We start from the raw sequence: 57,671 nt of genomic DNA, 5'->3' as shown, positions 1-57,671 counted from the left end.
CAATATTTATGGCTCAATCGAGGAAGATGCCGAGCGCCGCGATTTCACTATCAATGCCCTGTATTACTCAAGCGCTGATTTTAAGATCTATGATTTTGCCAATGGTCTTGCCGACATCAAAGCATGTATTATTCGCTTAATTGGCGACCCTGAAACTCGCTACCGTGAAGATCCGGTTCGTATGCTACGAGCGATCCGCTTTGCGACTAAGCTTGATATGAAGATAGCACCGGAGACCGAGCAACCAATCTCGACATTAGCGCCACTGTTGGAAAATATTCCACCAGCAAGAATGTTCGAAGAGTTCTTAAAACTATTTCTAGCAGGTAAGGCCTTTAGCAATTATCAACAACTTTGCCATTATCAACTATTTAAGTATTTCTTCCCTATTGTCGCTCAATCGACAAACCAACAAGAATTTCCTTACCTTGAAGCGTTTATTAGCAAAGCACTAAACAACACCGATAGCCGAATTAATAATAGCAAACGGGTTACCCCGGCGTTTTTATTTGCCGCGATGTTGTGGTATCCGCTACAAAAGCAAGTTGAACAATTACGCCAACAAGCTCAGCTAAGCCCACAAGATGCATTTTTCAGCGCCTTAGGGGAAGTAATGGCAGAGCAGCAACGCAGCATCGCTATCCCAAAACGCTTTCAAGCGGTAATGAAAGATATCTGGATATTACAAGATAAACTTGTTAAACGAGAAGGTAAAAAGGCCTTTAAGACCTTTGAACATCCAAAATTCAGAGCCGGTTATGATTTTCTACTATTACGTGCGGAAATAGAGCAAGATCCACAACTAATAGCATTAGCCAAATGGTGGACCGACTTTCAAACGACAGGTCATGACACCCAACAACAAATGGTCAAGACAATAGGCCGCACCTGTGCTCGCCGCAGCCCGAGAAAACGACGTAAGCCTAAAACACAAAATACGGCCAATGAACAATGAGTATTGCCTATATCGGATTAGGAAGTAACCTTGCTGATCCCGAACAACAAATCAGACAAGCTGTGATTGCCATTCAAGGCATTGTGCAAAGCAAAATAACTCAGCTATCGTCGCTCTATCATAGTCGCCCGATGGGGCCGCAAGATCAGCCAGATTATATGAATGCAGTGCTTGCCCTGGAAACTGAACTTGCACCGCTTGAACTATTAGATCAACTACAAACGATAGAACAAAAAGCTGGACGAGTGCGTAAAGATGAACGTTGGGGCGCACGAGTGCTAGATATTGATATCCTGCTATTTGACAATCAAGTAATCAAAAATGAGCGATTAACTGTGCCACATTATGGCTTAAAAGAGCGGGAATTTGTCCTGCTGCCGTTAGCAGAAATAGCTGACGGGCTATTGCTACCAGATGGCGATAGCGTTAGTAAACTCGCTAAAGCTATTCCATCAAACGGACTAAAGATACACAGCCAATTGAGCTAACAACTAGAAATACGCTAGAATAGAGCACTTAGCTTATTTGGGACAAACAATAAAAATAACCTCCCTGTTTACATAATGGAACTCGCATGGCAAAAGTTACCACAGCAACCTTACAAAAAATGAAGCTGCAAGGTGAAAAAATTTCAACCATCACCGCATACGATGCAAGCTTTGCTAAAATATTTGATCAGGCTGGCATTCACGCTATTTTAATTGGTGATTCTTTAGGCATGGTGTTGCAAGGACAAGATGATACCCTGCCCGTTGATATTGATCATATGGCCTATCATACCCAGTGCGTTAAGCGGGGCGTCGAAAATACACTCATTATCAGTGATATGCCATTTATGAGCTATGCCACCAAAGAGCAAGCATTCACTAACGCGGCTAAGCTAATGCAAGCAGGTGCCAGCATGGTGAAACTTGAAGGAGGTCTGTGGCTTGAAGATACCATCAGAGGACTAGTAGAACGTGGAATTCCCGTTTGTGCTCATTTAGGTTTAACGCCGCAATCAGTCAATGTCTTTGGTGGTTTTAAAGTGCAAGGTCGCGATCAGGCAAAAGCGGAAGAAATGATTGCCCACGCAAAAGCACTTGAAGCAGCCGGTGCTCAACTCTTGGTATTAGAATGTATTCCCGCAGGGCTTGGAAAAGCCATTTCTCAAGCATTGACTATCCCGACTATCGGCATCGGTGCTGGCAAAGATACTGACGGACAAATTTTGGTAATGCATGATGCATTAGGCATCTCTTGTAGTTATATGCCGAAGTTTTCCCGAAACTTTCTTATCGATACTGGCGATATACAAAAGGCAATTGAATTATACATATCAGAAGTGACAAACGGCAACTTCCCAGGCGATGAACATATCTTTAAATAGGCAGTCAGATGAAAACAGTCAGTGAAATAGCAGAGTTACGTCAAACCATCAAAGCCTGGCACCAACAAGGACTCACAGTTGCTTTCGTGCCTACTATGGGAAATTTACACGCTGGGCATATAGCATTAATCACCGAAGCACATAAACACGCAGATAAAGTAGTCGCCAGTATCTTTGTTAACCCGATGCAATTTGGTAAAAATGAAGACATTGATAGTTACCCAAGAACGTTAGCAGATGATCAACAAAAATTGGTCGCCGCGAACACCGACTTATTGTTCACACCAACAGCAGAAATTATCTATCCAAAAGGCTTAGATAAACAAAGCTTTGTTGAAGTGCCTAATGTATCTGAAGGCTATTGTGGTGAAAGCCGTCCTGGACATTTTCGTGGTGTTGCCACCGTAGTGTGTAAATTATTCAACCTGGTGCAGCCTGATGTTGCTTGTTTTGGGTTAAAGGATTATCAGCAAGTACAAGTGATCCAAACCATGGTAGAAGATCTGTCGATGCCAATTGAAATTATCCCAGTGGAAACCGTCAGAGAAGCCAGCGGCCTAGCGTTAAGTTCTCGCAATGGTTACTTAACCGAAGAAGAAAAAAAAATCGCACCGGCACTAAGCCAAAATATTCAATGGCTTGCTGAACAAATCAAAGATAATAACGATTTTATTGGTCTGGCAAAAAAAGCCGCTAATTTTATCGATAACGCCGGTTTAAAAACCGATTACATCCATATTTGTCATGCTCGCACCTTACAACCGGCCAGCGAAGATGACAAAAAGCTCGTTATTTTAGCGGCGGCTCATTGTGGTAAAGCGCGATTAATCGATAACCTGCAAGTCAAACTGTAATCATCCAGAGCCAATTACACATTGACTCTGCGTTCGACCGACATTTTAGGACTCGGGCATCCTGCGCTCGACCTCCTACGTCTTTGCATTCATATACACGCTTCTGCTCATCCTTGAGCCCGCGTTATACCGCATATCCTATACATATACGCTTCTGCTCATCCTTGAGCCCGCGTTATACCGCATATCCTATACATATACGCTCCTGCTCATCCTTGAGCCCGCGTTATACCGCATATCCTATACATATACGCTCCTGCTCATCCTTGAGCCCGCGTTATACCGCATATCCTATACATATACGCTCCTGCTCATCCTTGAGCCCGCGTTATACCGCATATCCTATACATAAAAAAACCGGAACTGGGTTCCGGTTTTTCTGCTTTGGGGATAGCCTACTCGTATGAACGTTCCATCCACATAAGCTGACTTTTTAAATCTTCAATTTCTTTTTGTGCTTCAATGAGTTGCTGTTCAATTGGCAATTCGTCGCTTTTATTTTCTTCAATAAATTCTGGCATCTTATTCTCTACACTCTGCATAGTACGGCTCCCGGAAATGTAACCACAAAGGAATTATTACACAACAACTTTCATTTTGAAAGTTACATGAAAGTAAAAGCTTCCGATTAGAAACTAGTAACTGTAAAAATTTAGCGACAACAAAAGAGCTTTTACTTATTTATCAAACAGTAAGAGCTCTATAGTCAAATAGATAAAATTAACAGCCTTAGCTAGCTAGGGAAATGAGTTTAGGAAGGACATTGCGGCTTTCCTGCGCTAGCTCAATCTGCTCCGCCAGAATATCCGTTAAAATATCTTTAGAAGTTAACGGATTCGCTAACACCACTCGAAAAACCAGTGTTTTTCTACCGTGATATTTTTGCACTTCAATTCGTGTCCGAGAAACAAAAGATTTACCATTTTCCCGTTGTCGTTTCTGGACAAATTTAGTCAGTTTATCCAGTAATACATTGATTTGATCTTGTTGCTTTTTATCGCTGCTGACTAGTAGTGACTGCACTACTGCTGGGTTATAGCGATAAGTTAATAAACAAAGCTCAGGCTTAGTTACTAATTCAAAATCAGGGTGTTGATCGATCAAGTCGGCAAAATAATTCGCTTTTTCGATACTTTGATTAATTAATAATTCATAACCTGGTCGGCTGATCACATGTAAACTGGCATATACCAGCATTGCCATACCAGGGCGTGAGCCTTCCAGCGTATGTGAACCTAAATCTTTTGAACCTTTACGTAAAATATACTCCGCATGATGTTCAATTGCAGCAACTGATGACGGGTTTTTAAAAACCACCAACCCAGCCCCCATAGGTACATACATTTGTTTATGAGCATCAATAGTGACCGAATCAGCCAGTTCTATCCCCTTGAGTAAAGATCTATGCTTTTCAGATAGCAAAGTAGCACCACCCCAAGCAGCATCTACATGAAAGTGACACTGATATTGTTGCGCTATCTCGGCCATCTCTACCAAAGGATCTATATTGCCAGTTTCCGTAGTACCGGCAACCCCAACAATACTTAACACCCGGATATTCTTTTCTGTCAATTCCTGACATTTAGCCCGTAATAACTGACAATCAACTTTATTGTTCGCATCGGTTGGAATAGCAATTACACTGTCCTGGCCGATACCTAGCACATCTGCAGATTTTTTCAGTGAGTAATGACCACGACTTGAGACTAAAATAGCTAAACCATCATACTGATAGTGTTTCAGCGCCTGATAAAGCCCTTCACGGGCAACACCTTTAAAGTCACCATTCGCTTTCAATAGATTGTTACGCGCCACCCATAGCGCTGTTAAGTTAGCTACTGTACCACCAGAACAGAACGCACCAAGCGAATGATTAGCACTGTGCATCCATTGTTGATAAAACGCTTCATTATCTCGATATACCAGCCGATGCATCATACCTAACACCTGGCGTTCTAATGGAGTAAATGCCTTTGATGTCTCTATTTTAACCAGGTTTTGATTCAACCCCACCATCAACTTGGATAGCGGTAAAATAAAATAAGGTAACGCTGAGGTCATATGACCGATAAAACTCGGACTTGAGGTATGAACTGATTGCGCCACCAATTTATTAAGCAAGTGATGCATATGCTCAGAAACAAACGTTGGCTGTTCAGGAATTTCTGAGCAGGCAAAGTCTCTTTCGATCTCTGATAATGCCATTTCTTTCGCGGCAATATGAGCACCAAGAAAACCCGCTAAGTTTTGCGACATTTCTTGCTCAATGCGGCCTAATGTTGAATCAGGCGCCTCTGGAATGGTAAAAATGCGATGTAAAGACTCTTCTGTCGCTTTAGCCGCGCGTTTACTTACCGTCATACTTAATCACTATTCTTGGCTTGCCTTGGCAAGCAAAATATTCAATATAAGTGCGGCACTTTAATAAAAATTACGCTAAAAGTCTTGTCTTTTCTTTATCCACAGCTCACATAGAGCAAGTAGTTACGCTACCAAAGTTGCCAAATACACAAGACCTAATTCTACAATCGCTAAGCTACTCAATGCCATCATAAGTACATTCTTTTTAATGTTGTTAGTCATTTTGAACTCTCCTCGCTAAATAAAGAGAGTTAATCAACTTTTAGACCAAAAATGTAACTATTTGTTTAATATGGATTTTAAATAAACATCAGTTAATTTCACTTAATCAGTAAGCAATAAATGCACTAATGTTTAGTAAAAATCACCACTTAATTAGTAAAACAATCGCCTCTGATCCAAATCAGCGAATTAGTAGCTGAAAACATTGTTGACCGCTGGCTTGATATTTAGCTTCAAACGGCGTTAACGCTTGTGGGTCGTTAACCTCAATAATTTCCCCACTGCGGTTTGCAATCTCAGCGGCAAATAAAAATTCCTGCAAATATAATCGCCAATTACTACGTAAAATCAGTTGCTCACCTAAGCTAATGATCTCTGGAAAGACCGCACTGCCATGCCAACGACGCTGCACATGTTTAGCTTTTGGCCAAGGGTTAGGGTATAAAATATAGTGTTGGCTGATTCGCCAGTTTGCTTGTTTCACCAATCGATAAAAATCGTTTAAATCCGCACGTAATAGTAAGTAATTACTTATGTCATGAGTCTCTGTTTGTTCAACCAACAACTCATCATTGCGGTTAATACGATGGGCAGATTTATCAACACCTATGACTAAGGCATCTGGGTGACGTTTTGCCAGCAAACGGCTACTTTGTCCGACACCACAGCAGGAATCTAAAATCACCGGACCATCATGCGCCTGTACTGCCTGATTTGCCTTTTCAAACGCCTCTAGAGTATGCGGCTGAAATGGCTTTTTTGAAGGATGCTTCAGATGCTTAGTAACAATCTCAGCCAATTTTTCGTGAATACCCGGCTGATTCGTCACTATTGCCTTTGAATCCCCAATAACCGCTTCGCTCATTAGCTTCTTAGTCCTATACCTTTAGTGATTAACGTCATCGCGATAGTAAACAAAGTAATAATAAAAATCGCAAGTACGCCAAACGCCACGGTTAAATCAACGTCTGAAATACCCAAAAAGCCATAACGGAATGCATTGACCATATAAACAATCGGGTTAACTTTTGACACCCCTTGCCAAAACTCAGGCAGCAGACTAATCGAATAAAACACCCCACCAAGGTACGTTAACGGTGTTAAGACAAACGTTGGAATGATAGAAATATCATCAAAACTACCAGCATATATCGCATTAATTAGGCCACCAAGGGAAAAAGTTGCCGAGGTTAATGCCACTGTCAAAATAATCACCCAAACATTATGTACTTGAATATCGGTAAAAAACAACGAGATCAAAGTGACAATACAGCCAACAAGAATACCGCGAGCCATACCTCCACCGACATAACCTGCGACGATGACCCAGTTTGGCACTGGCGCCACTAACATTTCTTCAACATTACGTTGCCATTTGGCACTAAAAAATGACGAAGCAACATTGGAATATGAGTTAGTAATGACACTCATCATGATCAAACCCGGCACGATAAACGCCATATAATCAAAACCGCCCATTTCACCGATACGCGAACCGATTAATGAGCCAAAAATAACAAAATACAAACTAATTGTAATAGCCGGCGGCACTAAGGTTTGTACCCAAATACGCATAAAACGGTGTACTTCTTTATGCAGAATACTCTTTAGTGCAATCATATTTCTTGCAGACGACATTTACTGGCCTCCTTGAGCGGCCACTTGTTCCCCTGAGCCGACTAAACTAACAAACAATTCTTCTAAACGATTACTTTTATTACGCATGCTCTGGACATCGATCTGTTGTTCGCTCAATTGCACAAACACATCATTAATACGCTGTGACTTTTTGACATCAACTTCCAAGGTATGATCATCGATCACCCGATAACAAAAGTCATTTAAATATGGTTGCGGGCTATCAGGCTTTAAATCCAGCACAAAAGTTTCTAAATCCAATTTGGCTAATAACGATTTCATGTCGGTGTTTTCAACGATGACCCCGGAATCGATAATCGCGATATTACGACAGAGCATTTCTGCTTCTTCCAGATAATGAGTAGTGAGAATTATGGTTATGCCCTGCTTATTTAACTCACGTAAGAATTCCCACATTGAGCGACGTAATTCAATGTCTACTCCAGCGGTCGGTTCATCTAAAATCAACATTTTAGGTTCATGCATCAAGGCACGGGCTATCATTAACCGACGTTTCATGCCGCCTGACAAGTTGCGGGCAGCATCATCGCGCTTGTCCCACAAATCTAATTGTTTTAAGTACTTTTCTGCACGCTCGTGAGCTAACGAGCGTTCTACGCCATAATAGCCAGCCTGATTGACCAGAATTTTGATCAACGACTCAAACATATTAAAGTTAAATTCCTGAGGCACTAAACCAATAAAACTCTTCGCTGTTTCAAGCTCTTCATCAATATCATGACCAAACACTTTAACTTGCCCTTGTGTTTTATTGACTAACGAGGTGATCACGCCGATAGTGGTCGATTTACCCGCCCCATTAGGACCAAGCAAGGCGAAGAAATCCCCTTGTTTAACCGATAAATCAATCCCCTTTAACGCTTGAAAGCCTCCTTTATAGATTTTTTTCAAGCCTGTTATTTCAAGCGCTTTTTCCATAGTCAATACCTCGATAAAAACATCCTGATAACATGGGGCAAATTAGCCATTTTTCAATACTATTAATAAAATTAACTTCTTTATTTTTCCGCTCACCTAGCATATTTTTACGACAAAAAGCATTGCTTACAAATTGTATACAATTTAAAGTAACGGCAAGGTTTTAAAAGGAAACACTTATGCAACTCTCTACAATGCAGCGCTGGCTAGTTGGCGCCGTAATAACAACAACAGTGATTGCTTGCCAAAGCACGACAACCACTAAACAAACACAAGTTAAGCAAGCAACAAAAAATCCCCTAACTTTAGAGCGCATCTACAAAGATCGTGAATTTAGCTCAGATCATATCGGCCGTATTCGCTGGTTAAAAGATGGCAGCGGTTACACCGCTTTAGAAGACTCCGCCGAGACTAAAAATGAGCAAGGTAAAGCCGTTAGCATAGGTAAAGATATTGTAGTCTATGCTCCTGATACATTAAAACGGACAATATTAGTTAACGCTCAACAATTGATCCCACAGGGGCAATCAGAGCCGTTAAAAATTGACGATTATAGCTGGTCAGCTGATCGCCAAAAATTAATGATTTACACCAATAGTAAAAAAGTCTGGCGCTCAAAAAGTCGCGGCGATTACTGGGTGCTTGAGTTAAACTCGGGTAAGTTGTCGCGCTTAGGTGGCAAAGATGTAAAAGACAGCAGCCTAATGTTTGCCAAGTTTTCTCCTGATGCTAGCCGTGTTGCCTATGTGGTAGAAAATAATATTTACCTAGAAAACCTAGCGTCACAAAAAATCACTCAGTTAACTGATAGCGCAGGTAACGGCATTATTAACGGTTTATTTGACTGGGTATACGAAGAAGAATTTGGTATTCGTGATGGTTTCCGCTGGAGTCCTGATGGTAAAAAAATAGCTTATTGGCAGCTTGATACCAGTGGTAGTAAAGATTTCCACATGATCAATAACACCGATAGTTTATACCCTAAGATTACTACCTTCCCTTACCCTAAGGTAGGTGAAACTAACGCGTTAGCAAAGATTGGTATTGTCGATTTAGCAACCAGTAAAACCACTTGGGCAAAAATTCCGAATAATTCTCGCGATATGTATATTCCGCGGATGAACTGGACTGGCAATAGCGACGAAATATTAGTGCAACATTTAAACCGCAAGCAAGATCATAATATTTTATACCTGACAAACGTTGCCACAGGTAAGGTAAACGAGATTTACACTGAGCTTGATGAAAACTTTCTTGATGGTATTAAAGATGCGAAATGGATCAATGATGGCAAACACTTTATTTGGACCAGTGAAACTTCAGGTTGGCGTCACTTCTACAGCATTTCACGCGATGGTAAAACCAAGCTTGACCTAACACCCGGTCACTTTGATGTTATTAGCATAGAAGCCGTCGACGAAAAAAATGGCTGGTTATATTACATAGCTTCACCTAAAAATGTTAGCCAGCGATATTTATTTAGAAGTAAATTAGACGCCAGTGAAGTTAATCAACAAATGACTCCTGAGCGCTTTGCCGGTAGTAACAGCTACCATATGTCGCCAGACGGTCAATGGGCAATTCATACCCACTCTACTTTTACCCAACCTGCACAAAAACGTTTAATAAAAGTAGAAAACCACCAAGAACAACATATGATGATGGATAATAAGGCGTTGATTGAAAAATTAACGCAATTAACGCCAGCACAGCATGAATTTTTTCAAGTAACCGCTCAAGATGGTATCGTGTTGGATGGTTATATCATGCGTCCTGCTGATTTTGATCCTAAGAAAAAGTATCCAATTATTTTCTATGTTTATGGTGAAGCTTGGGGACAAACCGTACAAGACAAATGGCGTGGCAACTCATACCTTTGGGATCAAATGTTGACGGAGAAAGGTTACTTAGTTGCATCGATTGATAACCGCGGCACCCGCGCACCTAAAGGCAGAAAATGGCGCAAAGAAGTCTACGGCGCCATTGGTGTATTATCGTCACGTGATCAATCAGATGCGTTAAACGCCATGGCCGAGCGCTGGAATTATATTGATACGAATCGCGTAGGGATTTGGGGACATTCTGGTGGCGGCTCGATGACTTTAAACATGCTATTTCGTTATCCTGAGCAATATCATGTAGGTGTTTCATTAGCGCCAGTACCAGATCAGCGTTTGTACGATACCATTTACCAAGAGCGATACTCAGGCATATTAGCAGATAACGAGGAAGGCTATAAATTAGGCTCACCTATTACTCATGCCAAAAACTTAAAAGGCAACTTATTGTTGGTACATGGCACAGGTGATGACAACGTGCATTATCAAGGTTCGGAACGCTTGATTAATGAATTAGTTAAATATAATAAACAGTTCCAGTTTATGTCGTATCCAAACCGCAGTCATGGTTTATGGGAAGGAGAAGGTACGACCCTACACCTGCAAACAATGAAGACTAATTACTTTGACCGTTATTTAATGAATCGTCATTAATAATTATTAGTTTACTAAACATTTGAATAAAAAAGCCTGCAATTGCAGGCTTTTTTATTGGCGTAAAAGGAAGCTCTTTATTGAGCAAAATGAAACAGCAAAAAGATCCCACCACCAAATATTGTTGTCAGAAGGTAAGAGCGCCATCCAGGGATAATTAACATACTTTTCTTTGGTTTTGTTGGATGATGATATACACGTACTTGCTCTCCTCGCCCTTGCTCAATGTAACGAGTCAAAAAACCAGGAATATTCCTTAATGCGCCAGAACCTGTCATTTCCCAAGCAGACACACGACTGCCATAATAAACCTCTCCACCTACTTGATAACGATACAAAGCTGTTAACATCCAACTCTGCTCTGCGGCTGAATTATCATAACTTAATTGAGTATTCTTTAGTTCCGCCAACTCTCCCCAAACAGGTTGCCATTGAGACATCCGCCACTGGAAAAATAATGAGATAGACGTCATAGCCAGCACATACACTTTAATTCCCAGCATAAGCAATTCATCTGTCATTGAATGATTCCTTTTAACCATTAGGATTTAACATCGTTAAACTGATATTCAGCTTATCTTCTTGAACGATAAAAGCACAACTTAAACATGCAAAAATTGGTCAATCTAACCGTTATCTGGTCTAATTCAACGAAAGGCTAACCAGAATCAAATATAACCACCTGATATTAAATGATTAATTTGTTGGTTTTATTTTTGCTTTGTATTATTCAATAAGCATTAAAAGAGGCAAGATTTCATGTATAGAGCAACTAACGAAACCACTAGAAATTGGCAAAATACCAGCGTATGGCTAAGAGGGCTATTTATGCTACTGTTTGGTTTTATCGGTGGCTTTGCGCGATTTTTAGTCACCATCATTGCAGTATTCCAGTTCTTTTCTTTATTGCTGACCAGAAAAGCTAATGCGCCGCTGAAATCCTTTGGCGAGAGTTTAAACAATTATATCTATCAGATTAATCAATTCTTAACTGTGAATTCTGAACAATACCCATTCCCGTTAAGCAGCTGGCCAGATGAAAAACCTGTCTATCGCTATTCACCTAGAGATTAATTAAATAACTTATAAAAGAAAAAGCTCATTCAACTTTAACCAAATGAGCTTTATATAATGAAACAACTTCAACACAGTTACATGGCAACTATCTGTTTTGTTTACTTTTAAATAGCCTTTTCATTTTAATTGCTGACGTTACTTGTGGTATAATTTTCGTTGTTTTAAACATTTGAAGTTTTTCAATAGCTTTGCTAGTTAAATCTGTTGGAGGCTTTGTATCTGCAAATAAAATATCTGTCTCTTCTAACAAAATATCAAAGTTCAGCATTACATATTTATTATTGTCCCAACGAGTCTCACCATCTAAATACGAAAATTCAGTAGCTTTGTGCTGTAAATAATCTTGATACCCACTAACGCCTTCATAGCCGTCTAAATAAATAGTGCTACTAACCAAAGTAACATCATTTCGGATTTTCCAATCAGCAATGATACTTTCTAAATCAATACTACTAATCTCCGGAATAGTTCCATGAAGGGGCATAGTAATTTCCCACCAGAGTGCATTTTCATTATTTGCTGTTTTAGCCGTAACTCGCATATGAAAAACATCAAATTCATCGTACGTCGTAAAATCGTAGCCACTTGAGTCATCTGAAATTAAGTAAACAAACTCATTAGAATCTAGATTTGATAAAACGATATCATTATTACCTTGAGGTTCAAATTTCTTAGCCCCATGTGAACTAAATTCAATAGACTCTATACCGTCAACATTTAAATGCTCGCCTTCCCAAGCTGTAATATATGCTTTATTAACTCCATCAATAAGATAATAATAAAATGGTGAGTTATCATCATCATACCATGAAAAATCACGCTGAATAACACGCTCCCCAGATCTTACTTCATACATTCTAACCGGTGCCGACAAACCATTACCAATAACGTCAAAATTAAATGCTTCTCCAATATAATCTGTCGTTAAAACTTCCGTTCCTTGAAATTTGTTCTTAAATGCCGCGACAGAACCTCCATAGTAAGGTGCAGTAATACGTACAAACTTATCACCAAACCCTTCTGAGTTAACATGACAAGTAATATTACCTTTAAGCAAAATTCCGGTGTCAGTATACTCAAATGGATAACTAGAACGTCCATCATTACCGACCCTAAATTCACCTGATAATATGTCACTATCTGAATCAACTCTTATATCGGTTGTTTGGCAATTACACTGTGATTTGTCACCTGTTTTTACATAAATCGAGCCAATATCAGCCAAAGGTTGTTCAACTATAGTTTTCACTCTTAATTGAACATACCCTTCATCATCGGCATTCCCTATATATGCAATAGAAACATTTGCTTTATCACTCTCATCTTCATACACCATAACACCGTCTTCATCAGGTGATATCACTTCTTTACTAGTAAAGTCGGCATTATGAATAATCAAACGGGCATCAGAGCTAGTCGTTTTATTTCCGCAGTAATCCTGGTATTCAACCTTAACTTTTAAAATATTTTTAACTGGTTCAACCGGAGTAGTCGGGTTAGTTGAATTAGTAGACTGAGTATTTATATTTGTTGAACTACTCCCACCTCCACCACCACCACAAGCAGCAGTCAAAAGTAACAGTGAAAATAAAGCAGTTTTTTTCATTATCAATTCCTTGAATTTTTTGTTATTAAATTTGAGAAATTAGATGGTTTAATCACCTAAGAATTTATTTAAACGAAAGTCCAGTAATATCCTGAGCTAAGTATAATTTAACTACTAATATAGTTACTAATGATATTGTTTAACCCTTGGTAATCCGTTCAATTTCGAACTTATTTTTTCAGGTTGTATGGTTTCGGCTACATTAGCCATTTGAATTTTCCTAATGGCCTGACTAGTAAAGTTGGCAAGAGGCTTAATATTACCCATTGGAATATCAATATCAGCTACAGCGACATCAACACCAAAATAAACGGACTTAAATTCGTCCCAACGAGTTTCGTCAGCCAAAAATTTAAACTCAGTGTGATTATTTGTAATATAATCCTGATATCCATTCACTTCTTGATAACCTTCCAAAGCAATTGATGTAGAAATAAGATTCACATTTGTCTTTAATTTCCAGTCAGCTATGATATTTTCTATATCTAAATGACTAAACTCTGGAAACTGCCCTTTTAATGGCATTATAATTTGCCAAAAAAACTCTAAACTCTCATCATCCTCTTCACGCCCTATAACCTCCATATTTAAAAAGTCAAAATCAGTATAAGCAGAAAAATCATAACTGGAGAAATCACTTTGAATTGCATTCACAAAGTCATCAGAACTTAGATCTGGCAATATAATATCGTTATCCCCCAATGGGTCATAACGCTTGGATACATACCTTTCAAAAACCGCATTTTCCAAGTCTACATTAACAGTTTCATAACCCCACCCCGCTATATATTCCTTATTCAAGCTATTGTAAGGATAATAATAAAATGGAGATGAATCATTCCATAAAAAATCACGCCTAAAAAGCTCTCCGTCGGCCCAAGTTTCATATATTCTAAAAACAGAATTACTACCGATAACATTGAAAAGAAAGCTTTCACCTTGATATTCAGTAGTCAATATATCTGATGGTTGGTAGCCCTTTTTATAGGCGGCAACAGAGCCACCATAGTTAGGAGCTGTAATTGTGACTAGCTTATCTCCAAAACCTTGTGAGTTTACGTGACACGCTTCATATCCTTTAATTAATACTCCCGTTTCTGTGCTTTCATATGATACTTTTTGCAATGCATTAACTTTTATATTGAAATCACCAGTTAATAAATCGCTAGTTGAATCAACTTTTAAATCAACATCTTCACAATGACATAGTGTACGATCTTCTGTTTTTAAAGTAATTGAACCAATATCCAATAAAGGTTGCTCCATTAATGTTTTCACTCTTAATTGAACATATCCTTCTTTATCCGTGAATCCTGGATAGACGATAGAAACATTTGCTTTATCACTCTCAGCTTCATACACCATAACACCGTATTCATCAGGTGATATCACTTCTTTATTAGTAAAATCAGCATTATGAATAATTAAACGGGCATCATGGCTAGCCGTTTTATTTCCGCAGTAATCCTGATATTCAACCTTAACTTTTAAAACATTTGTTACAGGATCAACTGAAGTAGTTGGATTTGTTGGATTAGTATTTGAACTACTTGAGCTACCGCCTCCACCGCCACATGCAGCGGTCAACAGTAATAACGGAAGTAAAACTCTTTTTTTCATTATCAATTCCTTGAATTTTTTGTTATTTGAATATTTTGTCATTTGAGTTGTTAGCTAATTTTATTAGCTAACTTATTGTTTCTATTTATCTAAATAAAAGCTCAGCAATATGCTGAGCTCAAATTGTTAACATATTTGGTTTTGTTACAACCTACACAAGTTCTTAATGTAGTGTTTGATTAACCTTATGTAATTTTTTCATATTTAATAAACTTGTTGACGCTTTATCTTTATCACTTTGTGCATTTGGAGTGTTACCTCTTGGTGTTAAAGTAAAAAATGTGACATTCTTACGTCGAATTTCAAACGGTTCGCCATAACTATTAGATATTAAAACATATAACCGGTTATTATTGCGACGCATTGGAATAATTTCAAATTTACCCCAAACATTTAGTGGAAATCTCATTCCTTCATTCATTGTCAGCTTTGTTCCTTGCTCATTAAGCGTCCACTCATTGTAATAACGATTAAAGCGCTCATTCTCTTCAAACGTGCCCTGGTCTTCAGATGGGTTTCCCTCAATACCAAAATTACCATTGTTATCATAAAACCAAAATGCAAACGTAAAAGATGCAAGTGTTCCGTGAAACTGCGAATAATAATCGTTATAGTTAAGATAAAAAATAGTTTCATAGTTATAAATTTGAAAACCGTTTTCATCTATATCTCCCCAGTTAACGCTATCTTTTTCTTGGTAATGGTGGTCTAATAGACCATAATTGGGAACCCAGCCCCAGTCAGCTCCTTCATCAATAAAATGCCAGTAATTATTTGTCAAATCTTCAGTTGAAAGCTTAATATCACTTTGCTGCTTTATCATCAGATCAGCGAAAGTTCTGATAATATTTTTATTGCTATCAAAAATGGTTAATTGCACATTAGTCACGCCGTCATCTTCTTCAAACATTTTCTGGTATTGTATAGAGCGACCATCAGCCAAAGAGATAACTAACTGACCATCATCGTTAATTGACCAAGTTGATGAATCGTTTGAATTTAATGTACCATCTGAATGAAACACTAAAATATCAGCAAAGATATTCTTATCAGCTTGATGAAAAATTACCGGTAAAGCATAAGTAGCAGTACCCGCTGTAAGTTCATTAGCAGTAAAAGATAATGATGAGCTGTGTTTTTTAGCGGTTGCTGCAATTTGTAAAATGTCACCACTTCGATTGTATTGATTGTCATCGTAAGTTGCATTATAGCTAGCTGTTACTATGTAAGCGTCAACGGTCTCAGGTGAAGTTAGGCGAACTAATGTCAGTTCAGTTAACTCTTGAATGCCATTAATTAAGGTGCTTTCTCCGCCATTTTGGTCTGTAAACGATAATTCTTGAGTCACAGGTGAACTGAAAACGATAGTAAGACTATGCTTATCATTAATTGACCAGTTAAAAGTAAGTTTATTTAGCGGTTCTCCTTTTTGGGTATACATAACACCTGACTGGTCATCATTAAATTGTAATTTCCAACCAGCTGTCGGTTGACTACGATAATAGCTATAAAGTTGCGTCCCAAAAGTTAAATAAAGCGTTTCTGGGATATCTTCTAAGGATAGAGGAGTCGTTAACTCATTATCATTGGCTATTGCCGCGAACAATTCTTGCATCTTGCTATCAGAGACATTCTCGATCAGATTACTAGCGAGTTCTTCGTTCAGTGCCAGATCTAGCACAGTATCAACTCCGAGCGGCATAGTTGCATTCGGGTTATCGACAATACTTTTAATTGCCGCGGCAAGTTCTAATACCGAATGAGCATTCAGCTTTGATTCCAACATCTCTAATTCTGCTTGATTAGTTGCTGGTTCGTTATTATTAGCTCGAGTCGTTAACGCATAAGAAGCGGTTGTAATATTAGTAACATTTACACCTTGTAGTTCAGACTTTTCTATAATGTTATCATCACCTTTGACTGAATAGATTTTTTCTACGCTACCAACTTGGCTGACAAGCTCGACATTGTCTTGATTGTCTTGCCCCGTAGCATGAATAGTGACAAAGCTGTTCCAGCTATTACTGGAAATATCCAAAGAATAATTGCCAGCATTATCGGCTAAGACTTCAACAGATTGCTCTCCGATTGATGCAACTACTACTGCATTAGCAATAGGCTCATCAGTTACTTTACCCTTCAATGTTAATGTAACACTAACATCAACCTCTACTGTTGCAGAGGCACTTCCTCCGTTACCATCATTTATTTCATAAGTAATAGTTTCTGTACCTAGAAAGTTATCTTTTGGGGTATATGAAAGAACACCGTTTCCAACAGCCACCGTTCCGCCGTGATCTGTGGTCGCTGATAATATGGTTAACTCATCTCCATCCTTGTCTGAATCATTGGCTAGCACATCAATAGAAATAGTCGTTGATAGAGATGTGCTAATTACATCATTGACAGCAGTAGGAGAATGATTGGTTGGTGTAGAGGGTGTAGCTTTTGGACTACTTGAGCTACCGCCTCCACCGCCACATGCGGCGGTCAACAGTAATAACGGAAGTAAAACTCTTTTTTTCATTATCAATTCCTTGAATTTTTTGTTATTTGAATATTTTGTCATTTGAGTTGTCAGCTAATTTTATTAGCTAACTTATTGTTTCTATTTATCTAAATAAAAGCTCAGCATTTAGCTGAGCCTTTTGATAATTCTGATAACGATCAACAGATAAAATAAAGTTATTATTTACCTGCGCGTGAGACGTATTCGCCTGAGCGTGTATCCACTTTTACCACTTCACCAATTTGTACAAACAGTGGTACACGTACCACGGCACCAGTGCTAAGAGTTGCAGGCTTACCACCAGTGCCCGCTGTATCACCTTTTAAACCGGGATCCGTTTCAGTAATTTCTAACTCAACAAAGTTAGGTGGATCAACAGAAATTGGGTTACCGTTCCAGAACGTGATAGTACAAAGATCACCTTCTACTAACCATTTGGCAACATCGCCAATCGCTTTTTCGTCAGCTGCAACTTGCTCAAACGTTTCATTATTCATAAAATGCCAGAATTCGCCGTCAGCATACAAATAACCTAACTCTGAATCCATTACGTCAGCGCCTTCAACCGACTCGCCTGACTTAAATGTTTTTTCAAGCACTTTGCCTGAAATAAGTTTACGGATTTTAACACGGTTAAATGCTTGGCCTTTACCCGGCTTAACAATTTCGTTTTCTAATATGTTACATGGTTCGCCATCGATCATTAATTTAAGACCGGCTTTGAATTGGTTAGTGCTATAGTTCGCCATAAAATTGTTCTCTTTTTATTAACACAGAGAGTTAAGTAAAATAAATGCCGCAAATCATAACCCAAATTAGTGATAATTTGCATACTTCTTGGCAAAAAGAATTAGCCGAAGTTGTCACTGACCCGAAAAAGTTGCTGGAAATGCTTGAAATTCCTGTCGATGATTATCTCGAGCATTTCAAAGCCCGTGAGTTATTTCCCGTACGAGTACCTAAGCCATTCATTCGCCGTATGCAAAAAGCTGATGTTAACGACCCATTGCTTAAACAAGTGATGCCTTTGTCGCAAGAATATATTGTTAGCGATGGCTTTAGTATTGATCCATTGGAAGAACATGACACGGCAGCAGAAGGGTTATTACATAAATACAAACATCGGGTATTAATGATAGTGAAAGCAGGTTGTGCAATAAACTGCCGTTATTGTTTTCGCCGCCATTTCCCTTATCAGGATAATAGCCCCAACAAACAACGTTGGCAGCAAGCGCTTACTTACATAAAAGAACACACGGAAATCAATGAAGTCATTTTTAGTGGTGGCGATCCTTTAATGGCTAATGATAGTCACTTAACTTGGTTGATCAATCAACTTGAACAAATCCCGCATATTAACCGCTTACGATTTCATACGCGTATGGCAATAGTTATTCCACAACGCATCACTGACGACCTAGTTCAAACATTACAACAGAGCCGCCTAAAATCCACATTAGTGTTTCATATTAATCATCCTAATGAGATTGACCAGCAAGTAATAAATGCAATTGAAAAGCTACGCGCTGCACGTATTCCATTACTCAACCAAAGCGTGTTACTAAAAGGAATTAATGATAATGCTGATGTTTTATGTCTGCTCAGTGAACAATTATTCGATCATGGCATTACCCCATACTACTTACACCTTTTTGATAAAGTACAAGGCGTCGCCCACTTTGATGTTGAAGCAAATAAGGTACAAGACATAGTCAAAACCATGCTAGCAACTTTGCCAGGCTTTTTAATGCCAAAAGTTGTCAGAGAAATTGCTGGTGAAGCTAACAAAACCCCACTAACTTTGGCATAATAGCGTTAATCTTTTCGATACTCTTAATACTTATGACTGCAAACGTAAACCAACAATTAATCGATAATATTTCAATCATTTTAAAAAAATCACTCACTGCAGATGCAACGCTTGCTGATTTACGAGAGAAAAAACTGGCAAGTTTTGAAGCTATCTTTAAAAAAGATGCAGGCTTTAATAGTTCTGCGAATACTTTTCAACCCTATGTCGAAGAAGTTGCCGATGATTTGCTAAAATGGCAACAATCCCAAGATCAAAAGCTATTAATTTCCTTAGTCAAACGCATTGAGCAACTGTTTAGCGTATTAGGAAACTTTGAAAAAACTTACACTCAGTAGTAGAATCAACACGCCCCCTAAAACTATAGTCGTTCTAGACTATAATTATTATTCAACCTTAAAATATAATGAAAGGTAAACCATGAAAATTCCATATAAAGTGGGCGTTTTAAGCGGCCTGATTATTTCCTTAATTTCATGCGGCGGTGGCTCAAGCTCCTCAGATAGCAACACTGTTCCTAATACTCCCAGTGAACCACAACCAGCAAGTTTAACCTTAGGTATCTCTGATGCGCCAGTCGATGATGCGGCAGCCGTCGTGATCACAATAGATAGCGTAACCTTTAAAATGGAGGATGGTGACGACGTTACCTTTGATACTTTCTCAAATGAAGCCGAAGGCATCGAAGATGCTGAGACAGTACAAATCGATCTATTACAATATACAGGTGCCAGTCAATTTAACATCCTAGAAGGCGCCACCATAGCTGCCGGAGATTACAATCAAGTATTTGTTTCAGTATTAACTGACGATATTGATGCCACATATTTAGAAGAAAAAGATGGTGATATCAAGCCGATTAAATTACCAAGCGAACAATTAAAACTTGGTGGTATTACTTTGGCTGATGGCGATGATAACGCCAATGTTACCATCGAATTTAATTTACGCAAATCCATGACCTACAACCCAGGCCCTGACCGTTACATTCTTAAACCTACAGGAGTCAGAGTTGTAGATAATGCCGAATCAGGTTCTATTTCTGGCACGATTGATCTTGATGCCATTAACCAGCTTGGTGTCGACTGTGTTGCTGACAGTAACATGATTTACCTCTATCAAGGTAATGAACTGGATAGCAGCCTACTTGCCGATAACTTTAATAGCGAAGAAGCCAACAACGGCGCTCCAGAAGGGGCAATAGCACCGTTTGATAGCACAGCACCAAGCTTTGATGAAGAAACTCAGCAATATAATTATGAGTTCGGTTTTGTCCCTGCTGGCGATTATACCTTAGCTTATGCCTGTAACTTGGGTGAGGAAGGGGATGATGCTGAAATGTACGACGGTATCGCAATAGCCAATCCGGAAGAACAAATGGCAACCGTGAGCGTTGCAGCTGAACAACAAGCTACACAAGACTTTCCCATTGCTCAGTAATAATAAAGTATATCCATTGATGTACTGACGATAAAAAAAGCCGAACTCAGTTCGGCTTTTTAACAACTATTTTGCGGTATCGTCACTAAATGTTTTTTTAAACCAATCATCAAGCATACGTTTTTCATAACCGAAGCGTTCATTTCTGTATCTCAAGGTAGAACCATACATAAAATTCATATCTTTCAAATTGATTTTATCAGAGCTAATTATATGGTTACTGCTGTCGAATAACTGATATGAAAATTCAATACGAGGATAAAATAATTCTTTTATTATACGGATCCGCCGTATGCCACCAATATGAACATCACCGGCTAAATCAAGATCTGTCACCTCGATATTCAACCTTTGCCCTTCAGGTAACTGTTGCGCTAATTTGGCAAAATGTTTCTCCAAACTAGAAAATACCTGCGCCTTAAATTTCGCGCGATGCTCTTCGCCAGCATAAATATCGTGATAATCATCTGGGTTAGTCCACTTGACCTTAGTAGTTGCGGCTAAAGTTGCTGGAGTGAGCAATAGTGCCAACACTGTCGATAAAATAACTGTGACTTTTTTCATCATGTTGCCCTCAATTTTCCTTCTCACTTTAATTAGACCGTAATTAATGCAAAAAATATGTAATTAATTGTCATTGAGACGAATAAATTCACGCACCATCTGCAAACTATTACAGTCCAACACTAGTTTCAGTTTAACCTATGTAAATGAATTTAAGCTGAATGGTTTCTCGCAATTACCGATACACAGCATTATTTTTCCTGCATGGTCAGTGATTTTAGTTGCTTATCATGTAGCTTATGAAGTAAAGCTAAAGACAATATCGCCCCCAAAAGGGCCAATGCCATATCTGATTGGGTATCCCAAATATAGCCCTGCGTACCTAAAAAAGCTTCAGCATCTTCTCCTGTTAATAATGCTACCCACCATTCAATTAACTCATAAAAAGCACTGAACGCTAAGCAAATAGAGACACAAATAAAATGACACCAACGCTTAGCGCTAACAACATGCTTACGCAGTAAAATTTCTCTGGCAATCAGTGCTGGAACAAAGCCTTGAAAGAAGTGACCAAGCTTGTCGTAATTATTCCTTTCTGCGCCAAACAACCCATCAAAAAATGGTACTTCAGCATAGGTATAATGACCGCCAATCATTAAGACTAGGCAATGGAGTAAAATGAAAAAATATAGTAAAGGTGTTAATCGAAAAGAGTGATAACTAAACGCCAATAACAGAGCACCAATGAGTGCCGGTGCTACTTCTAAAAACCAGGTAAAAAGATCGTGTGGATTAATGACTGACCAAATCAGCACAAGCAAATAACTCATAATCCATAATTGCTTAATTTTTATCTCTCCCTATAGCGTGTTGTTTGCGCGAGTTGATACTATATTTTATCGACGCTGTTTTTACTAATAAATCTTACAGTATGATAAAGGTAAGCACAGGTAAAATAACCGAAAAATTGTCCCGAAAGATAGCAAATCATTTTAGTATTAAAGTCCAATTCTTCAGTAAAAAAACCCAAGAAAAAAATAGCGGGAGCCACCAATACCGAATAACCAGGTAACGTAGCTGGCACCATAAAGTAATTAAAAAAGAATGCAAAAATTCCAATAACTACACCAACAATGCCAAATAAAGTCGAAAATTTATAAGATGACCGTCCATATATTTCTCTAATAACTTTCAATTAACTTCCTCATCAACGACGTTAGCTGAGCTATGCTTAATCACTAATGTGCCAGCTAATTTGTCATGCCAGCCTTGTTTGCGTTTATCTAATCCGACCCAAATAATGCCGAGAAATAAGGGTAACATAGAGACATAATACCCAAGATAACGACCAATACACTGCCTGGTCGAGGGTTTTTCCCCAGTATCTGCATCAATGATTGTCAGCTGACAGACCATTTTTCCCGGTGTTGCCGACATATAACACCAAAAAATAATAATCGCTAATGCAGGCAGCAAATAATTAAACAAAATATGCCACACACCTGATGCCCCTGCACCATTAAGCCAATAATCAGTGCCGTATATCGCAGTTAAAATGGGGCTAATAATCATTAATATAAGTATTGAATCGATAATAGCAGCAGTGGTTCTGAGCCAAAAACCAGCATAGTGATAATCATTCATGGTCGCTCCTCTCCTTAGGCATATGAAAAAGTCTGCTGTTGATATCAATATTAAAAACCAATTTTCAATCGCGGACATTGCGCCCCCAAGAGTCAATGATTAACTAAAGGCGACTAAGATAAAATATATAATTACAGTAATAAATAAAAAAGCCTACCGAAGCAGGCTTTACCATCAAAAGTTTACCCTTATTCTGGTATTGATATCATTAGAGCCGAGTATTAAAAAACAAAATCGACACCTAAACTGATGGTATCTGAATCACCATGATATGCCCAACCTGATGGTTCGTGACCTTGATCGATAAAATGATCATATTGAACTTTAAAAGAGGCATTAGGCAGGAAATTATAACGTAACCCATATCCCATTATATAGTGCTCTTCTAAATCTTTTGTTGGTACTTTCGTTCTTTCATGATCTGCTTTTGAATAAACAATATAAGGTTGATAATCCCCCATATTATAAACCAGCGACACTAAATAGGTGGGAAACTCAGTGCCAAGATCATCATCATAATCAACAAAATTCCAATCAAACAGCAAAGTAAAGCTTTGTATATCTACACTACCGCCAACCCCCATAAACGTTTGAGAAAAAGGAATGTAAGGATCTATGCTACCGTCTTGCTGAATAGTTTCCCTATCTCTATCATTTTGAAAATAGACAAAGCGTATATCAAAATTATCACCTGAGATATTCCAGTTCACCCCAGTAATATCAGTCCAATACTCATTGACTGTTCTTGCTGAACCGCCATATAGTTTATCGTAATACAGCATCTCAACATTATCATCGGAATATTCATTACCGTAGAAAAATGTCACTGAGTTTGCATAGTCCCCCCAGTCAAAGCTATAACTGGCATTCACCCCGTTAAATTGAGTCACCTGCCACCAGTAAAGGTTTGAAGGTGGACGCATCCATGGATAAGCATAACCAACTTCTGAATACTCAGAAAAATAATACATCGGGATATTTCTTCGTCCCGCCATCAACGTTAAGTTATCTGTTGCCCGATACGTTAAATAATACCAATCAAACTCAGGCTCAAAATCATCAACCCCTTTAGCAACAAGCTGGGCCGTTACTTTCAGTTTCGAGCTCAAATCCATCGTCGCCTGTAATGCAAAAATGGACTCGGCATTAAAAGTGATATCATTAGTGTATTGACCAACGTCATAAAAATCTGCGGTTAAAATTTCATCCCGCTTTTGTCCTGGATTTAATGGGTCGTCAACTGTACCCAATGTTTTTCCCGCGATTATCGAGCCAAAGCCACTAAATTTAATGTCCGCTTTCGTTGGTAACGCTACAACAATTACAAACGATATTAAAAGTAAACGTAAATATTTCATCATATTGCCCCTATTCAAAACGTTGCGACGACTTTTACAGCACTGGTTGCCGCAGAGGCATCCATATAACCAATAGCATCAGGATTCGCCGAAATAGCTGCAATAATTTCACTCGTTGATGCCATTTCTTGCGGCGGAGTTCCTTTGCCAGTAAAGATCATTTTTGACCAATAGGCATTGACCTGATTACTGGATTTACCAATCACCTTCTTATTAAACTCTTCAGTGATTGGATCTTTAGGGGTAGCACTGAGCAATATTGCCGCCCGGCCATTGGAAAAAGATTTGGATTTTCCTAAAAAAATTTTTTTTATCGTCGCTTTGTCAAAGCTTGAACTATTGCTCGGATGAACAACAATTGCCACTTCAGCAAAGGCTTGGTTGATAACGATAAGGGATATGATAGAGAGACCTAACACTACTATCCGCTTTACGCTTTTAAAAAGACATAGCATATGCAATTCCTTAGTATTAAATAATAAATCACGTGATACGTTATTGTTTTTATTATTCTTAATTTAAAGGTAGTCATTAAACGAAAAAACACAACAATTGGTTCATAATTTTCTTAGCAGCTGCTGCACTTTGTTTGTATTTGATACGCAAGGCAATTTTTGTGGATGGCAAATAAAAAGCCCACCGAAGCAGGCTTTATCATCAAAAGTTTACCCTTATTCAGGTATTGATATCATTAGAACCGAGTATTAAAAAACAAAATCGACACCTAAACTGATGGTATCTGAATCACCATGATATGCCCAACCTGATGGTTCGTGACCTTGATCGACAAAATGATCATATTGAACTTTAAAAGAGGCATTAGGCAAGAAGTTATAACGCACACCATAACTCATAATATAATGCTCTTCTAAATCATCAATTTTGAGTTTTGTACGTTCATGATCAGCTTTCGAGTAAGCAATATATGGCTGATAATCATCAATATTATATACCAGAGAAATAAGATACGTTGGATATTCAGTACCTAATCCGTCATCTCGGGTAACAAAGTTCCAATCAAATAAAACGGTAAAAGGATTTAAATCAATTGAACCACCAAAACCATAGAATTTTTGACTAGTGTTCAGCTGATCTGACGTTGTATCAATAAAATGTCGGGTTCTTTCCATATCATGCTGAAAATAGACAAATCGTAAGTCAAAAATATCACCTGAAATGTTCCAGTTAACCCCAGTTATATCAGTCCAGAACTCATCGACAACGGTACTGCTTTCTCCGCCAAATAACACTTCATAATACCCCATTTCAGTATTATCCCGTGAATACTCGTTACCATAGAACAAAGTGACGGTATTTGAATAATCACCGGAATCAAAGCTATACATAGCATTCACCCCGTTAAATTGAGTGATTTGCCACCAGTAAAGGTTTGAAGGCGGGCGCATCCAGGGATAGGCATAACCAACTTCTGAATACTCAGAAAAATAATACATCGGGATATTTCTTCGCCCCGCCATTAACGTTAAGCTATCTGTTGCCCGATACGTTAAATAATACCAATCAAACTCAGGTTCGAAATCATCAACGCCTTTGGCAACCAATTGTGCTGTAGCCGAAAGCTTATCCCCTAAATCAACAACTGCTTGCAACGCAAAGATAGATTCCGCTTTAAAGGTAATGTCATTGTCATACTGACCGACATCATAAAAATCTGCAGTCAGTATTTCATCACGCTTCTGACCAGGATTAAAAGGATCATCAACTGTACCCAATGTTTTTCCCGCGATTATCGAGCCAAAGCCACTAAATTTAATGTCCGCTTTCGTTGGCAACGCTACAACAATTACAAACGATATTAAAAGTAAACGTAAATATTTCATCATATTGCCCCTATTCAAAACGTTGCGACGACTTTTACAGCACTGGTTGCCGCAGAGGCATCCATATAACCAATAGCATCAGGATTCGCCGAAATAGCTGCAATAATTTCACTCGTTGATGCCATTTCTTGCGGCGGAGTTCCTTTGCCAGTAAAGATCATTTTTGACCAATAGGCATTGACCTGATTACTGGATTTACCAATCACCTTCTTATTAAACTCTTCGGTGATTGGATCTTTAGGGGTAGCACTGAGCAATATTGCCGCCCGGCCATTGGAAAAAGATTTGGATTTTCCTAAAAAAATTTTTTTTATCGTCGCTTTGTCAAAGCTTGAACTATTGCTCGGATGAACAATAATTGCCACTTCAGCAAAGGCTTGATTGATAACGATAAGGGATATGATAGAGAGACCTAACACTACTATCCGCTTTGCGCTTTTAAAGAGACATAGCATATGCAATTCCTTAGTATTAAATAATAAATCACGTGATACGTTATTGTTTTTATTATTCTTAATTTAAAAGTAGTCATTAAACGAAAAAACACAACAATTGGTTCAAAGTTTTCTTAGCAGCTGCTGTACTTTGTTTGTATTTGATACACTAGGCAATTTTTGTGGATGGCAAATAAAATGAATATGGTTTGGTTGTGACAGATATGCGCAGACGTTTAAACTAGCGATTACCCAAAGTGCTGTGGTTAAATTATTCTTTTTGAAGAGTTAAATTAAACTAGGAAGATAAATAGAAAAACAACAGCCATGATTTTTTTCACTAATAACTTTTATCTCTCCCGACATTTTTCCTAAAACAAGATTATGGACAATAGTCAAGCCTAAACCCACTTGTTCTGCCACACATTTAGAGGTAAAAAAGGGCTCAAACACTTTATCAATATATTCCTTATCAATCCCTCTACCGTCATCTACTACCTCTATATAGGCTCCTGAAGTTTCAGCCTTTCGGTAAATATTAATTGTGATATTCCCCCCCTTGTCTACCCCATGAATCACCGCATTATTCAACAACTGCACGATAATCTGCGTATATGACATTGGGTAATTAAATATCTTAATATCACGTTCAGCATTGATGTGGGATTTGATTCTTCGTTTTTCTAACGCAGGTTTTAATCCCTGCAAAACAGCTTGAGTATATTCAGCAACATTAAACTGATTTAATTCGTCTTCAGATTCGTCCTCCGCTAACAGTTTAAAGTTATCAACTAAATCGGTCGCTTTATCCAAATTGTGACCGATCAACATAGATGATTCATAACCTTTCTCTAAAAGCGTTGCTAATTCCGATTTTTTAATCCCTTTATCTAGTTTAACGGTAAACTTTTTTAACGAATCTTGAATATAAGAAACAGCGGTGATCGCTATACTGAGTGGCGTATTAAGCTGATGTGCCAAGCCAGCAACAACATGACCTAAAGAGACTATTTTTTCTTTTTGAATCAACTCCTTTTGAGCCTCTTCAAGGTTTTCAAGCGTAGAAACAAGCAACTGATTTTTTTCTGTTAACACATCATCTTTCTGCTTGAGCTTAGTTAAATTGTTATATATCAAACGATCGACAAATAAACCGATTAATGCCAGTGCCCCCCAGATGAAAGCCCCCGATTTAACCAAAGAGGAGGCTAAAAAGCTAAAGCTTCTTGCATCCGTTAAATAAACGAGATTAAACACACCTGAAATTGGTACTGACAATAAGTAGTATTCGCTCGATTGATATACCCAATCATCCAATGATTGCAACAGTTGCACCATTTGCAGAGGTAATTTCTTTCCTTCCTGCATGTTAAATGCTTTACCGATCGAGTCTTCATCTTTGCCATATTTGGTGGTGGCAATCAGTAACCCCTGGTCAGAGATTTCAGATAAAAACACCAGAGAATCAGGGCCACTTGGCTGGTAAATTTCCTGATCAAAAATATCCTGTGAAAAGATAAATTGAATTAACCCCACCAAGCCATTCTCTGGGTCCAATATGCTCACTGTTAAAGATAATTTATAACCTTTATCAACTTGAATAAGCTTCCAAAAAATATTCTGCTGTTGATGATTCTGCCAAAAATACTCCCAATAACCGTCAGCTAATTCTCGTTGAAACTTTCTTTGAGATGCCTTTCTTTCGTTGGGATAGACCAGTTTAGCCAACGGAAACTTATTATATACCGCTATTTTTTCAATTCGCTCTTCTTGTAAAAAATGAGGTAAATACGCACCTGTTTTAACCAATAACTCTAATCGATTTCTTTGCTCTTCAGTTTTCGGAGCCTTGCTATAAATACTACTTTGATAGTTTTCACTAATATACTTGAGACTATACAACCCGTCGCCTAAGTTAAAATAGTCTAAGACATCAATCTTTTGTGAAACATCTTGATAATCAACAGTATATGTCATAGATTGCGACAAGATGGTTGCCATCATTTCCAGATGACTAATTGTCGTGTCGAGCTGTTGTACTCGTGAAGAAAAATCTGCTGCTGTATCTAGTTTAATTCGCTCAATATCGGTTTTAACCGCAACAGCAATTAGGGCTGAACAAATAAGCAAAAACAATAAATAGACTACTCTAAATATTATTAACGGTCGATAAGCCAAATTTCTATTTAAAACATTTAATGACGGCAAAATAACAACCTGATCATGCTTCTAATCCTCTCAGAAAGTTCGCTCCTTGATTACAGCATCCTATTCAAATATCCATTATACTTTAAAAAGTTTCGTTATTTGTTCTTGCTCTGAAGCTAAAGAAGACAAACGATGACTCACCTTGTTCATTTGCTCTGACCCCAACGTAGCCTCTTCAGCCCTTTTTTTAATGTCTTCAACATGTTCAACCAGTAAAGTAGAAATTTGATGCTGCTCTTCTGTCGCTACAGCAATTTGACTATTCATATCGGTAATAATATTAACGGTTTCAGTAATCGCAGATAAACTTTCACCAGCTTCATTTGCCCGCGTAACACTACTATCTACTTGATTTTTACTGTTTTCCATTTTTAACACTGCAGATTGTGCCGCTTCCTGCAATTGAACCAGTATTTGATTTATTTCTTTAGTCGAATCTTGTGTTCTTGATGCTAAGCTACGCACTTCATCTGCCACTACAGCGAATCCTCTCCCTTGTTCTCCAGCCCTAGCCGCTTCTATTGCAGCATTAAGAGCTAACAAATTAGTTTGTTCCGCAATACTTTTTATCACTTCCAGCACCTGATTAACTTGATTAGTGTCTTCTTGAAGTTTTAGTATCGCTGTTGCTGATTCGGTAATATTTTCTGCCAGTTCTTGAATTCCCTCAATGGTGTCATTCACTACCAAGTGCCCTTTATCGGCTTCTTCATTCGCATTTTTTGCCGCATCAGCGGCATCCGCAGCATTACTGGTAATAGAAGCAACACTCTGACTCATTTCATTCACAGATAATAATGACTGTTCCACCGTATGCATTTGTTGCTCAGCTGAATTTTTTGAGGACTCAGATAAATCATCTACAGTTGAAGCTGTTTCTGCTAAAGGCTTTGCCGTATCAACAATTTGTTTTATCACTTGCTGTAATTTATCCATAAATAAATTGAACCAATGCACAAGCTCACCTATTTCATCTTTAGTATTTGTTTGTATACGAACCGTTAAGTCACCATTTTCCTGAGCAATTCCTTTAAATGACTCAACGACTTTTGCTAGGTTATGCCGAATGGCACTACTAATTGAAACTGATACTGTAAAAAGTAAAGCAATAGTTATTACCGCCATCACAATACCGATATTAATGGTTGCTTCAGCTTTTTCATTCACCTGCGTGAAAGCACTAGTAAACGAAGCCATTTGCGCTTTTTGAAACTTGCTTAGGTCATTTTGCAAATTTAATAATTTCTTGGACATCTCTTTACTGCGTTCAGCAAGATTAGAGAAATCTGCCGTACCATTGACCATTTCCAATGACATGGTATAAGCGAGTTGATAATAGCCCTCAAACTGTTTTTCTAACTCATTTAGCTGGCTTGCTGTTTCTCTATCAGCTCCCGCCGCTTTCTTAAAATTCCCCTTTATTTGCTCCGCCATATTGTTTGCTTCATTTAACAAATCAACTTCCCCCTCGGCGACAGCATCACTTAAAGTTTTTTTTATTTTATCTAATAAAACCAGGTTTCTTTCTGATATTTGTAATAAAGGAAACCTGACATTTTCCGCATTATCAAGTAAGCCAACCGCAACACTAGAGGTATACATACTTATCGATAGATAAATAATAAAACCGATAGAGCCAACTGCAGGAATTAGTAAGATTTTAAACTTAACGGACAGTTTTCTAAAAAACTCCATTGAAACTCCAATATAATTAGATACTAAGAATTTAGTTTAAATATAGACATTTTTTAATAAAATGCGCATCAGCCAATAAAAATAACCAATATAAAACTATTTGATATTATCGCTACAAATTGCCACAAAAATGCTATTGCTGTACCCAATGAAAAAAATGGAGTGCTTTCTGGTCTCAATATATAGAAAAGAGAAACATTTTTTATTAAGAAAGCATTAAAACAAGCCTACTTAGGATTTATGAACAACAAACACTTCACTGTCCCTCAAATAGCAACTACCTCACAATTACTGACACTTTTACGACCCTTTCTTACAGATTTTTTCGAGCTTCTGGTTAAGCTAGTAATCCTCAGTTTTTTAAGGAATGATGAGATGCATAGAGTAAAAATTTTTTGCACATTAATCGTATTGTGCTTTGGCTGTCAAAAGAATAAAACATATGATGAATGGTTCGTTACATCGCAACAAAATAACTTAGCTATTCAATTATTTGCTACGAAACAACACAGTAAATCTAACCCTATCGCAATATTTGTTCACGGTGATGGCCCTTCAAATAATGACTCCCATGGCTATTATTTACCTATCATTAACCACTTGAATGCACAAGGCATCAGTGCAGTGAGTTGGCATAAACCCGGGGTGGAAAATTCCACTGGTAATTGGCTAAGTCAATCAATGAATGATCGAGCAATTGAGGTGGAAGATGTCATCAATGATCTTCGCCAGAAAGGCTATCGCGGTTCTATTGGCATTATAGGGTTTAGTCAAGCAGGCTGGGTATTACCATACATAAACAATACGTCAATTGATTTTGCCGCATTAATCAGCCCTGCCATTAATTGGCAGCAGCAAAGCGCCTATCAAATGATGCTACGACTTATCGATAAAGGCGTTATCACAGAAAATGATCTTGATGCACAAGCAGAAATTTTAAACTTAACCGATAAAGAATATCAGTTATTTTCACAAGGTTTTGCTGCGTATCAAGCCGATGATTTACATCAACATCCCTATATGCCAGCCCCCATTACCGACGAAGCTAGGTTTAACTTTATCAGCATGAATATGCATGAAGACGCTACTGCTGGGCTTGCACAGCTCAATATCCCCTTACTGGTATTAATGGGTGCACAAGATACACAGGTAGACAGTCAAAACACTCTAAAAGTGATACAAGAACTGCCTTATGCTGATGATAAAAACAAACTACACTACCGAATGTTTGCTCAAGCAAATCATCAATTATTACATGCTGAAGAGTTTAATGGTCTTAGTGGAATAGATTGGTACTTGAAATTTCAACTGCTACAAGCAGATGCCTTTGCACCTGACGTGTTGCCCTCACTCACAACATGGATTAAAAACATCACAAAATAGTGCTCAATAAGTATTTCTAGCGGCTTCAATAGTAATATATTGCGCTCAAAGCTAAATATTACTCTCTTAAAAATGCCACCTAACGTTTGATGAGATGCATAGTAACACCTCTGAGTAGGTGGCAAAATTAACAGTTCCACTACAATAGCTAAATGACGCCTAACATTGAGCTCTTCTATCGCTACTGATTTGTAACTGCAACCATTCCACAAAATATTGAATGGCATTAGAGTAATGACTGCCTTGACGATAGTGCACATGATACTGTCCCCAGGGTAGCTGATATCGCCATTGAGGAAACGAGACTAACTTTCCTTGTTTAATTAAATCTTCTGCCAAAAATTGGTTACTTAATGCAACACCTTCTCCACTCAATGCGGCTTTAGTGGCTAGTAAGGCTAGGCCAAAATGCTCAACTTTGGTGATCGCCGGACGTCTCAGTTGTTGTCTTTGCATCCATAGTTGCCAATCTTCTCCATTTTCAGAAGAGTATAGAGGTAGCGTTAAAATAGAGGCGCTCTGATTGGCGTTAATTTTAGCACTAAGCGATGGCGCACATACCGGGAACCAATATTCATCCCTTAATTTTTTAGATACAAAGTTATCGGGCGTAGGCCATGTACCTATGACAATATCAAATTCCTGTGCGTCAAAACTTGCTGCCATAGATTCCATGGTTAGATAACATGAAACATCAGGGTATGACTGCTTAAACAATGCTATTCTTGGGGCAAGCCATTCGGTGGCTATTGAGGTCTGGGCTATTATTTTTAAATGCGTTTCAGGCTCTTTAAGAATGTGATTACTCACTGTTTCTATACGCTGTAAACTGTCCCTGACGACAGAATTTAAATCATCACCTTCTTGAGTTAGGGATATTCGCTTGCCTTGGCGTATTAACAGTTTCTTATTAAAAAACTCTTCTAATAATTTTACTTGGTGACTGACGGCACTTTGCGTGACGCACAGCTCTTGTGCGGCTTTACTAAAGCTCAAATGACGAGCTGTGGTTGAAAAATATTGAATAGCCTTTAAAGGTGGGGATTTATTCATAGCGTGACCACCTATTATTAGTTTACCTAATGGTTAGGTTAGTTTATATCATTTTACCTCATACTTTGTATAGCGCAATAATCGAACTTCTCCAATATTTAGTTGCTGTTTTAGACAGTCGCAATAAAGTTTATAAAGAGGTATATCATGATTATTTGTGAAACGAACAGGTTACGTATTAGACATTGTTCGAAAAAAGATGCTGAGTTTATTATTCGTCTTTTGAATGAGCCTTCATATATCGCCAATATAGAAGACAAAAAAGTACGAACAATAGACGATGCGATAAAATATTTGAACGATGGCCCAATAGCAACTTATCAGAAGTTTGGTTTCGGTTTGTATCTGGTGGAATTAAAGGAAACAGGAGAGCCCATTGGAATGTGCGGTCTGCTTAAAAGAGACACATTAGCAGATGCCGATTTAGGTTATTCCTTACTAAAACAATATTGGTCTATGGGTTACGCAAAAGAATCTGCTTTGGCAGTGCTAAAAAGTGCGAATCATGACTACGGATTAAATCGAATAGTAGCGATTACTAAAATCGATAATCTGCGCTCCTCTGGTTTGCTGGAAAAGCTAGGTTTTAGCTTCGAAGGTATGATTGAAATGTACGGCGAAAATAATAAATTATTTGCTCTTAATTTCTAGTGAAGCTTTGATTAAATATCTTTAAACCCAAAGGAGGATGGAGCCTCCTTATTCTCATTTATTTTTTAACTAAATATTCGAGTGTTATCACTACCGATTCAAATAGATAAGTTTTGTACTTTAATTGAGAAGGAGAAGAGCGCCACTTCCTATGACTTTGTTCAGCTTAAGCAAACTGATTAACGCTATTTTTCAAATAGTAAATTAAAAAGCCCGAATTTTGTTGCCGCTGCGAATGATTTTAAGTCTAGCTATTTAAAGTATATTGATATGGAAGTACGTGGCTGGACAAGGTATGACGTTAACGAAGAAAACTTTTCATAAGTTTTTGATCTTAAAGATATGCTAGACAGTTCAAAGGCCGATGATGAGTTTAAAATTGCATGGGGTTATGAAAGTAACTGGATGAATTTACGCAATAATATTTCTGCGCAACTGAGTAGTAATGCAAGTAAATATTGACTGAGCGATGAAACTAAAGCTCTCTACACATAGAAGCCCCTACATTGTCATGAGGTAGTGTTTAGAAGGGTAAACTGCACTTTTATTACTCCAGCTACGCATAAAGATTAACGTAATTTGGAGTTGCTGCAACCAACTTTTCATAATTGTCAGGGTGAGCAAGCCCTTTGCTTCCCCAATTAGTTCCCATCTTGAATAACTCTGATTGTTGATCACGCAACGCGACAATCTCTTGTAGAATTTCCTTTGAAGACTTTCCAGCTTGCTCACCTTCATTGATAATTGCGAGCTCCTGTATGTGATATTGCTGTGCTTCTACATCAAAGTGCTCAATCGCCCTACCAATACGGCCATGCATTTCGTCTTGATTAGCTGCATTTACAATATCGCTCATTCTAAACATGGCTACTGGAGGCCCATATTTTTTAATTGCATCAATAGATCCTGCCAACTGTTCATCGCTGGCTGAATTTATATATTTGACGTAACTTTCTCGGTTATCTACTTCAGGTGCAGAGCCACCACTGTGTACTTGCGAATTTGCCGATCTTTCAGCCGCGTCCACTGTTGTGTTAATTGCTCTATTTACATAGTTGCTTGCTGTATAATTATTTACATACATAAAAATTCCCTCTTACATTGCTGTAGGCTTAGCAGCTCTTTCAATCTATTTGCCGTTTAGGCAATCTTTTGCCACTTGAATATGTAGTGCTGCTAATAGTTAGTGTCAAAGCCATGCTGCACTCAAGTTATTAGCAATTTACGAACCAAATATTTACAAAGATGTATAAGTTTTCCACTTGCCTTTATGAGACAAAAAATGAAAGTACATTACAAGGCAGTCGATCTCTTTTACGCTTTAGAAACAACACATGGACGTTAAATCGCTCCCCCACTTTATCCCCCTAAAATGACGAAGCTTTACGAAATTCCAGACACAAAAAAAACCTAACATCGATGTGTTAGGGTTTTTCTAAAAAGCGATTTGGACCGATTTTTACGTCGGGTAAGGAGTAGCTATTGCTAGCTACCCCTCCCCTAAGAACCGTACGTGCGAGTTTCCCCGCATACGGCTCAAGCCTTTATAAATCTGAACCTAAGTACAGACCAGCGACTTTAACTAGTTAATTACAGCACTAAGAGCCTGCCAATCAACTTTTTCACCGAGATAATAGAAAACAGTTGGGCCACCTAAACCGAGCCAAAGCTTTTTGAGTGAAAAAATAATCTCCTGAATAGAGGTTAATAAACTTCCTATACCTTTAACTATTAATTCTGCTTGCTTTATTTGCACAGCACAGGATTTTCCCCAACTAGGTGTCGAATAATCTTGCTTTCGTTGTGTCATAATATAGCCCATAATAAGGGTTAATATATATCCTGAAAAATATTCAGGAACGAAAGCAGAATTTGTATTGCGAGTACTACTCTAAACCGTGTTGTCACTGACAATTTAGCCACACAAAAACTGCGAGTAAATCACCAAAATAGACACTGCCTACTTTGTATTTGGGCACTGCCCAACGTATAATAAACATGGCTACGATATTTGAAGGCACTGCCTCTTAACTCATCGGACCAGTTGAATATTTAATCATTATACATACCAAGTTTCTCAAATACAACTACGAGCATACATGTAATTGTCGATGACAATTAGGGTGCAACAACACTAAGTTACTCAGTTCATTACCGCCACCTTTAACTTAATATGTCGCTTTATCTACTGAACAAAACAAAAAACCTGCCGAAGCAGGTTTTTATATCAAGAAAGCGTTAAGTAGCGAATGCTATTTATGCGCAGAGTAAATTGTTTAATTCAAGGCGCTTCACTTACGACGTTTAGTGTTTCTTAAACGAGTAATCAAGCAACGATGAAGTAGGCAATTTAAGCCAGCATAAATTACATCATGCCACCCATTCCACCCATTCCGCCCATGCCGCCCATATCAGGCATAGCTGGAGCGCCGCTGTCTTTTTGTGGCGCATCAGTCACCATGGCTTCGGTAGTTAACATTAAACCAGCAACAGAAGCTGCAAATTGTAATGCGCTACGGGTTACTTTCGCCGGGTCTAAGATACCCATTTCTAACATGTTGCCGTAAGTACCGTTACCAGCATTGTAACCATAGTTACCTTCACCGTTACGTACTTCATTTAATACCACTGACGCTTCATCACCGCAGTTAGAAACGATTTGACGAAGAGGTGCTTCCATTGCGCGAAGTGCTACGTTAATACCATGTGTTTGGTCTTCATTAGCACCTTCTAAGTTTTTAATTGCATCAGATACACGAACTAAAGCAACACCACCACCAGCAACTACGCCTTCTTCAACCGCTGCACGAGTTGCATGAAGCGCATCTTCTACGCGTGCTTTTTTCTCTTTCATTTCAACTTCAGTTGCTGCACCTACTTTAATTACCGCAACACCGCCAGCTAATTTAGCTAAACGTTCTTGAAGTTTTTCTTTGTCATAATCTGAAGAAGATTCTTCAATTTGACCACGAATTTGACCAACACGTGCTTCAATGTCAGCTTGCTCACCGATACCATCGATGATAGTCGTGTTGTCTTTAGAGATCACTACACGTTTCGCCTGACCTAAATCTTCTAAAGTTGCTTTTTCAAGCTCCATACCAATTTCTTCAGAAATTACCGTACCGGCAGTTAATGTTGCGATATCTTGTAACATCGCTTTACGACGGTCACCAAAACCTGGCGCTTTAACTGCAGCTACTTTAACGATGCCACGCATGTTGTTAACAACTAATGTTGCTAACGCTTCACCTTCTACGTCTTCAGCAATAATTAATAACGGCTTACCAGCTTTAGCTACGGCTTCTAGAGTCGTTAATAATTCACGGATATTAGAGATTTTTTTATCCACTAATAAGATGAACGGGTTTTCTAATTCAACCGCACCACTTTCCTGATTATTAATGAAGTATGGTGATAAATAACCACGGTCAAACTGCATACCTTCAACAACGTCTAATTCGTCAGTTAATGCTTGGCCTTCTTCAACGGTGATAACACCTTCAGTGCCAACACGTTCCATTGCTGTAGCAATAATTTTACCAACAGTTTCATCAGAGTTAGCTGAGATAGTACCTACCTGCTCAATCGCTTTGTTATCAGCACATGGCGTTGATAAACCTTTCAATTCTTCAACCGCTGCGATAACCGCTTTGTCGATACCACGTTTTAAGTCCATTGGGTTCATGCCGGCAGCAATTGATTTTAAACCTTCAGTTACAATTGATTGTGCAAGTACTGTCGCAGTTGTTGTACCGTCACCCGCTTCGTCATTGGCTTTAGAAGCAACTTCTTTCACCATTTGCGCGCCCATATTTTCAAACTTGTCTTCAAGTTCGATTTCTTTCGCAACAGAAACACCATCTTTAGTGATTGTTGGGCCGCCAAATGATTTGTCTAATACAACGTTACGGCCTTTGGGACCTAAAGTTACTTTTACTGCATCTGCTAGAATGTTTACACCGTTAAGCATTTTAACGCGTGCATCATTACCAAATAATACGTCTTTTGCCATTGTCTTAAATTCCTATAATCTATTAGTTTGTCGAACTAACGTTCAACCTACAATAAGTGGTTACTATTCTACGATTGCTAAAATATCTGATTCGCTTAGGATCAATACTTCTTCACCATCGATTTTTTCAGTTTTAACACCGTAACCTTCATTAAAAATTACTTGATCACCAACTTTAACGTCTAAAGCACGTACTTCACCGTTTTCTAAAATACGGCCATTGCCTACTGCAACAACTTCACCACGAGTTGATTTCTCAGCAGCGCTTCCCGTTAAAACGATGCCGCCAGCAGATTTTGCTTCTACTTCTTTACGTTTAATAATTACGCGATCGTGTAATGGACGAATGCTCATTGATTTCTCTCCTGAGATGTAAACTAAATTTAAGGTTTAACATAATTGTTTGGCTATGAAATGGGGATGTTTTACCACTTCACAAGTGCCAATTTAAAAAAATTTTACTCTTTCCGTTCAAACTCACCGTCGATAGTTTTCCCTTTATGCAACTTTTCTCCAGCACCAGGGCTTTCGTTATCAAACGCTGTATGACCTTGATGCTGAGAATTAAAAGATTGACTATGAAAGCTAAAACTCTGACCCGTGCCAAAATTACTGACGGTTAAATGGCTACGCACTGAATTGATCAACAATTTTCGGCACTGAGGTACTAATAAAGATAAGCCGAAAATATCAGTAACAAAGCCAGGAGTCACTAATAATACGCCGGCAACAAGTAAGAGTAATCCGGCAACAATTTCATCTGAGGGAGCTTCCCCTTGCGCCATTTTATTTTGCAACGACTGAATAGTCGCTATTCCTTGTTGTTTAACGTTCTTCGCGCCTAACCAGGCAGTCAGAATAACAATAGCAACTGTCGGCCAAGCTCCCAAGATTGCACCTACTTGCATTATCACAGCAATTTCAATGATAGGAATAACGATAAATAACAGAAATAAGATCTTAAACATGCCAGGCTCATTTTGAATTCATTGAAACAGATATGGGGATAGTCAGGTCTATTTCAACCATATACCCTTGCCTTAATACTATTGATTAAAAATGTAAGCCGAGTATGCTCTGCTGTTAAGTTAATCTTAAGGAAGTACAGTTAATGTATCACGTCATTTTATCTACCTGCCCAAGTCAGGAAGTTGCAGAGCAAATTGCCGATACCTTAGTCAAAGAAAATCTGGCCGCCTGTATTAATATTTTGCCTCAAATAACTTCAATTTATCAGTGGCAAGGTAAAATAGAACGAGATCAAGAAGTGCAATTATTAATAAAAACCAAAGTTGAATTATTTCCTGTTATCAATGATAGAATAACACAATTACACCCTTATGATGTTCCGGAAGTTATTGCTCTAGATATCACTCAAGGTAGTCATGCATATTTGCAATGGATAGATGAGTCGTTAGCCAAATGATAAATAAAAACAACCTAGTACTAGCCATTCTTTTGCTAGTGTCACTCGTTAGTATTAATTTTCCTGTTCAGGCACAAAGTTCTGTATTTGATACTTCCTCTTCATCCTTATTTAGTAATGAAGATGAATTTTTAAAGCCTGATCAAGCCTTTGTTTTTAATTTTGACCAACAAGGCGCTTCCTTAACCCTGTCCTTCGATATCGCAGAAGGTTATTACCTGTACAAGAAGCAGTTTAAATTTACTGGTGAAGCCGTTAGCTTTGATCCAGTTGCTTTGCCAACAGGCATAGATCATGAGGATGAATTTTTTGGTAAACAGCAAATTTACAAAGGTCCTCTCAGACTTACCATACCGCTAAAGCAAGTATCAACCGGGGGTAAAATTTTTATCCGCTATCAAGGGTGTGCTGAAGCTGGTTTGTGTTTTCCACCTATTATTAAAACCGTTGAACTCGGTGAATTTAACTCCACTGCTACATCAGTATTATCAGCGCTTAATCAAGCATCACAACCAACTACACTTCCTTTAACTACAGGAAAAAACGCAAATCAGGGTGCTAATAAAAGCGAGCAGTATCAGTTAGTCGAAATGCTAAAAGGGAATAATACCTTCCTGACCTTAATCGCATTTTTTATCGGGGGGTTATTACTGTCCTTTACCCCTTGCGTTTTCCCTATGTATCCTATTTTAACTGGTATTATAGTTGGCCAAAAAGACACTCTGTCAACGAAAAAAGCCTTTAGCTTATCCTTTGTTTATGTTCAGGGGATGGCAATTACCTACACCTTACTCGGTATAATCGTCGCGTTAGCTGGTGCTAAATTTCAGGCAATGTTTCAACACCCGATAGTGTTAATCGTATTAAGCATCTTGTTTATCTTTTTAGCCTTATCCATGTTTGGCCTGTTTAACTTAGCTTTGCCGCTTAGCTGGCAAAATAAACTCAATCAATTAAGTAATAACCAAAAAGGCGGCTCTTATTTTGGCGTATTAGCCATGGGAGCAATTTCCGGCCTGGTCGCTTCTCCATGCACAACAGCACCACTAACAGGTGCCTTACTCTATATTTCACAATCCGGCGATATAGTATTAGGCGGCGTAGCCCTGTATGCACTGAGTCTTGGGATGGGGCTACCACTATTAATTTTAGGTAGTTCAGGAGGTAAATTGTTACCAAAAGCCGGTAATTGGATGAATGTTATTAAAAACATTTTTGGTCTGTTATTACTTGCTGTACCTATCTTTTTATTAGAGCGCTTTTTACCAGAAACCTTTGCTAATATACTTTGGATTGCATTATTACTCGGTTCCGCCAGTTACTTCTACGTTGCCAATCAAGGCACTAAAGCGAATTTTTGGTTTGGCCTACGCAGCCTGATGATCTTTTTAATGATGTTTTATGGTGCTAATCAAGCGTACCAGTTAATACACTCGGCCCCACAAACAAAGGTAATCAACTCAGAGCATAACAAGATGTTTTTAATAGTGGGTAGCTTAGCGGAGCTGCAGCAACAGGTAAAACAGGCAAACAGTGACGGTAAAACTGTAATGGTCGATCTGTATGCTGATTGGTGCATTGCCTGCAAAGAGTTTGAAAAATACACCTTTCCTGCGCCACAAGTACAGCAAGCCCTTAGTAATACAGTATTAATTCAAATGGATTTAACCGATATGGGATCACCTGAAACTATCACTATGATGAAGCAGTTTAATATTTTCGGCTTGCCGTCAATCTTGTTCTTTGATCTTAATGGCCAAGAATTAACTGAACAACGAGTAACCGGCTTTATGGGAGCAGAGCAATTCGCCGCTCACATTAATGCCACTTTCTAATTATATCGTAGTGAGTGCCCATCAAAAGCGCTCACTACTGAAACGTCACCTGAGGCGCCGTTTTCCAACAGCCATCTACCACGTGATTATCAAGAAATGCTAATAGCTCTTTTTCCGGCACAGGTTTAGAGAAATAATAACCTTGAATAATGTCACAATTACTCTCGGATAAACTTCTCAATTGCGCACTACTTTCCACCCCTTCTGCAACTACGGTTAGCCCTAAGTTTTTCACCATAGCAATCGTTGAAGTGATAATTTGATAATCGGCATGATTTTCTAGCATACCAAAGATAAAGCTTTTATCGATTTTAATGACATCTACTGGCATCTTTTTGATATACGCCAAAGACGAATAGCCCGTACCAAAATCATCAATGGCAAATGAAAAGCCTATCGTCCTTAAATTGTTCATCATTTCAATTGCCCGGTCGATATCCTTCACTAATGTTTGCTCCGTAAGTTCCAGTTCAAATAATCGCGCAGGTAAAGAAAATTCTCTTAATAACGCATGTAAATACTGAGGTAAATTGCCATCTACGAACTGCCCTGCCGACAGGTTCATCGCAATACGCACATCTTTTAACCCATAGCGCTGTAATTGTTTTACTATTTCAAAGCAGCGTCTGATCACCCAATAACCTAGTTCCACCATGTGCTCAGAATTTTCTAAGATAGGAATGAAGTCATCCGGTGAGATCATGCCTTTTTCTGGGTGTCGCCACCTCAGCAATGCCTCGAAACCATAAATTTTCTTGCTCTTTGCCATCACTTGCGGTTGTAAACTCAGGCTAAACTGCCCTTTCGCTAACGCCTGACGCACTTCTGTTTCCATCATCACCCGATGCGCCACTCTTTGGTACATGTCTTGATGATAAATATGATACTGACCGCCGCCATTGTCTTTTGCTTCATACATGGCAATATCTGCCTGGCTGATCAACTGCTCCGGTTTAGAAATTTCATCCCGGCAATAAGAGATACCAATACTGGTAGAAACATAAAAAATACTGGAACCAATTTTAATCGGCGCTTTAAAACTTTCTAAAATTTGCTCCGCAACCGGGATCGCATCAACCTCACTGTTAACATGACTGAGCACAACGACAAATTCATCACCACCAAAGCGACAGGCCAAATCGATATTACGGACACTAACACGCAAGCGATTGGCGGCTTCTATCAATAACTTGTCACCTTCCGAATGACCATGGCTATCATTAACCTTTTTAAAGTCATCTAAATCTAAAAATAAAACCGCTACGCCATGCTTATAACGGGCAATATTGGCTACTGATTTTCGCAAGTGATAATTAAGCATATTACGGTTGGGCAAACCGGTCAGCAGATCATACATGGCGATATTTTCCAGCTCCTTGGTTTTTTGCTCTACTTCAATATTAAGCTGCTCTAATTCATAACTCAGTTCAGTGGCTGAATCGGCCACTATATCCAGTTCATCGGCAAAAAGCCGACGGCGATTAAGCTGGATCAGACGAAATTTTTCAAATTCTTTACGGGCCAATAAGGGTAAGGCATTAGATAACTTTAAAATACGATTAGTAAATGGATTAGTAACAAAATAAACAAACACCGCCAGCGTGATAAAAATCAATAACGCCGACAGTAAAAACTGCAAACGGTATTGGCTGTACTCTTCAGTAATTGAGCTAACGTCATCCGCAAGTAGCAGAAAAAATTGCCGATTATCTGTTTGCGCTAGCGGCATTAAATTAATTAAGTAGCTACTTTTCGCTATCCCTACCTGCAAGCCCAGCTGTTTCACTTTTTTTACTAAAGCATTGGCAGCATCTTGTTTAAGAATTTGCTTCATTAGCGCTAAATTTGATGAAGATACAAACAATCCATTAGCGATCAAGGCCTGTTCATTATTAGCAAAACTGACCACGGCAATTTCACTATTTAATGCCTGATTAATCGCATAGATAATATCGACTAAAGAAATAGTCATCACTATCACCACTGATTCACCATTTGCATTAATCAAGGGCACGGCAATTAACTGCAAACATCGCTTGTCGCATGTTAACTGATACCAAGGTTGCTGGGTCTTTAAGGCGGAGTTTGCAGCACTGCGAATATCTGAATTAGCAGCGCTTGACTGATAAAGCAAATTTTCATTGCTGTCAATTAACCAGGCATTATCAACATTATGATTAATTTGTAAGGCGTCAAACTGACGCTCTATAGCTAAGGCCAGCGTCTGGTTATCATCAATCGAATCTAGTTGCACCATATCGGTAAAAGATTCAATCCACAAACCTAATTGGTTTTTCGCAATATCACTATGTAATTTCAGTTGATCCTGACCTTGCTGTATTTTTTCCACTTGAAAGCGCTTGAACTCTTTATTCAAACGATCGATAGACATCACTGAAATACCAGCGCTTAGTAACAATAAAGCACTGATCACCAGCAATAATAACTTGGTTGGAACACTAACGAATAATTTATTCATCATCTAAAACCAATACATGAGTTGTACAGCGAAAATGCTCCATTTTTCTCTGTCATTAATTGCCGCATTTGGCAGAACAATAGGGGTTAACCGGGCAGTACCTTCCACTTGGTGATATTCAAGCTGCATACGAAATGAACTGGAAAAGTCATACGATACACCAAAAGTTAGATCATTTTGATAAGCAAAATATCTAGGGACAGTACCTTGCGAGATCACTTCCAGTTTGCTGCCATTCTTATCATCTTTGTCCTGATAAAAGCGTTCGCCACGCACTAGAAACGACAATTGATTATTATAGTTATATTGCGACTGTATAAAGGCCCCTTGTCCTAAGCTTTTATTTTCAAAGCCATTAAAATATAACCCTTCAATAGTAAAGTGCTGCTGAAAAATTTCGCTACTAAATTGCCACTTTTCACCTTCATACATCACATTAGCGGTATACTGCTGGAAAGTAAAAGTGGCATCAGTTAAAAAATCTAACTCTGTGTGTTGATATTTAAACTTGGCATCCAACATTGAAAAGCCAAACTGCCATGGAGATAATTCCGGTTGCCAGTAAAAACTTCCTTGTGCATCGTATTCCTGATCCCCCTTACCATGCACTAAATCGCCTAATAGTAATTTGACATCTTTAGTACTTAGTTTTGAAGCACCATAGTTAAGGTTAATATCAAAATTACCATATTCCTCTGAGCTATAGCTTATTTTTAACGCGGCACCATCACTCCCCATAGCAATGTCTCGAAAGCCATCAAAATAGATTGATTGCGGCAAAATAATACTCGGCCGGGCATGAGGAATATCCCGGGTGCTGGAATAAAGCCAATTATTGTTTTTATAACGCCCTAAATAAAGGTTAACCAGCCAGTTTTCGTCATGAAGCAAACCAATATCCACTAACGCATAGTCAATTCTCGCTCCTTCAACGTAACGGTTACCACCATTAAGATAAACCGCTTGACCAGTAAGGCGAATAATATCATTTACCCGATAAGAGGCATTTACCCCTAATTCGGTTAAATCCGTTGATAATTCATCTTCATCACTGACAAAATTAGTACCGTTAACATCTATAATTCCCTGCGCCAGAAAGCCATGTACTTGCCATGACTCATTATTAAGTTCATAGCCATAAGCCGCAGAAGTAAATAGCATACAGACCAATGTTCTCAGCCATTGCCTAATACGAAATTTGAGGCCTTTACTTTGCCATAGTAACAACATTGACATCTTTATCCTTATTTACTTTTTCCGCATAGCCAACAGCCCCTGGGGTTGCACTGACTAATTGAATTAATTCTTGTTGAGACTTAACGACTCTTGGTGCAACACCTAATCCTGAAAACGTCAATTTATTCCATATTCTGTCGAGCTTATAGGGAAATATTTTTAATACTTGTGTTGAAAATTTAATATGAAGAGGATCTTGACTTGGTAAGACGAACACCACGATTGGCTTATTATCCCCCCATCGTTGTTGTCGCATGGTAAAAATTCTTCGGAGCTGAGCCGTATTGATTGAATCTACCGTGACTGAACGATGAGTAATAATATCCACTGCAAATGAAAAATTCACAGTACTTACGCCCAGAATAAACAAACTCAATTTAAGAACACGAAGAATAACGATATCCTTATCACTGACACAATAATGTTCTATCTGATCATACCGAGACGAACAATTAGCAATGAAAAGTAGCTAAGTAATTAAAATTAAAACAAATAGAATCATATTTTTTCACACTAAGTCTAGTAAAAATAAGCTAAATGACAAATTTTTAGGTCTGTTTGCTATAAAAAACACCAACCCAAAGAGATTAGACCAGTATTTTGCTGCTAATTTCGGCGAAAACTCTATAATATGCGATTAATTTTATAATTTATTGCAAAATACAATTCATCATTCCATTATTACAGCAATTGTGTGATGATAACGACATAAACTATATTTACGTGGTGTTTTAACAAAGATGACAGCAAAGTTTAACATTTTAGTGCTTAATGGCCCTAACTTAAATATGCTAGGCAAGCGAGAACCTGAGATCTATGGTTCACTGTCATTAGCAACTATCATGGATGAATTAACGGATATTGCACAAAACCACAATATTAACTTAAGTCATTTGCAATCAAATGCCGAACATATATTAATCGATAAAGTTCATCAATCATTTGAACAAGTAGACTTTATCATTATCAATCCAGCAGCACTTACTCATTCAAGCATAGCCCTTAGAGACGCTCTATTGGCGGTCAATATTCCGTTTATCGAAGTTCACTTAACTAATGTTCATGCCCGAGAAGCATTTCGCCAACATTCTTATTTCTCCGATATTGCACAAGCGGTTATTTGCGGATGTGGTAAAAATGGCTATCGCTACGCATTAGATGCTGCAACAGATTGGTTAAACAATACACAGGGTAATTAAAATAATTAATTGCTTATTAGAAACTATAAAAAACAGTTTATAAGGTAATCTCATGGATATTCGTAAAATTAAAAAACTTATCGAATTAGTAGAAGAATCAGGTATTAACGAATTAGAAATCTCAGAAGGCGAAGAGTCAGTACGCATTAGCCGTGGTGGCACTATGATTGCTGCACCTATGGCTGCTCCAGCCCCGGTAGCTGCCCCTGCTCCTGCGCCAGCCTCTGCACCTGCGACAGAATCAGCCGCTGAAACCTTAAGCGGTCATATAGTACGCTCACCTATGGTAGGTACCTTCTATTCAGCAGCTTCACCTGATGCACCGGCATTTGTTGAAGTCGGTCAACACGTCAATGCCGGCGACACTTTATGTATTTTAGAAGCCATGAAGATGATGAACCAAATCGAAGCGGATAAATCTGGTGTTATTAAAGAAATTTTAGCGAGCAACGAAGACGCTATTGAATTTGATCAACCGCTATTCATCATTGAATAAGCCCAACCAGTAAGGGTAATTCCATGTTAGAAAAAGTCGTTATCGCCAACCGTGGCGAAATTGCGCTAAGAATTCTGCGCGCATGTAAAGAGTTAGGTATAAAAACGGTTGCCGTCCATTCGGTTGCCGATCGTAATTTAAAACACGTACTATTAGCAGATGAAACCATCTGTATTGGTAAAGCACCGGCTACTGACAGTTATTTAGATATTCCGAGCATTATCACTGCAGCCGAAGTCACCAATGCTGTAGCCATTCACCCTGGTTATGGTTTTTTAGCGGAAAACGCTGATTTTGCAGAACAAGTTGAGCAATCAGGCTTTACTTTTATTGGCCCGAAAGCAGAAAGTATTCGTTTAATGGGTGATAAAGTTTCAGCAATTAAAGCGATGAAAGCAGCAGGAGTACCTTGCGTACCTGGTTCTGATGGCCCATTAACTGATGATGCTGAACTAAACCTTGCTCATGGTCGACGCATCGGGTATCCGGTGATTATAAAAGCGTCCGGTGGCGGCGGTGGTCGTGGTATGCGTGTCGTTCGCGAAGAGTCTGAGTTATTAGATGCTATCCAATTAACAAAATCAGAAGCGCGCGCTGCATTCCATAATGATATGGTCTACATGGAAAAATTCCTTGAAAACCCACGTCATGTTGAAATTCAGGTGATGGCTGATGGCCAAGGTGGTGCGATTCATTTAGGTGAGCGCGACTGTTCAATGCAGCGTCGTCACCAAAAAGTAGTAGAAGAAGCACCTGCGCCTGGTATTACGCCGGAAATGCGAGCTAAGATCGGTGAGCGTTGTTGCAATGCTTGTCTCGAGATTGATTATCGCGGTGCGGGTACATTTGAATTTCTTTATGAAAATGGTGAGTTTTATTTCATTGAAATGAATACTCGTATTCAGGTAGAGCATCCAGTTACTGAAATGATCACTGGCGTAGATCTAATTAAAGAGCAATTACGTGTTGCTGCCGGGCAACCCTTATCTTATAAGCAAGAAGATATTAAAGTGTCAGGCCATTCAATTGAATGCCGTATTAATGCGGAAGATCCAAGAACCTTTATTCCTTCACCAGGTAAAATCACCCGTTTCCATCCACCAGGTGGCATGGGAGTGCGCTGGGATTCTCACATTTACGCTGATTATTCTGTGCCGCCTCATTATGATTCCATGATAGGTAAATTAATTACCTATGGCGATAATCGTGATGTTGCTATTGCGCGTATGCGTAATGCCTTAAGCGAGTTAGTGATTGACGGTATTAAAACGAATATTGCCCTACATCAAGACATCCTTAACGATCAAGGATTTGTCAATGGTGGCGCTAATATTCACTATTTAGAGAAAAAACTCTCTGAAAGTGAGTAACTCACCATTCTTGATTATTTAAGCCCTGTACTTACAGGGCTTTTTATTGTCTGATTAACCACTGTGCCATGTTGCAACTCGTGGCAATAACAAGCAAAAAATAGTAAAATAACGTTAAGTTTCTGGCAATTTTCCTTAAGCCAGTAGAAATGAGTAGTAAATATGAACGAAATAAACGAAAAGCCACTGCCTCCCGCAGATAGTGAATGTTGTGACAGTGCCTGTAATCCCTGTGTTTGGGATCATTACTATGCTGAGTTAAAAACCTGGCGCCTTAAACAGGTTGAACTGAAAGAACAGGCGGACGAAGCATCAAACGAGCAATAACTAAGCCAAGCACAGCCTCAGTTTTGTACTATCCAGCACGTCACCTATTAATCAAAGCTGTTCGTTATTCATTTACTTCTTTCGTCAACTTATTCATAAGCTGAGAGAGCAATACCACCAACATCGCACACCACATCAGCATGGCAAAAGGTAAGGCACTACCGTCATAAAAATACGCTAAGATTGGCCCGGCTAGTGATCCTATGCCAAAGCGTAACACCCCAATAACCGCAGTAGCCGTACCAGATTCCTGCGGAAATTCTAGTAAAATCAAAGCATCAGCATTTACTGCTATCATCGACAGGCTCGGCATTAAGAGTAATAACGAAATTACGGTATAAACTAAAGGCAATTGCCAATAATTAACAAACACCAAACAAGTAGCAGCAAATAAAGCCTGTATTAGGCCGTAACTCAGCATAGTTCGAGACCCTTTACGAACCACTAGTCTGGTATTGATAAAATGAGCGGTCATTAGGCCCAACACATTGATGGCAAACAGCATACTAAAAGTAAATTCTGATACCTGGTAAACCTTAATATAAACAAAAGAAATAGAGGTGATAAAGGCAAAAAACGCCAAAGAAACCACCATAGAAGTAATCAAATCAAAACGCGCTTTTTTATGCGCGAACACAATTTTATAACGCTGGATAAAGCTAATATTTGCAGATGACAGTTGATGCTCAACGTCAGGCAAGTACACCATTGCCAAGAGCAACACAATCACGCTATAACCAGCCAAAACAAAAAATATCGTTTGCCAGCTGTTGAGTAACAATACGCTGCCCATCGTAGGTGCAACCATAGGCGCTAACATCATGATCATCGAGACATAAGAAAAACCTTTCGCGGTATTTTTACCGTAGCGTTCTCGTATTGTTCCCGGTACGACCACAGTTGCAGCGCTACTGATAAATGCCTGGATAAAGCGTACCCCAATAAACTGATTAATAGAGGAAACAAATGGTAAACAGAAGCTTGCTAGCGCAAAGCCCGTTAGCCCAACTATTACCAGTTTTCGTCGGCTAAATTTGTCTGATAACGGACCAAAAAACAATAACCCTAAAGCATAACCTAATAGATAAACACTTAAGCTATTTTGCACACTCGGAATTTCAGTATTAAATTGCTCTGCAAGTATCGGCATTGCAGGCAAATACATATCAATCGCCAGCGGTGACACTGCGATAATTGACGCCAATAACGGAAGTAGAAACGCTAATGGTAGTTTACGCTGTTCATTACTAAGATCTATGCTATCTGATGATTTCATTAATTATTATTTAACCAGGTTAGGGTTATTTATTAACAGGATATTGATGCACTAATTCACCTAAGGTTTTGATCGCCTTTTCGATAGCTTCACACCAACGGACACCAAAACTAATACGCATATAGTTTTTGTATTTTCCGGAAGGAGAGAATATTTCGCCAGGGGCAAAACTGACCCCTTTTTCAATCGCCTGAAAAAACAGTTCTTTGGTATCAACATGAGATCGACAACGCACCCATAACACACTGCCGCCCCGAGGCTGAGAAATACACACTTCTTTAGGAAAATGCTCAGCGATTAATGCTCGCATCCGCTCACAATTATAACGTAAGGTTTTTCTAAGCACTTGTAAGTGACGATCATATTCACCGCTTAACAAATAATCCGTTAATGTCCACTGCTGCAACATAGTAGTTGAGCACGATATTGCCCGTTTAACTCGCTTAGCTTCTTCCTCATATTTACCCGGAATTAGCCAACCAATACGATAACCTGGTGCTGCAGTTTTAGAAAAAGATGAGCAAGACATCACCAACCCTTTTTCCGAATATAGCTGTGCTGGTACCGGACGTTGTTCTGTTAAGTAGATATCACTATAGACTTCGTCTTCTATTAACGGGATATCACGAGATTCCAACAACTGCACCAATGCCTGACGGTGTTCGTTCGACATCATAGAACCCAGTGGGTTATTGATCGCAGTCGAAAACAAACAAGCTTTAACCGGATGTTGTTCTAAGACTTTAGCTAATTCATCGACACAAACACCATCTTCAGTACAGGTATATACCTCCAGCGCTTTCATCCCCAGGCTTTCGATAAGCTCAATCAAACCGAAATAACACGGTGACTCAACCGCGATAATATCGCCGCGCTGCGCCACACATTGCAAGGCAATTGCAATTGCTTCCTGTGCACCATTAGTGATCACCATATCCTGATGATTCACATCAATACCCAGCTCCTGATACCTTAATGCTATGGTTAAACGTAATTTAGCATCGCCATTTAACGGACCATAACTGACCGCCTTCGCTGAAACCCGGCTTAAAACAGTACGCATTAAACGAGCCAGCGCTTTATCAGGTGGATGGGCATTAACCGGATTAGAGATCCCTAACGCAACCGTATCAGGCAGATGAATCGCATCATAAACCTGTTCAATTAGACTGCGACATGACACTTCTACTGGTTGACAACAAGCCCACTTTGCCGGCATTGGCAATAAAGTTCTCGCCTGTTTTGCTTTCAAGTAATAACCAGATTGTGGCCGGGCACAAATCATGCCCTGACGCTCCAATTCTATATATGCTTGTTTTATCGTAGGAACACTAATTTCAAATTGCTGGCTGAGCTTACGCAAACTCGGCAACTTATCGCCGGGCTTTAAAATGCCACTTTCAACTTGTCGCTCAATAAAATCGATGACTTGTTGATACAAAAATTCTGGTGCTGATTTATCAAGTAATCGCATAAACTGTATAGGTTCTATTTCTATTTTTTTGTATATGTTATTAAAACAAATTATCCGTAAACTGTCTATCAACATACATTAGTAGATATCAGGCTATCAGCCCTAGTGCTAACAACAGCTTTATTGGAGATGACGATGACTTTTGCTTATTTGATTAAACAACTTGTACAACAATGGATTAATGTAATGGCAAATAATCAGTTAGCACAAACACTGATTGTTCAGGAATCGCCATCCATTCCGCTAGCAAAGCAAATTGAACGTATCTGTTGCCTTTCTCGACAGCAAGGGCAAGACTAACGATGAACAATAGCCTGTTATACTTGATCACAGTGCTGATCTGGGGGTCAACTTGGATCGCTATTAATTACCAGTTAGGCGACGTCGCCCACGAAGCGTCTTTAAGTTATCGATTTGGTTTGGCGGCGTTAATACTGTTTGCTTATTGTAAGCTGAAAAACCAATCACTGCGTTTTAATGCTAAACAACACTTACAACTAATTTTGTTTGGTATGACGCTATTTAGCTGTAACTATTATTTGTTGTACAATGCCCAGCAATATATTAATTCTGCACTCACCTGCATCGCGTTTTCCTTAATTCTGTTTGTTAACATTATTAATGCCCGTCTCTGGTATCAGACCAAGATCACCATTCGCGCCTATCTAGGTGGTGCTATCGGTATTCTAGGAATTGTCACTCTATTCTGGCCAGAAGTTCATCAAACAACTTTTGATCATCAGGCAATACTAGGACTCGCTCTTTGTTTTATCGCCACGTTGTTTGCTTCAACGGGTAATATGCTGTCAATGCGCAATCAAAAGCAGGGACTGGCATTATTGCCAACCACCTTCTGGGGGATGTTTTATGGTGCTCTATTTATGGCACTAATGAATATAGTTCAAGGGAAACCGTTCATTTTTTCAATGACGTTCTCTTATATTTCGTCATTAATATATCTCGCAGTGTTTGGTTCTGTTGTGGCATTTACCTGTTATTTAACACTACTCAATAATATCGGTGCTCATAAGGCCTCATATAGCACGATAATGTTTCCAGCGGTTGCTGTGATCATCTCGACATTTGTTGAGAACTTTCAGTGGAGTGGATTTACTTTCTTTGGTCTATTACTGATTTTTATTGGCAATATTATCGTGCTGACCCCGACTAAAATATTACAGAGATTTAACCCAAGATTTTACCAAACGAGTAACACCGCAAAGGTCGTTTAGCACTACCTGCTTTCGTGGAATTGCACTACTGTTGTGCTAATTGCACTGCGACTTGAGGACTCCTTCCCCTCAAGTCGTTTTTCATCCTTTCGCAATCTCGGCTGAAAAAGACGACAAGAACAATAAAAAGTCGCTTAAGGTTGTGGCCATACATAACAGCCATTGAGTTAAAATTTATCCGTTTAACACTACAGATAAGCAGCAATTTATTGTTATAATTAGCAATGAAAGCGAGAGTGAAAGGTTTCAGTTTTCATTGCTATGCTTACTTTAACGCTAAAAAACGATAAACTTTAACGTACCTACTTTTACTTAGTCAGTGTATAGCTGCCAGCAGAAGTAAAAAGAAACAATAACTAATTTACTCAAAAAGAGTATTTCACTAAAGAATTAGGTAAAACCATGCAGCGACTTGCCCCAGCTTTACGTCAGGATAATGTACCTTTAGATTTGATTTCATTAATAAAAACCATTTTAGCAGCGACCAAAGAAATTTCTTTTCGCGTCAGTCAGGCACATTTAGGAGGCTTATTAGGCTCTACCTTAGATGAAAACATTCAGGGTGAAGTACAAAAAAAGCTAGATGTTGTTGCAAATGAATTATTTAAAGATATTCTGCTTGAGTCTGGCTTTGTTAAAGCGATTTCCTCTGAAGAAGAAGACACTTCAGTAGCCGGTGACCCAAACGGCAAGTTTATCGTTTCTTTTGATCCTCTCGATGGCAGCTCCAACATCGATATTAATTCATTAATAGGTACCATCTTCTCCATTCACCAAGCCCCTGAAGACATGGCTGCCGATAATCCGGATATGTTCAAACAGCCAGGTCATAAGCAGGTTTGTGCTGGTTATGTCCTTTATGGTCCATCCACGATGTTAGTAATGACCACAGGTAAAGGCACCCACTTTTATGTATTAGATAGAACCCATGGGGGCTATTTGCTGGTAGAGCGCAATGTGCAAGTGCCTCAGGATACCCAAGAATTCGCAATAAATATGTCAAACCAAAGGTTCTGGCAGCAACCAATGAAAAATTACATTCATGATTTGGTGCTAGGTGAAAAGGGCCCTCGCGGCAAAAATTTCAATATGCGCTGGATAGCAGCCATGGTTGGAGATATTCACCGAGTATTAACCCGCGGTGGTATTTTCACTTACCCTGCTGACAACAAAAACCAGGAAAAACCTTATAAATTACGTTTGATGTATGAAGCCAATCCAATGAGTTTTTTAATTGAACAGGCAGGTGGTTTAGCCATGACTTCACAAGGTCGTATTATGGATATAGAACCGGATAGCATTCATCAACGAGTGGAAGTGATCATGGGTTCGAAAAACGAAGTCGAAACCTGCTTAAGCTACTATCAATAAGTACAATAACTAAAAGCTTCCCCTTTTAGTCACTATATTCTCAAAAGAAAGCTACTTATACTTTAAGTGGCTTTTTTTTATTCATGAAAGTTTGTTAAAATAGCGTTAGTTTACTGATTAACGCCATATGAGATTAAAATATGCCACATTATGTTGTCGGACATAAAATTCCGGATTCTGATTCAATTTGTTCAGCGATTGCGCTTTCTTATCTAAAAACTACCTTAGGTGAAGAGACGGTACCTGCACGTTTAGGTGAATTATCACCTGAGACGCTATTTATTTTAGATAAATTTGGCTTTGAACAACCTGAGCTTAAAATGAGCTATGCAGGTGAATGCTTATATATTGTTGACCATTCAGAACGTACACAGGGCCCTGATGATATCGATGATGCCACTATTTTAGGTATTATCGACCATCACAAACTGGGCGATATTACTACCTCGACGCCATTAGAGTGCTGGATCCGTCCGGTAGGATGTACCAATACTATTATCAAGATGATGTACGATTTCCACAATGTTGAAATCCCGAAGAACATCGCCGGCGCCATGATGTGCGCGATCTTATCTGATACCGTTATCTTTAAGTCGCCAACCTGTACCACCGCCGATATCAAATGTGTTGAGGCATTAGCTGAAATAGCAGGCATTGACGATCCAAAAGCCTTAGGCATGGAAATGTTTAAAGTAAAATCGGCTGTTGAAGGCACACCAATCCGCGACTTAGTATTACGTGACTTTAAAGACTTTGATATGAATGGTAACTTAGTCGGTATTGGTCAGTTAGAAGTGATCGACCTCGCCATCTTTGACAACATCAAAGAACAGCTAGAAGCTGATATCGCCAAGCTTAAAGCCGAAGGTAATCGCCATAGCGTTATGTTGTTATTAACCGACATTATGAAAGAAGGTTCGGAAGTACTAGTAGTCAGTGACAACGATAACTTAACCGAAAAAGCCTACGGTAAAGCATCAGAAAATGGTCGAGTATGGTTAGACGGTGTACTTTCTCGTAAGAAACAGGTGGTACCACCATTACAAGACTCGTTAGCTTAAAAGTTAGTAAGTCAAATTTGAATGAAAGCCCAATAACAAACTTTGCTATTGGGCTTTATTTTTACGAAAATGTTATTAGCACAGCTCTTTCCCTAAGAGCAGATATATGGCTATAACAACTTCAATCAGAATGAACTGGCGATAAAGTTAGAGCGTTTGAAGATATTTCCTAAGCTGCTAATAAAACATTTATTATTACTTGGAACCAGCCCGTAGAACGGGTAGTTTCATCTGTCACGCAACAAAAGTTTCATCAAAAACATTGCGACTAAAACTCGCTTTTATTGTACTTCTGCACTATAAAAAGACATAGGCGCTTTTTAAAATAATTACTATTATATGGATATAAAGACACGGTTCTCGTTAGAAGAGCAGCAACTGGGTTTGCTAGTAAATATTATTCCTTCCGGTGCCATAGTGGTCGACTCACTAGGCAATATATTACATTGTAATCATGAACTTGCTAACACCTTAGGTTATCAACTGGAAGAATTGGCTGATAGCAATATAGAAAAGCTGTTGCCAGAAGAATACCGTAGTAGGCATCAATCACTGATGCAGCACTTTTTAACATCCCCAGCAAAGCGGCAAATGGGGGCAGGCAGAGAACTATTTGCCTTAAAAAAAGATGGCGAAAAAATCCCGATAGAAATAGGCTTAAATCCTATTGAGGTCGATGGTCATACTCTAGTACTAGCTACACTAGTCGACATTTCTGCCCGCCTGCAAGCCAATCAAATGTTTAAAAACTCTGTCAGCCACGCCCCATATGGCGTACTGGTCGTCAGTCAAGAAGGGACTATCTCGTTCGCCAACACCTCATTATGCAGCTGTTTCGGCTATAGCATAGACGAACTGGTTGGTCAGTCAATTGAAATGCTGCTACCGCTGCGTTATCGCAATGGTCATCAGCATTTAAGACAATCTTATACTGAACAGCCAAGCGTCAGAATGATGGGAGTCGGTCGAGATTTAACGGCTCTACACGCTGATGGCAGAGAGTTTCCGATAGAAATAGGCTTAAAGCCGTTTGTTGACGAAAACAACAATAAAATGATCTTGGTTTCACTGGTGGATATTACCACTCGAAAACGCATGGAAAATAAACTTAAAGAGACCAACACCAATCTTGAAGAATTTACTTATGTAGCCTCCCATGATTTGCGCTCCCCTCTGCGCGGCATATCAGATCTTCTGGAATGGATTAAAGAAGACTTACCAGCAGAACGTTCACCAGATATTGATAAAAACATCGACCGTATTTCCATACGAGTCGATAAGATGGAGACTATGATTAACAACCTGCTCTCCTATGCCCGTGCCGGGAATATTCAATCCGATATTCGCTCGATTAATATAAAAGAACTCATCGACAATACCTTAGCACTTTTGGAAATTCCAAAATCATTTAAACTGACACTCGACATTTCAGAAGGTCAAATAAGATCAACCCTGACCCCACTGGAAACCATTTTACGCAACGTGATCAGCAACGCTATTAAGCACCATGACCAGGAAGCAGGCACCATCAATATTGCCTGCCACCGCGAAAATAGCATGTTGCACTTTGCCGTTTCTGATGATGGCCCCGGTATCCCAGAAGCTGCAACAGAGCGGATATTCAGGTTATTTCAAACGGTCACTTCCTCAGAAAGAGGCAACTCCGGCATCGGCTTATCTGTTTGTCGACGTTTAGCAGAAACCCATGGTGGACGCATATGCGTAGAAAATAACAGTCCGGAAAAAGGCGCAACTTTTCATATTTGGTGGCCGCGTTTTATAAGGAAAGATACCCATGATTAAAAACCTCAATATCTTATTAGTGGAAGACGATGATGTTGCCGCAGAAGCTGTGGTCAGAAGCTTATCGAAAGTAGCGCCGAATATCCCTATTGTATTGGCAACTCATGGCAAAGAGGCACTCGATATATTGCGGGCTGATGAAGAATATAGCCCTTTAAAGCGCCCGCTAATTATTTTACTAGATCTTAATATGCCAGTTATGAACGGCTTAGAGTTTTTAGAGGTAGTGAGAACCTCGTCAGATCTGAAAGATTTAGTCATTTTTGTCTTAACAACATCAGACTCAGAAACTGACCGTACTCAGGCGTACTATCATAATGTCGCCGGTTACATGGTAAAGTCTGCTGTTGGGCCGCAATTTTCAAAGCTAGCATCGTTATTACTCAGCTATCAAACAGCTGTAGAAATGACGCCATAAAGCCCTATAAGGATATAGGTATAGATGAATACTAGTGACTTAAAGCTACTTGTAGTCGATGATGACGATGTCGATAGAGAAAAAATACGTCGCTTGTTGAAGCTGGTTGATTTACCAGCTTCCATTGAAGAAGCTTCATCTGTTAAAGACTCTATTGCAGTTATAAAAAATAGTGACTACGACTGTATTATTGTTGATTATCGCCTCGGTAACGAAGACGGCCTGAAGTTACTAAACCAAATTCGTACCCAATTAGATAAAAATTGTGCTGTTATTATTATCACCGGCTTAGGTAGTGAGGAAGTTGCAGCAGAAGCCATGCGTCTAGGAGCCAGTGACTACTTAATTAAAAACCACTTAAAGGCAACTCAACTACTCCATGCAATTTTAAACGCCATTAGTAAAGCTAAATATGAGCAAGAAATTAATGAGCTTGCCCATTTTGACAATTTAACTGGCCTTGTTAGTCGGCCATTATTATTGGACAGGTTAAGACAAACCATTAAACATATTGAAAGACAAGAAAAGCTAGCCGCATTGGCTTTTATCGATTTAGATCACTTCAAACCGATAAATGATAATCACGGTCATGACGCTGGTGATTTTGTTCTCGTTGAAATAGCAAAAAAATTAACTTATACGCTACGTACCAGTGATACTATAGCCAGAATAGGAGGCGATGAATTCGTACTACTGCTAGACGACATTAATGACATTGAGGAGTGTGAAGATTTACTTAAACGTGTCCTATTAATTTTAAGTGTGCCAATACAATTACCTAATGAGTCCTTTGTTAAAATATCAGCCAGTATTGGCGTAACTATTATTCACGATGCTAAATTAGACGCAGATACAATATTACGCCGCGCCGATCAAACCATGTATCAGGCAAAAAATTCTGGTCGCAATAAAATTTCATTTTTTGATCCAGAAGAAGAAAAAAAACAAGTTCAGCTGAGAAAATTACTGACCGAAGTTGGTGCCGCAATA

55 protein-coding genes and 1 pseudogene (2 of these 56 running past the window's edge) are annotated in these 57,671 nt (G+C 38.8%); 24 read left to right on the top strand and 32 right to left on the bottom strand.

The window, feature by feature from the left end:
• The 4 genes from pcnB to panC form a co-directional block, all read left to right on the top strand.
• Positions 1-955: the 3' portion of a polynucleotide adenylyltransferase PcnB gene (gene pcnB, locus QQK06_RS11820; RefSeq protein ID WP_284244890.1), read on the top strand. Its footprint begins 443 nt before the window's first position; 955 of the gene's 1,398 nt are visible here — the last part of the coding sequence; its start codon lies off the left edge, out of view; it ends in the stop codon at positions 953-955.
• Positions 952-1,443, top strand: a complete 492-nt coding sequence (gene folK, locus QQK06_RS11815; protein WP_284244889.1) for a 2-amino-4-hydroxy-6-hydroxymethyldihydropteridine diphosphokinase — start codon at positions 952-954, stop codon at positions 1,441-1,443. Before pcnB ends, folK begins: the two co-directional genes overlap by 4 nt.
• An 86-nt stretch (positions 1,444-1,529) precedes the next feature.
• On the top strand, positions 1,530-2,324 hold the full coding sequence (panB, locus tag QQK06_RS11810; protein WP_284244888.1) for a 3-methyl-2-oxobutanoate hydroxymethyltransferase: 795 nt from the start codon (positions 1,530-1,532) through the stop codon (positions 2,322-2,324).
• Positions 2,325-2,332: 8 nt separating this feature from the next.
• A complete protein-coding gene (gene panC / locus QQK06_RS11805; RefSeq protein ID WP_284244886.1) occupies positions 2,333-3,178 on the top strand; it encodes a pantoate--beta-alanine ligase in 846 nt (281 codons plus the stop codon).
• A 395-nt stretch (positions 3,179-3,573) separates the two neighbouring features.
• On the opposite strand, the gene QQK06_RS11800 is transcribed toward panC, so the two are convergent.
• From QQK06_RS11800 to QQK06_RS11780, 5 genes are all read right to left on the bottom strand, one after another.
• Positions 3,574-3,720, bottom strand: coding sequence for a hypothetical protein (locus QQK06_RS11800; RefSeq protein WP_284244884.1), 147 nt, complete (start codon positions 3,718-3,720; stop codon positions 3,574-3,576).
• A 187-nt stretch (positions 3,721-3,907) separates the two neighbouring features.
• Positions 3,908-5,539 carry a pyridoxal-dependent aspartate 1-decarboxylase PanP gene (gene panP / locus QQK06_RS11795; RefSeq protein WP_284244883.1) on the bottom strand — a complete coding sequence of 544 codons (1,632 nt, stop codon included), beginning with the start codon at positions 5,537-5,539 and terminating at the stop codon, positions 3,908-3,910.
• Between the two features lie 403 nt (positions 5,540-5,942).
• A complete protein-coding gene (trmB, locus tag QQK06_RS11790; protein WP_284244882.1) occupies positions 5,943-6,626 on the bottom strand; it encodes a tRNA (guanine(46)-N(7))-methyltransferase TrmB in 684 nt (227 codons plus the stop codon).
• The gene (locus QQK06_RS11785; protein ID WP_284244881.1) at positions 6,626-7,399 is read right to left on the bottom strand and encodes an ABC transporter permease; all 774 of its coding nucleotides are present in this window, start codon (positions 7,397-7,399) and stop codon (positions 6,626-6,628) included. The genes trmB and QQK06_RS11785 overlap by 1 nt, the downstream gene beginning before the upstream one ends.
• Positions 7,400-8,338 carry an ABC transporter ATP-binding protein gene (locus QQK06_RS11780; RefSeq protein WP_284244879.1) on the bottom strand — a complete coding sequence of 313 codons (939 nt, stop codon included), beginning with the start codon at positions 8,336-8,338 and terminating at the stop codon, positions 7,400-7,402. It lies immediately after the preceding gene.
• Between the two features lie 179 nt (positions 8,339-8,517).
• Here QQK06_RS11780 and QQK06_RS11775 point away from each other — a divergent pair, with 179 nt between their 5' ends.
• The gene (locus tag QQK06_RS11775; protein ID WP_284244878.1) at positions 8,518-10,830 is read left to right on the top strand and encodes a S9 family peptidase; all 2,313 of its coding nucleotides are present in this window, start codon (positions 8,518-8,520) and stop codon (positions 10,828-10,830) included.
• A 77-nt stretch (positions 10,831-10,907) separates the two neighbouring features.
• Here the strand turns inward: QQK06_RS11775 and QQK06_RS11770 are convergent, their stop codons facing one another.
• Positions 10,908-11,351 (bottom strand): DUF3592 domain-containing protein, encoded by a 444-nt coding sequence (locus QQK06_RS11770; protein ID WP_284244877.1) that lies wholly within the window; start codon positions 11,349-11,351, stop codon positions 10,908-10,910.
• A 238-nt stretch (positions 11,352-11,589) separates the two neighbouring features.
• On the opposite strand from QQK06_RS11770, the gene QQK06_RS11765 reads away from it, so the two are divergent.
• Positions 11,590-11,904, top strand: a complete 315-nt coding sequence (locus QQK06_RS11765; RefSeq protein WP_284244876.1) for a DUF4389 domain-containing protein — start codon at positions 11,590-11,592, stop codon at positions 11,902-11,904.
• An 88-nt stretch (positions 11,905-11,992) separates the two neighbouring features.
• On the opposite strand, the gene QQK06_RS11760 is transcribed toward QQK06_RS11765, so the two are convergent.
• The 4 genes from QQK06_RS11760 to efp all read right to left on the bottom strand — a co-directional run bounded on the left by QQK06_RS11760 (position 11,993) and on the right by efp (position 18,391).
• On the bottom strand, positions 11,993-13,513 hold the full coding sequence (locus tag QQK06_RS11760) for a hypothetical protein (protein ID WP_284244875.1): 1,521 nt from the start codon (positions 13,511-13,513) through the stop codon (positions 11,993-11,995).
• Positions 13,514-13,639: 126 nt separating this feature from the next.
• Positions 13,640-15,133: a hypothetical protein gene (locus QQK06_RS11755; protein WP_284244874.1), complete on the bottom strand. Its 1,494-nt coding sequence runs from the start codon at positions 15,131-15,133 to the stop codon at positions 13,640-13,642.
• A 163-nt stretch (positions 15,134-15,296) separates the two neighbouring features.
• A complete protein-coding gene (locus QQK06_RS11750) occupies positions 15,297-17,660 on the bottom strand; it encodes an Ig-like domain-containing protein (protein ID WP_284244873.1) in 2,364 nt (787 codons plus the stop codon).
• 161 nt (positions 17,661-17,821) lie between these two features.
• A complete protein-coding gene (gene efp, locus QQK06_RS11745) occupies positions 17,822-18,391 on the bottom strand; it encodes an elongation factor P (RefSeq protein WP_284244872.1) in 570 nt (189 codons plus the stop codon).
• A gap of 44 nt (positions 18,392-18,435) precedes the next feature.
• Between efp and epmB the strand changes: the two genes are divergently transcribed.
• The 3 genes from epmB to QQK06_RS11730 all read left to right on the top strand — a co-directional run bounded on the left by epmB (position 18,436) and on the right by QQK06_RS11730 (position 20,892).
• A complete protein-coding gene (gene epmB, locus QQK06_RS11740) occupies positions 18,436-19,452 on the top strand; it encodes an EF-P beta-lysylation protein EpmB (RefSeq protein ID WP_284244871.1) in 1,017 nt (338 codons plus the stop codon).
• A 32-nt stretch (positions 19,453-19,484) separates the two neighbouring features.
• Positions 19,485-19,790: a hypothetical protein gene (locus QQK06_RS11735; protein WP_284244870.1), complete on the top strand. Its 306-nt coding sequence runs from the start codon at positions 19,485-19,487 to the stop codon at positions 19,788-19,790.
• 82 nt (positions 19,791-19,872) lie between these two features.
• Complete coding sequence (locus QQK06_RS11730) at positions 19,873-20,892, top strand: DUF4382 domain-containing protein (RefSeq protein WP_284244869.1); 1,020 nt, start codon at positions 19,873-19,875, stop codon at positions 20,890-20,892.
• Between the two features lie 66 nt (positions 20,893-20,958).
• Here the strand turns inward: QQK06_RS11730 and QQK06_RS11725 are convergent, their stop codons facing one another.
• The 10 genes from QQK06_RS11725 to QQK06_RS11680 form a co-directional block, all read right to left on the bottom strand.
• Complete coding sequence (locus tag QQK06_RS11725; protein ID WP_284244868.1) at positions 20,959-21,459, bottom strand: DUF3016 domain-containing protein; 501 nt, start codon at positions 21,457-21,459, stop codon at positions 20,959-20,961.
• Between the two features lie 188 nt (positions 21,460-21,647).
• Positions 21,648-22,226, bottom strand: coding sequence for a DUF2238 domain-containing protein (locus QQK06_RS11720; protein WP_284244867.1), 579 nt, complete (start codon positions 22,224-22,226; stop codon positions 21,648-21,650).
• A 59-nt stretch (positions 22,227-22,285) separates the two neighbouring features.
• Positions 22,286-22,591, bottom strand: a complete 306-nt coding sequence (locus QQK06_RS11715) for a hypothetical protein (protein WP_284244866.1) — start codon at positions 22,589-22,591, stop codon at positions 22,286-22,288.
• Entirely contained in the window at positions 22,588-23,040 is a 453-nt protein-coding gene (locus QQK06_RS11710) for an RDD family protein (RefSeq protein ID WP_284244865.1), read from the bottom strand. Before QQK06_RS11710 ends, QQK06_RS11715 begins: the two co-directional genes overlap by 4 nt.
• 221 nt (positions 23,041-23,261) lie before the next feature.
• Positions 23,262-24,401, bottom strand: a complete 1,140-nt coding sequence (locus tag QQK06_RS11705; protein WP_284244864.1) for a porin — start codon at positions 24,399-24,401, stop codon at positions 23,262-23,264.
• Between the two features lie 11 nt (positions 24,402-24,412).
• Positions 24,413-24,853 (bottom strand): type 2 periplasmic-binding domain-containing protein, encoded by a 441-nt coding sequence (locus QQK06_RS11700; RefSeq protein WP_284244863.1) that lies wholly within the window; start codon positions 24,851-24,853, stop codon positions 24,413-24,415.
• 249 nt (positions 24,854-25,102) lie between these two features.
• Positions 25,103-26,242: a porin gene (locus QQK06_RS11695; RefSeq protein ID WP_284244862.1), complete on the bottom strand. Its 1,140-nt coding sequence runs from the start codon at positions 26,240-26,242 to the stop codon at positions 25,103-25,105.
• A gap of 11 nt (positions 26,243-26,253) precedes the next feature.
• Positions 26,254-26,694 (bottom strand): type 2 periplasmic-binding domain-containing protein, encoded by a 441-nt coding sequence (locus tag QQK06_RS11690; RefSeq protein ID WP_284244861.1) that lies wholly within the window; start codon positions 26,692-26,694, stop codon positions 26,254-26,256.
• A 267-nt stretch (positions 26,695-26,961) separates the two neighbouring features.
• Entirely contained in the window at positions 26,962-28,809 is a 1,848-nt protein-coding gene (locus tag QQK06_RS11685; protein WP_284244860.1) for a sensor histidine kinase, read from the bottom strand.
• A 147-nt stretch (positions 28,810-28,956) separates the two neighbouring features.
• Positions 28,957-30,576, bottom strand: a complete 1,620-nt coding sequence (locus QQK06_RS11680) for a methyl-accepting chemotaxis protein (protein WP_284244859.1) — start codon at positions 30,574-30,576, stop codon at positions 28,957-28,959.
• A 375-nt stretch (positions 30,577-30,951) separates the two neighbouring features.
• On the opposite strand from QQK06_RS11680, the gene QQK06_RS11675 reads away from it, so the two are divergent.
• Positions 30,952-31,959 (top strand): alpha/beta hydrolase family protein, encoded by a 1,008-nt coding sequence (locus QQK06_RS11675; protein WP_284244858.1) that lies wholly within the window; start codon positions 30,952-30,954, stop codon positions 31,957-31,959.
• A gap of 159 nt (positions 31,960-32,118) precedes the next feature.
• On the opposite strand, the gene QQK06_RS11670 is transcribed toward QQK06_RS11675, so the two are convergent.
• Entirely contained in the window at positions 32,119-33,012 is an 894-nt protein-coding gene (locus QQK06_RS11670) for a LysR substrate-binding domain-containing protein (protein WP_284244857.1), read from the bottom strand.
• 147 nt (positions 33,013-33,159) lie between these two features.
• On the opposite strand from QQK06_RS11670, the gene QQK06_RS11665 reads away from it, so the two are divergent.
• The gene (locus tag QQK06_RS11665) at positions 33,160-33,663 is read left to right on the top strand and encodes a GNAT family N-acetyltransferase (protein ID WP_284244854.1); all 504 of its coding nucleotides are present in this window, start codon (positions 33,160-33,162) and stop codon (positions 33,661-33,663) included.
• A gap of 556 nt (positions 33,664-34,219) precedes the next feature.
• On the opposite strand, the gene QQK06_RS11660 is transcribed toward QQK06_RS11665, so the two are convergent.
• From QQK06_RS11660 to QQK06_RS11640, 6 genes and pseudogenes are all read right to left on the bottom strand, one after another.
• Positions 34,220-34,747 carry a hypothetical protein gene (locus tag QQK06_RS11660; protein ID WP_284244853.1) on the bottom strand — a complete coding sequence of 176 codons (528 nt, stop codon included), beginning with the start codon at positions 34,745-34,747 and terminating at the stop codon, positions 34,220-34,222.
• 498 nt (positions 34,748-35,245) lie between these two features.
• Entirely contained in the window at positions 35,246-35,473 is a 228-nt protein-coding gene (locus QQK06_RS11655; protein ID WP_284244852.1) for a hypothetical protein, read from the bottom strand.
• A gap of 277 nt (positions 35,474-35,750) precedes the next feature.
• A pseudogene (locus tag QQK06_RS19740) lies at positions 35,751-35,822 on the bottom strand (HNH endonuclease); the annotation flags it as partial.
• 206 nt (positions 35,823-36,028) lie between these two features.
• Positions 36,029-37,678, bottom strand: coding sequence for a chaperonin GroEL (groL, locus tag QQK06_RS11650; protein ID WP_284244850.1), 1,650 nt, complete (start codon positions 37,676-37,678; stop codon positions 36,029-36,031).
• Between the two features lie 63 nt (positions 37,679-37,741).
• Positions 37,742-38,032 (bottom strand): co-chaperone GroES, encoded by a 291-nt coding sequence (locus QQK06_RS11645; RefSeq protein WP_284244849.1) that lies wholly within the window; start codon positions 38,030-38,032, stop codon positions 37,742-37,744.
• Between the two features lie 104 nt (positions 38,033-38,136).
• Complete coding sequence (locus tag QQK06_RS11640; RefSeq protein WP_284244848.1) at positions 38,137-38,646, bottom strand: FxsA family protein; 510 nt, start codon at positions 38,644-38,646, stop codon at positions 38,137-38,139.
• Positions 38,647-38,789: 143 nt separating this feature from the next.
• Here QQK06_RS11640 and cutA point away from each other — a divergent pair, with 143 nt between their 5' ends.
• Complete coding sequence (gene cutA, locus QQK06_RS11635; protein ID WP_284244847.1) at positions 38,790-39,104, top strand: divalent-cation tolerance protein CutA; 315 nt, start codon at positions 38,790-38,792, stop codon at positions 39,102-39,104.
• A complete protein-coding gene (locus QQK06_RS11630; protein ID WP_284244846.1) occupies positions 39,101-40,939 on the top strand; it encodes a protein-disulfide reductase DsbD in 1,839 nt (612 codons plus the stop codon). The genes cutA and QQK06_RS11630 overlap by 4 nt, the downstream gene beginning before the upstream one ends.
• A gap of 34 nt (positions 40,940-40,973) precedes the next feature.
• On the opposite strand, the gene QQK06_RS11625 is transcribed toward QQK06_RS11630, so the two are convergent.
• The 3 genes from QQK06_RS11625 to QQK06_RS11615 are packed head-to-tail and all read right to left on the bottom strand — an operon-like array spanning position 40,974 to position 45,000.
• Positions 40,974-43,421 carry a bifunctional diguanylate cyclase/phosphodiesterase gene (locus tag QQK06_RS11625; RefSeq protein WP_284244845.1) on the bottom strand — a complete coding sequence of 816 codons (2,448 nt, stop codon included), beginning with the start codon at positions 43,419-43,421 and terminating at the stop codon, positions 40,974-40,976.
• Positions 43,422-44,654: a hypothetical protein gene (locus QQK06_RS11620; RefSeq protein ID WP_284244844.1), complete on the bottom strand. Its 1,233-nt coding sequence runs from the start codon at positions 44,652-44,654 to the stop codon at positions 43,422-43,424. It lies immediately after the preceding gene.
• Positions 44,626-45,000 carry a type 2 periplasmic-binding domain-containing protein gene (locus QQK06_RS11615; RefSeq protein ID WP_284244843.1) on the bottom strand — a complete coding sequence of 125 codons (375 nt, stop codon included), beginning with the start codon at positions 44,998-45,000 and terminating at the stop codon, positions 44,626-44,628. The genes QQK06_RS11620 and QQK06_RS11615 overlap by 29 nt, the downstream gene beginning before the upstream one ends.
• Before the next feature lie 394 nt (positions 45,001-45,394).
• Here QQK06_RS11615 and aroQ point away from each other — a divergent pair, with 394 nt between their 5' ends.
• From aroQ to QQK06_RS11595, 4 genes are all read left to right on the top strand, one after another.
• A complete protein-coding gene (gene aroQ / locus QQK06_RS11610) occupies positions 45,395-45,853 on the top strand; it encodes a type II 3-dehydroquinate dehydratase (RefSeq protein WP_284244842.1) in 459 nt (152 codons plus the stop codon).
• Positions 45,854-45,905: 52 nt separating this feature from the next.
• Positions 45,906-46,349: an acetyl-CoA carboxylase biotin carboxyl carrier protein gene (gene accB / locus QQK06_RS11605; protein ID WP_284244841.1), complete on the top strand. Its 444-nt coding sequence runs from the start codon at positions 45,906-45,908 to the stop codon at positions 46,347-46,349.
• A gap of 23 nt (positions 46,350-46,372) precedes the next feature.
• Positions 46,373-47,719: an acetyl-CoA carboxylase biotin carboxylase subunit gene (gene accC, locus QQK06_RS11600; RefSeq protein WP_284244840.1), complete on the top strand. Its 1,347-nt coding sequence runs from the start codon at positions 46,373-46,375 to the stop codon at positions 47,717-47,719.
• 162 nt (positions 47,720-47,881) lie between these two features.
• Positions 47,882-48,046 carry an oxidoreductase-like domain-containing protein gene (locus QQK06_RS11595; protein ID WP_284244839.1) on the top strand — a complete coding sequence of 55 codons (165 nt, stop codon included), beginning with the start codon at positions 47,882-47,884 and terminating at the stop codon, positions 48,044-48,046.
• Positions 48,047-48,110: 64 nt separating this feature from the next.
• On the opposite strand, the gene QQK06_RS11590 is transcribed toward QQK06_RS11595, so the two are convergent.
• The gene (locus QQK06_RS11590) at positions 48,111-49,322 is read right to left on the bottom strand and encodes a multidrug effflux MFS transporter (protein ID WP_284244838.1); all 1,212 of its coding nucleotides are present in this window, start codon (positions 49,320-49,322) and stop codon (positions 48,111-48,113) included.
• Positions 49,323-49,347: 25 nt separating this feature from the next.
• Positions 49,348-50,796, bottom strand: a complete 1,449-nt coding sequence (locus QQK06_RS11585; protein ID WP_284244837.1) for an aminotransferase-like domain-containing protein — start codon at positions 50,794-50,796, stop codon at positions 49,348-49,350.
• Positions 50,797-50,931: 135 nt separating this feature from the next.
• Here QQK06_RS11585 and QQK06_RS11580 point away from each other — a divergent pair, with 135 nt between their 5' ends.
• From QQK06_RS11580 to QQK06_RS11550, 7 genes are all read left to right on the top strand, one after another.
• Positions 50,932-51,096 (top strand): hypothetical protein, encoded by a 165-nt coding sequence (locus tag QQK06_RS11580; RefSeq protein WP_284244835.1) that lies wholly within the window; start codon positions 50,932-50,934, stop codon positions 51,094-51,096.
• Between the two features lie 2 nt (positions 51,097-51,098).
• Entirely contained in the window at positions 51,099-52,028 is a 930-nt protein-coding gene (locus QQK06_RS11575; protein WP_284244834.1) for a DMT family transporter, read from the top strand.
• A gap of 402 nt (positions 52,029-52,430) precedes the next feature.
• The gene (locus tag QQK06_RS11570) at positions 52,431-53,399 is read left to right on the top strand and encodes a class 1 fructose-bisphosphatase (protein ID WP_284244833.1); all 969 of its coding nucleotides are present in this window, start codon (positions 52,431-52,433) and stop codon (positions 53,397-53,399) included.
• Positions 53,400-53,539: 140 nt separating this feature from the next.
• Positions 53,540-54,460 (top strand): manganese-dependent inorganic pyrophosphatase, encoded by a 921-nt coding sequence (locus QQK06_RS11565; protein ID WP_284244832.1) that lies wholly within the window; start codon positions 53,540-53,542, stop codon positions 54,458-54,460.
• 339 nt (positions 54,461-54,799) lie between these two features.
• Complete coding sequence (locus QQK06_RS11560; protein ID WP_284244831.1) at positions 54,800-56,263, top strand: sensor histidine kinase; 1,464 nt, start codon at positions 54,800-54,802, stop codon at positions 56,261-56,263.
• Complete coding sequence (locus QQK06_RS11555) at positions 56,256-56,681, top strand: response regulator (RefSeq protein WP_284244830.1); 426 nt, start codon at positions 56,256-56,258, stop codon at positions 56,679-56,681. Before QQK06_RS11560 ends, QQK06_RS11555 begins: the two co-directional genes overlap by 8 nt.
• A 24-nt stretch (positions 56,682-56,705) precedes the next feature.
• Positions 56,706-57,671 carry the 5' portion of an EAL domain-containing protein gene (locus tag QQK06_RS11550; protein ID WP_284244829.1) on the top strand. It continues 747 nt past the right edge of the window, so only the first 966 of its 1,713 coding nucleotides appear in the window; its start codon is at positions 56,706-56,708; its stop codon lies beyond the right edge, outside the window.

The organism is Thalassotalea insulae, assembly GCF_030161395.1.
Taxonomy (GTDB): domain Bacteria; phylum Pseudomonadota; class Gammaproteobacteria; order Enterobacterales; family Alteromonadaceae; genus Thalassotalea_E; species Thalassotalea_E insulae.
The sequence above is the reverse complement of the archived record's forward strand: the minus strand, read 5'-3'. Positions and strand labels throughout refer to the sequence as shown.

Excerpts from the sequence above, each read along its gene's own strand:
- trmB (WP_284244882.1), bottom strand. The coding sequence starts at position 6,626 with ATGAGCGAAGCGGTTATTGGGGATTCAAAGGCAATAGTGACGAATCAG.
- QQK06_RS11760 (WP_284244875.1), bottom strand. The coding sequence starts at position 13,513 with ATGAAAAAAACTGCTTTATTTTCACTGTTACTTTTGACTGCTGCTTGT.
- groL (WP_284244850.1), bottom strand. The coding sequence starts at position 37,678 with ATGGCAAAAGACGTATTATTTGGTAATGATGCACGCGTTAAAATGCTT.
- QQK06_RS11780 (WP_284244879.1), bottom strand. The coding sequence starts at position 8,338 with ATGGAAAAAGCGCTTGAAATAACAGGCTTGAAAAAAATCTATAAAGGA.
- accB (WP_284244841.1), top strand. The coding sequence starts at position 45,906 with ATGGATATTCGTAAAATTAAAAAACTTATCGAATTAGTAGAAGAATCA.
- QQK06_RS11675 (WP_284244858.1), top strand. The coding sequence starts at position 30,952 with ATGCATAGAGTAAAAATTTTTTGCACATTAATCGTATTGTGCTTTGGC.
- QQK06_RS11730 (WP_284244869.1), top strand. The coding sequence starts at position 19,873 with ATGAAAATTCCATATAAAGTGGGCGTTTTAAGCGGCCTGATTATTTCC.
- QQK06_RS11720 (WP_284244867.1), bottom strand. The coding sequence starts at position 22,226 with ATGAGTTATTTGCTTGTGCTGATTTGGTCAGTCATTAATCCACACGAT.
- epmB (WP_284244871.1), top strand. The coding sequence starts at position 18,436 with ATGCCGCAAATCATAACCCAAATTAGTGATAATTTGCATACTTCTTGG.
- QQK06_RS11565 (WP_284244832.1), top strand. The coding sequence starts at position 53,540 with ATGCCACATTATGTTGTCGGACATAAAATTCCGGATTCTGATTCAATT.
- QQK06_RS11755 (WP_284244874.1), bottom strand. The coding sequence starts at position 15,133 with ATGAAAAAAAGAGTTTTACTTCCGTTATTACTGTTGACCGCTGCATGT.
- QQK06_RS11765 (WP_284244876.1), top strand. The coding sequence starts at position 11,590 with ATGTATAGAGCAACTAACGAAACCACTAGAAATTGGCAAAATACCAGC.
- QQK06_RS11625 (WP_284244845.1), bottom strand. The coding sequence starts at position 43,421 with ATGATGAATAAATTATTCGTTAGTGTTCCAACCAAGTTATTATTGCTG.
- QQK06_RS11705 (WP_284244864.1), bottom strand. The coding sequence starts at position 24,401 with ATGATGAAATATTTACGTTTACTTTTAATATCGTTTGTAATTGTTGTA.
- QQK06_RS11800 (WP_284244884.1), bottom strand. The coding sequence starts at position 3,720 with ATGCAGAGTGTAGAGAATAAGATGCCAGAATTTATTGAAGAAAATAAA.
- panB (WP_284244888.1), top strand. The coding sequence starts at position 1,530 with ATGGCAAAAGTTACCACAGCAACCTTACAAAAAATGAAGCTGCAAGGT.
- QQK06_RS11785 (WP_284244881.1), bottom strand. The coding sequence starts at position 7,399 with ATGTCGTCTGCAAGAAATATGATTGCACTAAAGAGTATTCTGCATAAA.
- QQK06_RS11630 (WP_284244846.1), top strand. The coding sequence starts at position 39,101 with ATGATAAATAAAAACAACCTAGTACTAGCCATTCTTTTGCTAGTGTCA.
- accC (WP_284244840.1), top strand. The coding sequence starts at position 46,373 with ATGTTAGAAAAAGTCGTTATCGCCAACCGTGGCGAAATTGCGCTAAGA.
- panC (WP_284244886.1), top strand. The coding sequence starts at position 2,333 with ATGAAAACAGTCAGTGAAATAGCAGAGTTACGTCAAACCATCAAAGCC.
- QQK06_RS11575 (WP_284244834.1), top strand. The coding sequence starts at position 51,099 with ATGAACAATAGCCTGTTATACTTGATCACAGTGCTGATCTGGGGGTCA.
- QQK06_RS11735 (WP_284244870.1), top strand. The coding sequence starts at position 19,485 with ATGACTGCAAACGTAAACCAACAATTAATCGATAATATTTCAATCATT.
- QQK06_RS11590 (WP_284244838.1), bottom strand. The coding sequence starts at position 49,322 with ATGAAATCATCAGATAGCATAGATCTTAGTAATGAACAGCGTAAACTA.
- QQK06_RS11770 (WP_284244877.1), bottom strand. The coding sequence starts at position 11,351 with ATGACAGATGAATTGCTTATGCTGGGAATTAAAGTGTATGTGCTGGCT.
- QQK06_RS11670 (WP_284244857.1), bottom strand. The coding sequence starts at position 33,012 with ATGAATAAATCCCCACCTTTAAAGGCTATTCAATATTTTTCAACCACA.
- QQK06_RS11640 (WP_284244848.1), bottom strand. The coding sequence starts at position 38,646 with ATGTTTAAGATCTTATTTCTGTTATTTATCGTTATTCCTATCATTGAA.
- QQK06_RS11560 (WP_284244831.1), top strand. The coding sequence starts at position 54,800 with ATGGATATAAAGACACGGTTCTCGTTAGAAGAGCAGCAACTGGGTTTG.
- QQK06_RS11710 (WP_284244865.1), bottom strand. The coding sequence starts at position 23,040 with ATGAATGATTATCACTATGCTGGTTTTTGGCTCAGAACCACTGCTGCT.
- QQK06_RS11690 (WP_284244861.1), bottom strand. The coding sequence starts at position 26,694 with ATGCTATGTCTCTTTAAAAGCGCAAAGCGGATAGTAGTGTTAGGTCTC.
- QQK06_RS11775 (WP_284244878.1), top strand. The coding sequence starts at position 8,518 with ATGCAACTCTCTACAATGCAGCGCTGGCTAGTTGGCGCCGTAATAACA.
- panP (WP_284244883.1), bottom strand. The coding sequence starts at position 5,539 with ATGACGGTAAGTAAACGCGCGGCTAAAGCGACAGAAGAGTCTTTACAT.
- QQK06_RS11585 (WP_284244837.1), bottom strand. The coding sequence starts at position 50,796 with ATGCGATTACTTGATAAATCAGCACCAGAATTTTTGTATCAACAAGTC.
- QQK06_RS11700 (WP_284244863.1), bottom strand. The coding sequence starts at position 24,853 with ATGCTATGTCTTTTTAAAAGCGTAAAGCGGATAGTAGTGTTAGGTCTC.
- cutA (WP_284244847.1), top strand. The coding sequence starts at position 38,790 with ATGTATCACGTCATTTTATCTACCTGCCCAAGTCAGGAAGTTGCAGAG.
- QQK06_RS11620 (WP_284244844.1), bottom strand. The coding sequence starts at position 44,654 with ATGTCAATGTTGTTACTATGGCAAAGTAAAGGCCTCAAATTTCGTATT.
- QQK06_RS11595 (WP_284244839.1), top strand. The coding sequence starts at position 47,882 with ATGAACGAAATAAACGAAAAGCCACTGCCTCCCGCAGATAGTGAATGT.
- QQK06_RS11665 (WP_284244854.1), top strand. The coding sequence starts at position 33,160 with ATGATTATTTGTGAAACGAACAGGTTACGTATTAGACATTGTTCGAAA.
- QQK06_RS11645 (WP_284244849.1), bottom strand. The coding sequence starts at position 38,032 with ATGAGCATTCGTCCATTACACGATCGCGTAATTATTAAACGTAAAGAA.
- QQK06_RS11655 (WP_284244852.1), bottom strand. The coding sequence starts at position 35,473 with ATGACACAACGAAAGCAAGATTATTCGACACCTAGTTGGGGAAAATCC.
- QQK06_RS11580 (WP_284244835.1), top strand. The coding sequence starts at position 50,932 with ATGACTTTTGCTTATTTGATTAAACAACTTGTACAACAATGGATTAAT.
- QQK06_RS11680 (WP_284244859.1), bottom strand. The coding sequence starts at position 30,576 with ATGGAGTTTTTTAGAAAACTGTCCGTTAAGTTTAAAATCTTACTAATT.
- QQK06_RS11570 (WP_284244833.1), top strand. The coding sequence starts at position 52,431 with ATGCAGCGACTTGCCCCAGCTTTACGTCAGGATAATGTACCTTTAGAT.
- QQK06_RS11750 (WP_284244873.1), bottom strand. The coding sequence starts at position 17,660 with ATGAAAAAAAGAGTTTTACTTCCGTTATTACTGTTGACCGCCGCATGT.
- aroQ (WP_284244842.1), top strand. The coding sequence starts at position 45,395 with ATGACAGCAAAGTTTAACATTTTAGTGCTTAATGGCCCTAACTTAAAT.
- QQK06_RS11555 (WP_284244830.1), top strand. The coding sequence starts at position 56,256 with ATGATTAAAAACCTCAATATCTTATTAGTGGAAGACGATGATGTTGCC.
- folK (WP_284244889.1), top strand. The coding sequence starts at position 952 with ATGAGTATTGCCTATATCGGATTAGGAAGTAACCTTGCTGATCCCGAA.
- QQK06_RS11660 (WP_284244853.1), bottom strand. The coding sequence starts at position 34,747 with ATGTATGTAAATAATTATACAGCAAGCAACTATGTAAATAGAGCAATT.
- efp (WP_284244872.1), bottom strand. The coding sequence starts at position 18,391 with ATGGCGAACTATAGCACTAACCAATTCAAAGCCGGTCTTAAATTAATG.
- QQK06_RS11695 (WP_284244862.1), bottom strand. The coding sequence starts at position 26,242 with ATGATGAAATATTTACGTTTACTTTTAATATCGTTTGTAATTGTTGTA.
- QQK06_RS11725 (WP_284244868.1), bottom strand. The coding sequence starts at position 21,459 with ATGATGAAAAAAGTCACAGTTATTTTATCGACAGTGTTGGCACTATTG.